Raw genomic sequence first — 57,671 nt, forward strand, 5'->3', positions numbered from 1 at the left:
AGGTCGTATCCGGTATTAGACCTCGTTTCCAAGGCTTATCCCAGAGTACAGGGCAGGTTACCCACGTGTTACTCACCCGTTCGCCGCTCGTGTACCCCGAAGGGCCTTACCGCTCGACTTGCATGTGTTAAGCACGCCGCCAGCGTTCGTCCTGAGCCAGGATCAAACTCTCCAATAAGGACTGTGTTTGATCGCTCCAGACGGAATATGTCTGGCAATCTGGTATTACTACTCAAAGGAATACTCCTGACGAGGAGTATTCATATTACTGGCTGTGTTTCGGCACGCTGTTGAGTTCTCAAAGAACACGCGCTCACCGGATCCAATCTCCGTTTCCGGAGAGTTTCACTCGGGGCTGGTGTGTTTGAAGCTTATTTGGTCTTGCTCGCCGGTGTCAAATCGGCCTCTCAGAGGCTTTCTCTCTTCCGGTTTTGCCCCGCTCGTTCCGGTTTTGATTTCCGGCCCGTTCCGCGCTGGCAGAGAGAACATTACACGGGCCTGTTTCGATCTCCAAATCGGGGGGTCCCACCACCCGCCACAACGCGCTCACCAGGACAAACGCCCGATCGGGGCGCGGAGACGCTCCACATCGGCCCTCGCCGACGACCTCCGGAGGTCCGACGAACCCTGGTTGACGTTGCCCGCGAGGACGCGATCCGAGCTCGCAGTCGTTCAAACTGACAGCGAGCACGACACTGGCTCTTGTCCCCAACAGGTGTCGCGGGCGCGGAGCTACCGCAAGATGCCCTGCGGCGGGGAGTCCCGGTACAGGCCGAGGGCGGTGTCGAGCGCCGGCACCCGGTCGAGCCGGTCCACCTCCGTCAGCGGGAACCACTGGGCCAGGTCGGTGGTGCCGTCGACCTCGTACCGCAGCTCGCCGCCGACGATCCGCACCTCGTACATGATCCGGAGGGCGTGGTAGTCGCGGTCGGGGTCCTCGCGGAGCTCGGAATCGATGCCGAGCAACCTCAGCACCTCGACGTCGAAGCCGGTCTCCTCCTCGAACTCGCGGATGACGGCGTCGTACGGGTGCTCGCCGTGGTCGATGCCCCCGCCGGGGAGGATCCACCGCTTGCCGTTCGGGCCGAGCCAGCGGGCCAGCAGGATCTCGCCCTCGTCGTTGACGCACACCCCGTACGCCGCCACACGCTGCTTCTTCGCCCTCATGCGGCCCAGCGTAACTTGCGGTGATCATCAAAAAAGTGATATCACTTAGCTACTACTTCGCTAGGGGGTCTGGATGAACGCATCCGTCGAAACCACGGTCCACATGCCGGCACCGGTCGTCCGCGAGAAGCGAGCGCGCGACCTGCCCGGCCTGCCGATGTTCTTCGCTGGGTTGGCGGTGTTCGCAGTGAGCGTGTGGACGGTCATCGAGGGAATCAAGGCGATCGACCCGGAGGGCGCCGACCCGTCGCCCGGGCTGCTGATCGTCGGCGTGCTGCTGATGCTGCTGGGATCGCTGGTCCTCAAAGGGGTCTTCACCGTCGCGCCCGGCGAGGCGCGCGTGTTGCAGTTCCTCGGCCGGTACGTCGGCACGGTCCGCACGGACGGCCTGCGGTGGGCGAACCCGTTCACCACGCGGGAGAAGATCTCGACCAGGATCCGCAACCACGAGACGCAGACGCTGAAGGTCAACGACGCGGACGGCAACCCCATCGAGATCGCCGCCGTCGTCGTGTGGCAGGTCGAGGACACCGCGCGCGCCCGGTTCGAGGTGGACGACTTCGTGCGGTTCGTCGGCATCCAGACCGAGACCGCCGTGCGGCACATCGCCACGAGCTACCCGTACGACAACCACGACGAGGCCGGGCTGTCGCTGCGCGAGAACGCCGACGAGATCACCGAGACGCTCGCGATCGAGATCTCGGCGCGCGTGCAGTCGGCGGGCGTGAAGGTGATCGAGTCGCGGCTGACCCACCTCGCGTACGCGCCGGAGATCGCACACGCCATGCTTCAGAGGCAGCAGGCGGGCGCGGTCGTCGCGGCCCGCACCCGGATCGTGGAGGGAGCTGTCGGCATGGTCGAGCTCGCGTTGCAGCGGCTCGCCGACCAGCACGTCGTCGAACTCGACGAGGAACGGAAGGCGGCGATGGTGTCGAACCTGCTCGTCGTTCTGTGCGGTGACCGGTCCACGCAGCCCGTGGTGAACACCGGGTCGCTGTACACCTGATGGCCGACCGCAAGAGCGTTCTGCTCCGGCTCGACCCGGCCGTGCACGACGCGCTGAGCAGGTGGGCGAACGACGAGCTGCGCAGCACCAACGCGCAGATCGAGTTCCTGCTGCGGCGCGCGCTGGCCGACGCGGGTCGGCTGCCCGGCGAGGCGAAGAAGATGCCTCGCCGCGGCAGACCCCCGAAAAAGCCTCCCGACGAAGACGAGGAACCGGACTAGAAGTCCGGCGGTGCCTCGAGGTCATGGGCGCGGAAGAGCACGGCGTGCTCGACGCCCATGGCCTCGCCGCTCATCGCGAGGAACTTCGGGATGAAGTCGGCGGGAGCGGGATGCCCAGGAAGCGCCGCCAGGTACGCGCCGTGCGCCTCGAGCGAGGCGACACCGCGGCGCAACGGCTCACCGGACACGTCGACCCCGTGAGTCGCACCCTTCCCGCCGTGCCCCGGGGTGAGGTACCAGCGCGCGGAGTGCGGTTCGAGGCCCTCGTCGTCGATCTGCTCGGGGAAGACCCAGCGGTTGCCCGCGTCCCGCACCGCGTCCAGCGTCGCGAGCCCGGCCGCCCGGTGGTCGGCCTGGTCGAACCCGTAAGGCGTCTCGATCTCGAACGTGCCGCCGAACACCACGTCGGGCTTGAACCGCCGGATCTCCCGGCAGATGTCCCGCCGCAGGTCAAGGCCGTAGACGAGCACCCCGTCCGGGTGCTCGAGAATCGTCAGGTGCCGCACGCCGACCACGTCGCAGGCGGCCCGCTGCTCGGCGGCGCGCAGTCGCGCCGTCTCCTCCGGGTGGTTCGGCATCCCCGCCTCGCCACGGGTGAGCAGGAGGTAACCCACCTCGATGCCGCGCTCGGTCCAGCGGGCGACAGCCGAGGACGTGCCGTACTCCATGTCATCGGGGTGCGCGACGACGCAGAGCACTCGCCGGAAGGACTCCTCCGGAAGGGCTGGCAGTGTCATCGGCCCATGTTCCCGCTCCTGGAGGCCAGGTGCAGCCGAACCCGGGAAGTCCTACCCGCACGGACAGCGGATCCGCCCCATTTTCGATGCGCTGAGCTGGCCTGATATCCTTCCCCGTCGTGAATGCGCGGCACTCCGCCGTGGAGGAGAGCCAGCTCAGGCTGGTGCCGACGAAGCGCCTCACGAACCCGGTTTCGACAAGAAGGGTGATGTCGCATGGCGAACATCAAGTCCCAGCTCAAGCGGATCAAGACCAACGAGAAGGCGCGCCTGCGCAACAAGTCGGTCAAGTCGTCCCTGAAGACGGCCATCCGCAAGTTCCGCGAGGCTGCCGAGGCCGGTGACAAGGCGAAGGCCCTCGAGCTGCTGAAGGACGCGTCCCGCAAGCTCGACAAGGCCGCCACCAAGGGCGTCATCCACGCCAACCAGGCCGCCAACAAGAAGTCCGCGATGGCGCTGCGCGCGAACCAGCTCGAGGGCTGATCTCCGCTCGCAGAACACCGAGCTTCTCGAAGGGCCCGCTTCCACCGGAAGCGGGCCCTTTCGCGTCCGGTGGGAAGCAGTGCCCTTTCGCCTCGGGTGAGGCCGCGCTGAACGGCGGCAGTTGGACACAGCGGGCCGCGGGCTCAGCGGGCTGGCGCTATCGGCTCGGACTCACTCGGTCCATCGGTCCGACGCGGCCTCACCTGGCAGAGCGGACCTTCCAGCCCGGCTCCGCCTTGCTTGACACCGTCAGCGTCACATCTCCCGCTTTCTCGGACCACCGCCAGCCCCGCCGCCTCGCGAAACCGCCCCTGCTCACCCCACTCCCCCTGCTCACCCACTCCCCCTGTCCACCCCAACTCCGCCTGCACACCCCAACTCACCGCGGGATACGCCGCCAGCCCTCCCCTCCCGTGCCTCCGCGACACCTCTTCCACTTCGTCCGCTTCCGCCCGTGCCGGCTCTCCGAGGCGAGCCCTTTCGCGGGCGGCCCCGGACGCGGTAGGCGTAGACCCATGGAATGGCTGCCGCGCGTCGGCCTCTTCGAGCTCCACGACCTCGACCGCACCCCCGCCGTGTTGCGCACCCTGCACACCGAGTCCATCACCACGATCTACCGGCTGACAGACGCCGCACGCGAGTACTCCCGCCCCCTGGCCCTGGCCCTGCGCTCGGGTGCCGACCACCGGATCGTCGACCTGTGCGCGGGCTCCGGCGGACCGGTGCCACTCATCCAGCGCCGGCTGCACGCCGAAGGCGTCCACACCCAGGTGACGCTGACGGACCTGGTGCCCAACGTGCCCGCGTTCGAGCGCGTCGCCGCCGCGAACCGGCGGCGGCTGCCGTCGTGCTGCTCGGTCAGCCACATGCCCGGTCCGGTGGACGCCACGGACTGCCGGGTGGAGGGGACGCGCACGATCTACGGCGCCTTCCACCACTTCCCGCCGCCACTGGCCACGCGCATGCTGCAGAACGCCGTCGACACCCGGCAGCCCATCGTCGTGGTCGACACCAAGCGGTCGTTGGTCTACGTGCTGTTCTTCCCGTTCTTCCTCACGCTGGCGGTGCTGCTGGCGGCGCCGTTCCAGCGCAACCCGCTGCCGCGCTACCTGTTGCGGCTGGCGCTGACCTACCTCGTACCGGTGCTGCCGTTCATGATGTTCTTCGACAGCGTCGTGTCGTTCCTGCGCATGTACGGGCGCGCGGAACTACGCAGGATGGTCAACGGCCTGGACCGCACCGAGTCGTTCACGTGGACGATCGGCGTCGAGCCAGGCTTCACCGGCGCCCAGTACCTCGTCGGCGTCCCGAAGTGATCAGCGACGGCCGTGCGAGGAGACGATCTTGAGCACGGCGCGCTCCAGCGCGTAGTCGGCGTCGGCCGCCACGCCCTTCACGTCGGCGTTGAGGCCCGCGACCACCTGCATCGCGTCGGCGAGCCCCGACTGGTCCCAGCCGCGCGACTGCGCCTGCGCCTTCTTGATCTTCCAGGGTGGCATGCCGAGCGGTCCGGCCAGGCTGAACGGGTCGCCCCTGCCCACCGCGGACACGCGCGCGACCGTGCGCACGGCGTCCGCCAGCGCGTCCGCGACCAGCACGTGCGGCACACCGAGCTGCATGGCCCAGCGCAACGCCTCCATCGCGCCCGCTCGGTCCCCGGTGACGGCCTTCTCCGCGACCGCGAACCCGGTCACCTCGGCCTTGCCCTGGTGGTAGCGGCGGATCTCCTCGACCGTGACCTTGCCGTCGGTGTCCGACACGAGCTGCGACGCCGCCGCGGCCAGCTCGCGCAGGTTCGTGCCCACGGCGTCGATCAGCGTCGTGACGGCCTCCGGGTCGATCTTGCCGCCCGCCCGCCGCACCTCGTTGCGCACGAACGCCTCGCGCTCACCGGCCTTGGTGACCTTGGCGCACTCGGTGACGACGGCACCGGCCTTCTTCAGCTGACCGGGCAGGTCCTTGGCCGCCTTGCTGCGGCCACCGCCCGTGTGCACGACGACGAGCGTGACTCCGTCCGCCGGCGACTTGGCGTAGGAGAGCACCGTGTCGGCGATCTCCTTGCTGATGTCCTGCGCGTTCTGCAGGACGATCACCCTGCCCTCGGCGAACAGCGACGGGCTCACCAGTTCGGCGAGCTCCGGAGGCGTGAGTTCAGTCACCGGGACGCGGGTCAGGTCGGCGGTCGGATCGGCCTCGCGTGCTGCCTCTAGAGCCGCCCGAACAGCCCGTTCGACCAGCAGCTCCTCCTCGCCGACGACGAGGTGCAGTGACTCCGGTGCGCTCACGTTCCGCATCCTCCCACGTCCCGGATCGTGGACGATGCTGGCTGAGCGACGGGCGTTTGCCGTAGCTTGATGGCCACAACTGAACACCGCTCATCCAGAGGGGCAGAGGGACCGGCCCGAAGAAGCCCCGGCAACCGGCGTCAGCGCAGCGTCTTCACCGCGCGCGGACGATCACGGTGCCAATTCCGACCCGTTCGATTTCGCGGGAAAGATGAGGAGATACCTCGCGATGACTGCTGTCTCTGTGCCCACGAGCACCAAGTTCGACCTCGGCCCCGCCCGCGCGCTGCTGTGTCGGGAGTGCGGCAACGAAACCCCTCTCGCTCCCGAGTACGCCTGTCTCGAGTGTTTCGGGCCGCTGGAAGTGGCCTACGACTTCGGGAAGATCCGGCGCGAGGACATCGAAGCCGGCCCCAGGTCCATCTGGCGCTACCGCGGCCTCCTCCCCGTTCCGTCCACTGTGGAACAGCACCCGAACACCGACCCCGGCGGCACCCGCCTGGTCGAGGCGCACAACCTCGCCAAGGCACTGGGCGTCCGCAAGATCTGGGTGAAGGACGACACCGGCAACCCCACCCACTCGTTCAAGGACCGCGTGGTCGGCGTCGCCCTGGCCGCCGCCCGCGAGCTCGGCTTCAAGGTGCTGGCCTGCCCGTCGACCGGCAACCTGGCGAACGCCGTCGCCGCGGCCGCCGCCCGCGCGGGCTGGCAGTCGGTCGTCCTCGTCCCCTCCAACCTCGAGCGCGCCAAGATCCTCATGAGCGCCGTCTACGAAGGCGCCCTGATCGCGGTCGACGGCAACTACGACGACGTCAACCGCCTCGCCCAGGAACTCGCCGCGGAGAACGAGGACTGGGCGTTCGTCAACGTCAACGTCCGCCCGTACTACGCGGAAGGCTCGAAGACGCTCGGCTACGAGGTCGCCGAGCAGCTCGGCTGGCGCCTGCCCGACCAGATCGTGGTGCCCATCGCCTCCGGCTCGCAGCTCACCAAGGTCGACAAGGCGTTCCGCGAGCTCAGCGAACTCGACCTCGTCGAGGCCACGCCGTACAAGGTGTTCGGCGCGCAGGCCACCGGCTGCTCCCCGATCTCCGCCGCCTACAAGGCGGGCCACGACGTCATCCGCCCGGTCCGCCCGGACACCATCGCCCGCTCGCTGGCGATCGGCGCCCCCGCCGACGGCCCGTACGTGCTCGACGCGGTCCGCCGCACCAACGGCGCCATCGAGGACGTGACCGACGAAGAGGTCGTCGAGGGCATCAAGCTCCTCGCCCGCACTGAGGGCATCTTCGCCGAGACCGCCGGCGGCGTGACCGTGGCGACGGCGAAGAAGCTGATCGAGGCAGGACAGCTCGACCCGGACGCGGAGACCGTGCTGCTGATCACCGGCGACGGCCTGAAGACCCTCGACGCGCTCGGCGACACGATCGGCCCGCGCGCGACGGTCCCGCCGTCGGCCGAAGCCGTCATCAAGGCCCTGGGCTAAAAGCGTCTCGGCCTGAAAGCCAACGGGCTGCGAGCTTCCCGGCTGCGAGCTTCCGTGCTGGGCATCACCACCCTTCCGGCTCGGGAACGTGACCGCGTTCCCGAGCCGCGTCGTTCGTGCTCATCACCTGCACGGCTCCTCAGAACGCGATCGCGTCGGTTTCAACCCAGCCGGTGCGCGGAAACCGGCGCAGGCTCTCCACCACGTGCGGCCCGGCCGGCTCCACGTCCGCGCGCCATGCCGCAATCCGTTGCGGCCACGGGCTTTCGAGCTTCAACACGTTGTAGTAGTAGTCGTGCCAGTCGCGCGGAGCGATCCGCAGACCGTCGTCGAACACGTGCTCCGAGACGAGGTCGTACGCCTCCTCCGGCGTCTCCGCCTGCGTGGGCGGGAGCACGTGTGTCGCCGTCGCACGGTAGGTGAGTGCGCGTACGCCGTCGGCGACCGTTTCGCAGATGTAGAAACCGAAATCGGGCTTGAGCTCGTCGTGCGGCCACGGCGTGGCCGAGTAGTTCAGCTGCCACATCGCCCACCCGAACCCCGCGTTGGCGCCGGCGATCGGGTGGCGAGCGTTGTACAACCTGACCCAGACCATCTCTTCTCCTTCGTACGATTCGGTTTCCCGGCAACACCGCCAGGTCTCCGTCCTTGTCCGTGCGCAACACCAACGCGCCTCCCGACCGCAACACGTCGATCACGTGCGGGCTCGGGTGCCCGTACCTGTTGCCCTCGCCGACACTCACCAGCGCGACCCGCGGCCGCACGGCTTCGAGGAACGCCGGCAACGAGTACCGCGACCCGTGATGCGGCACCTTCAGCACCTCGGCACTGAGGTCCGGCTCCCCCAGCAACGCCGCCTGACCCGCCAGTTCGACGTCGCCGGTGAGCAACACCCGGCCGGCCCTCGTGTGCGCCTTCAGCACGAGCGAGTAGTCGTTCACCGTCGTGTTCCCGTCCTCGGCGACAGGCGGCCGCCGCGGACCCAGCACCTCTAGCTCGAGCCCAGGCAGGGCGTAGCGCTCCCCCGCCTTCGGCTCGATCACCCGCACCCCGTGGGCGCGGGCCTTTACGTTGACCTCCCTCCAAGCCCACTCGGGCTCCTTGAGCGGTCCGACCGCCACCGCCCCCACCGCACGCCCGGTGAGCACGGCGTCGAGTCCGCCCACGTGGTCCGCGTGCAGGTGCGTCAGCACGAGGAGCGGGATCTTCTTGATTCCCAACGTCTTCAGGCACCGGTCCACCGCACCGGGATCGGGCCCGGTGTCGACGAGAACCGCCCTGTCGGCGTCGTCGGTGGCGAGCACGAGCGCGTCGCCTTGCCCGACATCGCAGCTCAGGACCTTCCACCCTGCTGGTGGCCAGTCAGGAGCCACGACCTTCAACGGCACCAGCACCACGAAGCCGCCGACGAGAACCGCGACGATCAACGTGCGCGTCTTCTTGAGCCGCAACAACAACACCGTCACCGCCACGACCACCGTCAGCGCGACCGCCCCGGTCCAGCCCTTGGGCCAGCCGACCGCCGCACCGGGCACGGTCGCCGCCTGCCGGCCGACCTGGACCAGCCACGTCACGGCGGGCCCCGCGACGCGAACGAGCAGCTCCGCCGCTCCCGGCCACCACGGCGCGATGACCGCCGCCAGCACACCCAGAACCGTGGCAGGTGCGACCACCGGTCCCGCGACGAGGTTCGCCACCACCGACACGAGACTCACCTGACCGCTCAGTCCCGCCACGACCGGAGCGGTGACAAGGCTCGCCGCCGTCGGAACGACGACCGCCTCAGCCACCCCGTTCGGCACGCCGCGCTGCTTCAACGCCCGCGCCCACCTCGGCGCGAGCAGCACCAGCGCGGCCGTCGCGATCACCGACAACGCGAAGCCTGGATCGCCGCCAAGTGCGGGATCGACGACGACCAGGACAAGCACGGCGGCCGCGAGGCTGGGCACCGCGGAGCGTTCCCGCCCCAGCCCCAACGCCAGCAGTGCGACGGCACCCATGACGGCGGCTCGGAGGACGCTGGGTTCCGGGCCGGCCAGGAGCACGAAGCCCACCAGCGCCACCAGCGCGGCACCGGCCGCCTTGCGCGGGCCGAGCTTTCTGAGGAGCAGGTAGACCGCTCCGCAGACGATCGCCAGGTTCGCCCCGCTCACAGCGAGCAGGTGAGCCAAGCCCGCCGCACGGAACTCGTCGACGATGCGCGGCACCATCTGTTCGGTGTCGCCCACGACCAGCGCGGGGAGCAGACCGGCTTCTTCGTCGTCCAAGACCGCGCTGGCTTGCCGTAGACCGTCACGGTGGTCGTCCGCCCAGGTTTGCCAGGGTGGCGGGGGCCGCGGGTCGATCGGCGGGCCACGGACCCGCAGGAGAGCGGAGGCCAGGTCGCCGCCGCGGGGCGGCGCGAGCGTGCCTTTCGCCGTGACTCGTTGCCCCGGCAGGAGATCGCGCCACTTGTCCGCTGGTGCCAGCAGCACCAGTCGGGCGCCGTCGTCGGTGCTGGCCTTGATGATGACGTGGCCGACTCCTGCCCGCTGGCCGCCGAACCCGTCGGCGCGGATGCCCTTCGGTCTCGTGTCCAGCTCGACGGTCAGGGTGGTGCCGCGGCCTTCGTTCGCGGCCAGGCGGAGCGGGTGGGTCTCGGCTCTCAGGACGTTGCTGCCCACCCAGGCCGCGGCCACCGGGCCGGAGATCAGCAGGGCTATGGCGCAGGTCCTGGTCCACCAGGCTTTGCGCCAGGCCGCGAAGCCGACGGCTCCGGCTGCCAGGCCGGTGGCGACGGCCGACTGCCAGTTGAGGAAGAGCCCGGCCACGGCGGTGGCCCACATGGCTGCCGCGGCGGGGACCAGGCGGTAGTCGTGGGTCTGGGGGTGTTTGCGGGGCACCGGCTCCTCCTTTCGCTGAGAGGTCTGAGTTGGGAGAGGTCTGAGTCCAGGGAGGGGTTCGGGTGGCTGGGTTCGGGGAGGGTGGGTTCGGGAACGGTGAGTTCCGGGAGGGGCGGGTTCAGGGAAGGGCTGGAGCCAGCCGGAAGCCGGGATCCGGCGGGGCTCAGCGGGACCAGCTCAGCGGGACCACGGCTGGTGCAAGGTCGGAGTCAATGCAAGGCCGGGGTCGGTGGGAGTGGCAGGCAGATCGCGAGACGGCAGGGAGGCCGTGTCCGCTGCGGTGGGGCTTGCTGGGGTTTTCCGGGCGGCGGCGGAGTGGGCCCGACTTCGGTGCTGGAGCGGCAATCGGCGCGGAGCCGGAGTTCGGTGCGGGCGGCGGGCCGTGGGCGTGGGTGGCTCCGGTCGCGTGCCGGTCACGTGTGGACGAGTTCGGTGAGCTTGGCGAGTTTCGAGTCGCCTATGCCCTCGATGTCGCGGAGCTCGTCCACCGAGGCGAACGGGCCTTTGCGGGTGCGGTGGTCGACGATGCGCTGAGCTGTCACCGGGCCCACGCCGGGAAGTGTGTCGAGTTCGGTGGCGGTGGCGGTGTTCAGGTTCAGCTTGGGCGGAGGGCCGTTCGGGGCGTTGGCCGCTGCCGGCGGTGGGATGCCCACGGCGATCTGCTCGCCGTCGGTGAGTTTGCGGGCCAGGTTGAGGGCGTGGAGGTCCGTACCGGGCTTCGGGCCTCCTGCCAGGTGGAGGGCGTCGGCCACCCGTGCGCCGGAGGTGACCGTCACGAGGCCGGGGGTGGGCACCTCGCCGATGACGTTCACGATCAGCTCTTGGGCCGGGGCCGTGGTGCTGACCAGGGCCAGGGCGGGAGCCGGTTCGGCGGCGGGGCTCTGCCACCAGCTGCCCAGGCCGATCACCGTGCAGGCGACGGCCACGCCTGCGGCCAGCAGACCCTTGCGGGGCAGGCGAGGCAGGGTGAAGCGGCGGCGGGGTGTGCCGTGTTCGTCCGAGTCCTCCGAGCGTGCGAAGACCAGGGTCGGGTCGGCTCGCACCTTCTCGGCCAGTGCGGCCAGGCGTTCGCTCGGGCGGTCGTCCTGTTGAGGGCGGGGAAACATGCCGGCGACGTTACGGAGCCGGGCGGGTGGGGAGGTGGGGTCAACTGCCGAACTGTGGATTACTCACCGGTTGTGGACAAGTCGCGATCACTCGCCCTGCGGAGACCCGGAACTGTCGGGGGTGTGTGGGATGCTGTCGGGTCCTCCCGGCAGCACGACGACGCCCAGCACGCCGGGGCCCGTGTGGGCGCCGATGACCGCGCCGACCTCGGAGATCACGCAGCCCGTCGAGCCGGGGATGCGTTCGTCCAGGCGGGTCGCCAGCTCGGCGGCGCGTTCGGGGGCGGCCAGGTGGTGCACGGCGAGACCGACGGGGCCGTCGCCTGCCGCGGCCGCCGCGAGGTCGACCAGGCGGCCGACGGCGCGGCCCATCGTGCGCACCTTCTCCAGCGGCACGATCCGGCCGTCTTCCATGTGCAGCAACGGCTTCACGGCCAGCGCTGTCCCCACGAGTGCCGCCGCCGTGCCGATTCGGCCGCCGCGCCGCAGGTGGTCGAGCGTCTCCAGGCAAAAGAACATCCGGGTCTGCTGGGCCGTGGAGGTCGCGGCCTCCTCCACCTCGGCGTGCGAGTGCCCGGCGGCGACGGCCGCGCAGGCGCGCAGGACAGCGAACCCGAGCCCCATGCCCGTTGAGCGCGAGTCGACCACGCGGATGCGGGACGGATCGACCTCCTCGGCCGCCAGCCGTGCGGCCTCCCACGTCCCAGACAGCTCACGAGAGAGATGCACGGACACGATCGCGTCGGACGACGACAGCACGTCCCGGTACACGTCTGCCATCTCGCCGGGTGTGGGGCGCGACGTTGTCACCCTGCGGTGCTCCGCGAGGGCTCCGGCCAGCTCGGACGGGCCGAAGTCGACGCCGTCGAGGCGCCCGGCACCGTCCACCGCCACGTGCAACGGCACCACGGTGATCGAATGGCGCTTCGCGAACCCCTCAGGCAGGTATGCCGTGGAGTCGGTGACGATGGAGATGCGCACGAGCGACGAGCCTACGGTGCTCACTACTCGGGGGTGTTCAGCGCCACGGACGAGATGAGCGCGGCCATCGCCTTGCCCACGAGCTCGTGACCCTCCCAGCCCCAGTGCATACCGTCGGGGTTTCCCGCACCGGACCGCACGTGCTCACCGATGACCGCGGGCAGGTCGAGCAACGGCACTCCCGCACCTGCGGCCCATCCACGCACAGCAGACACCGCAGCTGCGTGCCCCTGATGCGCGAACGCGTAAGTCGGTGCCTTGTGCACGGACGGCACGATCCCGACCGCGGGCATCGTGTACTGGAGGTTGCGCACCGACTGGAGCATGTCCCGCAGGTACCGCGCCGTCAGCGCAGGCGGCAAAGACGCACGCGTATAGGGCGCCAACCGCGGTTGAAGGTCCTGATAGCGCGCACGGACCCACCGTCGCAACCAGTCCGGCCGCACGTAACGCAGCCCTTCGCGCAGATACGTGGGCAACGGCGACGGCAGCGTGTCCATGCTGCCCACGGCGAACACCAGCACGTCCGTCCGAGGCAGCAACGACCAGATCCGCGGGTCGCCGGTCAACGCCCACCAGGCGTCCCTGGCCGTCCACCCGAAACCGGCGGCCAGCTCCGCCGAACCGCCCAGCTCGGCGGCGCAGATGTTGTGCCACAGCCGCGGATGGTCGGCGGGCAGCGGTCCCGACGGCCCGAAGAACGACAGCGAGTCGCCGAGGACCAGCAGTCTCAACGCGTGGTGCCCGCGTTGTACGACGTCAGCCGCCACTGGTCGTCGCGGCGGGTGAACACCGTCCAGTGGCAGTTCGAGATGCCGCCGAGCTGCGACCAGTTCTGCACCGGCAGGCCGAGCAGCCGGCCGGTCAACGCGCTGATCAGGCCGCCGTGCGCGCACAGCAGCACGGTCGCGGAGAACTCCGCGTCCACCTCGTGCACGACCTGGATGGCACGCTCGGCGACGTCGACCCGCGACTCGCCGTCGGGCGGCGTGAACGTCGGGTCCGTGCGCCAGACCGAGACCGCGCCCGGCCACTCCCGCTCCACCTCGGCCACGTTCAGGCCCTGCCACTTGCCGAGGTGGGTCTCGCGCAGCCGCGCGTCGATCCGCAACGGCACGTCCGCCGACGACGTGAACACCTTCGCGGTCTCCCGCGCGCGTTGCAGGTCGGAGGCCACGACGACCTCCGGTTCGAAGCCGGCGAGCACCGGCACGGCGAACCGGGCCTGGTTCAGGCCGGTCTCGGTGAGAGCCGAGTCCAGATGGCCCTGCAGGCGGCCTGTCGCGTTGTAGTCGGTCTCACCGTGCCGCCACAGCACGAGCCGGCTCAGGGCCATCAGCTACCTCATTCAGCCGTGGACTCGGCGGGGACGTCCGCTTCGAACTCGATGCGCGGGCAGTCCTTCCACAGCCTCTCCAGGCCGTAGAAGCTGCGCTCCTCCGTGTGCTGCACGTGCACCACGACGTCCACGAAGTCCAGCAGGACCCAACGGCCCTCGCGGGTGCCTTCGCGGCGCACCGGCTTCGAGCCGGCTTCCCGCAGCTTTTCCTCGATGTTGTCGACGATCGCACCGACCTGCCGCTCGTTGGGAGCGGACGCGATCACGAAAACGTCCGTGATCACGAGCTGGTCGGAGACGTCGAGCACCGTCACGTCGTGCGCCTTCTTGTCGGCCGCTGCGTTCGCCGCGACCAGCGCCAGCCGTCGTGCCTCGTCGGTGGCTGCCACGTCACTCCTCTGACTTCCGGTGCGCGTCGATACGCCCACACGAGTTACTGAGGGTACCGGCGTGCGCCAAACCGCCTCGTCTCCCCCAGGCATGGCGAAGGCCACCTCAGCGCCCTGAGGTGGCCTTCGCCCGCCGAGAATCAGATCGGGCGGACCTGCTGGGCCTGCGGCCCCTTCTGGCCCTGTCCGACCTCGAACTCGACCTTCTGGTTCTCCTCGAGCGAGCGGAAACCCTTGGACTGGATCTCCGAGTAGTGCACGAAGACGTCAGCCGAGCCGTCGTCGGGGGCGATGAAGCCGAACCCCTTCTCGGCGTTGAACCACTTCACGGTGCCTGTAGCCAAAGTCTTGCCTTCCACGAACCAGCAACAACCCGCTGATTGTTGCTCCCCGGGCCTGAGGATGCACGTAAAATCCACTCGAAGGTGGTCACGACTCGGAGTACAGGCCCGTTTTGGCGATGTACTGGACCACTCCGTCCGGAACCAGGTACCACACCGGCTGGCCCGCCGCGGTCCGCGCGCGGCATCCGGTGGAGGAGATCGCCATGGCCGGGACCTCGACGAGCGTCACCGCTCCGGGAGGCAGGTGCCGGTCGTTCAGCGTGTAGCCCGGACGGGTGACGCCGATGAAATGTGCCAGCTCGAACGCGTCGGCGGCGCGCTTCCAGGACAGGATCTGTTCCAGCGCGTCGGCGCCCGTGATGAAGAAGAGCTCCGCGTCCGGGTACTGCTTCTTCAGGTCGGTGAGCGTGTCCACGGTGTAGGTGGGGCCGCCGCGGTCTATGTCCACGCGGCTGACCGAGAACCGGGGGTTGGAGGCCGTGGCGATGACCGTCATCAGGTAGCGGTCCTCGGCGGGCGAGACCTCCCGCGACGCCTTCTGCCACGGCTCACCTGTCGGCACGAAGATCACGCGGTCGAGGTCGAACCTGGCCTGCACCTCGCTGGCGGCCACGAGGTGGCCGTGGTGGATCGGGTCGAACGTGCCACCCATGACGCCGATGCGCATCGGACCAGCGTAGACCGGCGCCGGGCCGCTCCCGAGACCTGGCGCCGGTCGTACTGATCACACCGCACGGCCCAGGGGGAGGACGGGCCGTGCGGGGTCGCGGCCCACCCCGAAGCAGAGCCGCGCGGAGGAGGAACGCACTGCTCCGTTCCGCCTTACGCGGTTCCGCGAAGATTTTTCCTACCAGGCCACCACGAGCCTCACCGGCCCTCTGACGAGCGATCCCCGCCGGAACTCGACGGGTTCGGCGAGGCGGAGGCCCGGCATGCGGCGCAGCAGGGTGCCCAGCGCGACCTTCAGCTCCATCCGCGCCAGCTGCGAGCCCAGGCAGAAGTGGATGCCGTGACCGAACTGCAGGTGGCGGCCGGCGTCGCGGTCGACGTCCAGCTCGTCCGCGGCCGCGAACACCGTCGCGTCGTGGTTCGCCGACGAGACCACCACCAAGACGGCTTCGCCTGCCTTGACCAGCGCGTTCCCGACCTGGACGTCCTCGGTCGCGATGCGGGGGAAGCCCGCGCCGCTACCCAGCGGGACGTACCGCAGCAGCTCCTCGATGGCGTTCGGCAGCTTCTCCGGGTGCTCGCGCAGGTCCTTCAAGTCGTCCGGGTGCTCCAGCAGCGTCACGACACTGTTGGAGATCATGTTCGCCGTCGTCTCGTGCCCCGCGACGAGCAGCGTGATGCCGAAGTGGACGAGTTCTTCCTCGCTGAGCCGGTCTTCGTTGTCCCGTGCGGCTACAAGTGCGCCCATCAGGTCGTTCGTGGGATGTGCGCGGCGTCGGGCGACCAGTTCGGTGAAGTACGCGTGCAGCTTCGTCACGCCGTCCAGTGCTTCTTCCGGCGTGTGGCCGCCGACGGTCGCGAGCACCTGGTTGGACCACTTGCGGAACTCGTCGCGGTCCTCGAACGGCACCCCGAGCAGCTCGCAGATGACCGCGACCGGGAACGGCATGCTGAAGCCTTCGACCAGGTCACCGGGGTTGTCCAGGCGGTCGAGCAGGTCGTCGGTGATCTGCTGTGCCCGCGGCCTCAGCTCCTCGACGCGCCGGACCGTGAACGCCTTGGAGACCAGCCTGCGCATGCGGGCGTGGCTTTCGCCGTCGTGCGTGAGGATGGAGCCGCCCGGTGCGATGAGCGGCTGCATCCTCGGCACGTCTTGACCGACGGTTCTCGCGCGACTGAACCGCGGGTCGCCGAGTACGAACTTCGTCTCTTCGTATGTCGTGACGAGCCACCCCTCGCCGCCGTAGGGGAACGTCACGCGCGAGACAGGTTCCTCGCGCCGTAAGTGTTCGTACGTCGGGTCAAGGGTGAGACCGACAGTTTCGGAGAACGGGTACGTGGGAGCCACATACCCGAACGTAGAGCTACGCCTTCGGCCGCGTGTGGCCTTCGCCCCACACGACCCATTTGGACGAAGTCAGCTCGGACAGGCCCATCGGACCACGTGCGTGCAGCTTCTGCGTCGAGATGCCGATCTCGGCGCCCATGCCGAACTCCGCGCCGTCCGTGAAGGCCGTGGACGCGTTGACGAACACCGCTGCCGCGTCCACACGTGCCGTGAACGTGCGTGCGGCCGCGACGTCGTTCGTCACGATGGCCTCGCTGTGACCCGAGCCGTAGGTGGCGATGTGCTTCACGGCGTCTTCGAGGGAGTCGACGACCTTCGCGGCGATGTCGAGGCTCAGGTACTCGGTGCCCCAGTCGTCGTCGGTCGCGCCGACGACATCCGCCTGCTGCGCGAACTGCTCGTCGCCGTGGATCGTGACGTTCTCCTGCTGCAACGCCTTGGTGATGCGCGGGACGAACTCCTGCGCGACGTCCTTGTGCACCAGGACGGACTCCGCCGCGTTGCACACGCTCGGACGCCGCGTCTTGGCGTTGAGGACGATCGACTCGGCCATGTCGAGATCGGCGTTCGCGTCCACGTAGACGTGGCAGTTGCCCACGCCGGTCTCGATGGTGGGAACCGTCGCCTGCTCGACCACGGCGTTGATCAGACCGGCGCCGCCGCGCGGGATGACCAGGTCGACGAGGCCGCGGGCGGTGATGAGGTGCGTGACGGACGCCCGGTCGTGGCACGGCAGCAGCTGCACGCAGTCGGCGGGCAAGTTCACGCCTTCGAGCGCGTCGCGCAGGACGGCGACGAGCGTGGTGTTGGAGTGCTCGGCGGTCGAGGAGCCCCGCAGCAGCGCGGCGTTGCCCGACTTCAGCGCGAGGCCGGCGGCGTCGACCGTGACGTTCGGGCGGGCCTCGTAGACCATGCCGACGACGCCCATCGGGACGCGGACCTGCTTGAGCTCGAGACCGTTCGGCAGGACTCCGCCGCTGAGGACCTGGCCGATCGGGTCGGGCAGGCCGGCGACCGTCTCCAGGCCGGTGGCGACGCCGTCGATGCGGGACTCGTTCAGCGCGAGCCGGTCGAGGATGCCGTCCGGGAGCCCTGCGGCCCTGCCCGCTTCGAGGTCCTTCTGGTTCGCCTCGATGATCTCCGGGGCGCGGCGGCGGAGGGCGGCGGCCATCTCGTGCAGCGCGGTGTCCTTGCGCTCACGGGTGGCGAGGACTAGTTCGTCGGCGGCGACACGGGCGCGGCGGGCGGCCGCATGCACCTGGTCTCGCAGGTCATCAGTCACGGCAGACAGCTTACGACCTGCGGCTCAGCCCCCGGGAACGGTATTTCGCACTGCGGGATGGCAGCCGTCCGACGGGCCGCGCCGCCGCGTCTTACGTCCTGCGAAGCTCGGTTCGGCTGACAGCGAACTCACCGCCGCTGCGGAGCGGCGGCCGTCAAACACTGTCAGACCTCCCTGGCAAGCTGCTCTCCATGGACGACATCGCGCTGCGAGATCTGGCGGAAGAACGGCTTCGGGCACTGGCGGGCCCGGAGGCGGTGCTGCGCGAGGACCAGTGGACGGCGATCCACACGCTCGTGGCCCAGCGCCGCAGGGCTCTGGTCGTCCAGCGGACCGGCTGGGGCAAGTCGGCCGTGTACTTCATCGCCACGGCGTTGCTGCGGCAGCTCGGCGAGGGGCCCACGGTCATCGTGTCGCCGTTGCTCGCGTTGATGCGCAACCAGATCGACGCCGCGGCACGAGCGGGTGTGCACGCGGTGACGATCAACTCGGCGAACACCGACGAGTGGGACGCCGTGCAGGAGCAGGTCGCGGCGGGCGAGGTCGACGTGCTGCTGGTGAGTCCCGAGCGGTTGAACAACCCGGACTTCCGGGACGCGGTGCTGCCGTCGCTGACGGCGTCGGCGGGCATGCTCGTCGTCGACGAGGCGCACTGCATCTCGGACTGGGGGCACGACTTCCGGCCCGACTACCGCAGGCTGCGGACGTTGCTGACGGAGCTGCCGGTGGGCGTGCCGGTGCTCGCGACGACGGCGACGGCCAACGACCGGGTGGTGCACGACGTCACCGAGCAGCTCGGGCTCGGTGCCGAGGAGGGCACGCTGGTGCTGCGCGGGCCGCTCGACCGCGACAGCCTGCGCTTGTCGGTGGCGGTGCTGCCGACGGCGGAGGCGCGGCTCGGGTGGCTGGCCGAGCAGCTCGACCGGCTGCCGGGGTCGGGGATCATCTACACGCTCACGGTCGCGGCGGCGGACGACATCGCGGCGTTCCTGGCCTCGCGCGGCTTCGCGGTGGCCGCGTACTCGGGCAAGACCGAGCCCGCCGAGCGGGAGCGGGCAGAGGAAGACCTACTGAACAACCGGGTGAAGGCGCTCGTCGCCACGTCGGCGCTGGGCATGGGGTTCGACAAGCCGGACCTGGGGTTCGTCGTGCACGTCGGCGCGCCGTCCTCGCCGATCGCGTACTACCAGCAGATCGGGCGTGCGGGCCGCGGTGTCGAGCGGGCCGAGGTGGTGCTGCTGCCGGGGCACGAGGACCGGGACATCTGGGCCTACTTCGCGTCGCTCGCCTTCCCGGCGGAGGCAGTGGTGCGGCAGGTGCTGGCCGCACTCGACGGGGCGGGGCGCCCGTTGTCGACGGCAGCGCTGGAACCGATGGTGGAGCTGTCCCGCGGGCGGCTCGAAGTCGTGTTGAAGGTGCTGGACGTTGACGGCGCGGTGCGGCGGGTGCGGGGCGGCTGGGAGTCGACCGGGCGGCCCTGGGAGTACGACGGCGAGCGGTACGCGCGCATCGCGCAGGCCCGCAAGGCCGAGCAGCAGGTGATGATCAAGTACCTGCGGACCTCCGAGTGCCGGATGAAGTTCCTCCAGGACCAGCTCGACGACCCGAGCTCGCACGAGTGCGGGCGGTGCGACAACTGCACGGGCGAACGGGTGTCGGTGGAGGTGTCCGAGGTCGCGGCGGAGGCGGCGCGCGAACGGCTGCTGCGTCCCGGTGTCGACGTGGCGCCGCGCAAGATGTGGCCGACAGGCATGGCCGCGATCGGGGTGCCGTTGTCGGGCAAGATCGGTGCGGGTGAGGTGGCGGCGACCGGGCGGGCGCTGGGCAGGCTCACCGACATCGGCTGGGGCAACCGCTTGCGCGATCTGCTCGGGGACGCGCCGGACCGGGAGATCCCGGACGACGTGTTCGCGGCGTGCGTGAAGGTGCTGTCGGCGTGGGGCTGGGACGAACGGCCGGTCGGCGTGGTGACGGTCGGCTCCCGGCGGCGTCCCGCGCTGGTGGGCAGCTTCGGGCAGAAGATCGCGGCGATCGGACGGCTGCCGCTGCTCGGCCAGGTCTGGCTCGGCGAGTCGACGCACCGGGCCAACTCCGCGCAGCGGCTGGCGGGGCTGGTGCGGTCGGGCGAGGTGCCGGACCTGTCCGGAGTGGACGGTCCGGTGCTGCTGGTGGACGACCACGTCGACACCGGCTGGACCATGACGGTGGCGGCACGGATGCTGAGGAAGGAGGGGGTGCCCGCGGTGCTGCCGTTCGCTCTCGCCGTGACGAACTGAGGACTGCCCGGCAAGGGTGAGGCTCGGCTCCGGGGTGGCCCGGCTCGGTGCAGGGCGGCTCGGTGCAGGGCGGCTCGGGTGCGGCCCGTCCTGGGCCTGGGTGGTCCCGCAGCAGCCCGGTCGGGCCGCAGCCCGGTGGGGCGGGGCCTGGCGGCACGGCCCTGGTGCGAACGGTCCCGACCCGGCCTGGTGTGGGTGGACCTGCCCAGCTCTGATGCGGCCCGAACTCGGCGGCCTGACGCGGTGCGGTTTCGGCGCAGCACGGTTCCGGCGCAGCACGGTTCCGGCGCAGCACGGTTCCGGCGCAGCACGGTTCCGGCGCGGTGCCGGCCAGACGCGGGCCGGATCGGACACGGCGCGAGGCGTGACGTCGCGGGCTTCGGCGCGGCACGGCCTCGGCGGCACGCGGTTCTGGTGTGGTCCTGGGCCGGTGTGCCACTGTCGTCGCCATGACTCCGGACGTCGTGCGGTTCCGGCAGGCCGACCTCCTCGCCGGGCTGTACCGGCGGTTCGGGCCGGTGGTGCGGGTGGAGCCGTACACCTACCTGCTCGGGCCGGAGGCGAACCGGTTCCTGTTCGCGCACGCCGAGCTGTTCGAGGTGGAGCGGGCGTTCCAGTCGCTCGTTCCGGTGGACGGGCCGACGTCGTTGATCGTCAGCGACGGCGAGAACCACAGGCGGCGGCGCCGGGTTGTCCAGCCCGCGTTGGCGCATCGGCAGATCGCGAGCTACGTGCCGGTCATGGAGGCCAACGCGGAGGCGACGCTCGACGCGTGGCGGCCAGGGCAGGAGGTCGACGCTTACCAGGAGTTCCGCAGGGCGATCCGGCGCAGCACGATCCACGCGTTGTTCGGCGAGGACCTGGCGCGGGACGCGGACTTCTTCGGCGCGCACCTGCAGGTGCTGATCAACCTGATCGACAGCAACCCCGCGATGATCACGTTGCTGCGGCGCACGAAGGCACCGGCCTGGCGTGACGCGATGAGGGCTCGCAGGGCCGTGGACGCGCGGGTGTACAAGGCGATCGAGGAGACGCGGCAGGGCAGGTCGGCTGGTGACGTGCTCGCCTCTCTCGTGCGGGGCAACGAGCTGAGCGATCTTGAGGTGCGCGACCAGGTGGTCACGTTGATCGCGGCCGGGTACGAGACGACGAGTGCGGCGATGGCGTGGACGGTGTTCACTCTGTTGCGGCACAACGGTGTCTGGGAGCGTGCGCAGGAGGACGACGACTATCTGGCCTGTGTCGTCAACGAGACACTGCGGCTCTACCCGCCTGCCGTGGTCTCGGCGCGGGTGGCGGCGCAGCCGTTAGAGTTCGCCGGGAAGAAGGTCAAGGCGGGCGCGTTCCTGTTGTACAGCCCGTACGTCACCCACCGGCTGGCCGAGGTGTGGCCTGACCCGCTGCGGTTCGACCCCGGCCGGTGGGAGCGCAAGCCCGCGCCGCACGAGTTCCTGCCGTTCGGTGGCGGCCCGCACCGCTGCATCGGCGCCGGGCTGGCCACGACCGAGCTGACCGTGATGGCGAAAGCGTTGCTGCGCAGGCCGAAACCGGAGCTGCTCCCCCAGCGCGTCACGCCGACCGGGCTGGCCGCGATGCGGCCCAGGCGCGGCCTCAGAATCCGAGCAGCAGGCTGACCGTTGACGCGAGGCAGGCGAGCCCGCGCAGGTGGTTCCACCGCGTCCACGTGCGCAGGTACTCGGGCCAGCAGTCGGTGCGTTCGAGGCGGTTGTTCAGCGGCACGTTGACGACCATCGTCAACACGAACGCGCCGGCGAGGTACAGCAGGCCGCCCACGGCACGGCCGGTGAAGACCTCGACCCCGCAGAGCACGGCGGTGCCGAGGAAGACCAGCAGGAACAACGGGTTCTGGATGCGCGCGTTGATCCGGTGCATGGCCGCGCGGCCGTGCTTGGGCGGCAGGTCCGCGAGGCCCGGCATGACGGCGACGGAGAAGGCGAAGAACAGGCCCGTCATCAGGCCCGTGGCGGTGGCTGCGATCAACGTCGTCGTCCCCATGACACCTACTCTGACCGCGCCAGGCAGGACTCTCAATGCCAGTTCATCGCGGAGACTTGCTCGTTCGTCCAAAATCACGGGTATGACGGACGCACTGGGAGAGGCGCTGCACCTGTTGCGGATGTCCGGCACCTTCTACTGCCGCACTGAACTGGGCGAGCCGTGGGGTCTGACGATGCCGGACATGGCGGACTGCCTGTGGTTCCACGTCCTCACGAGCGGCCGGTGCGAGGTCGAGGTCGACGGCGGGCTTACCGCGCTCGCGCCTGGCGACGTGCTGCTCGTGCCCGGTGGCCAGGGACATCGGCTCTTCGGCGGTGACGCGGACGCCCCGCTGGTCACGACTCTGCCGCACACGTTCGAGACCGAGAGCTACGCGGTCCTCCGCCACGGCGGCGAAGGCGCGGCGACGCATCTCGTGTGCGGCGCGGTCCGGTTCGACGACCCCGCCGCGAAGCATCTCGTCGCCATGCTGCCGAACGTCCTGCACGTGCGGCAGGCCGACGACATGCGCGCCACGATCGCGCTGATGGCCGCCGAGGCGAAAGCGGTGCGCCCTGGCGGGGAGGCGGTCGTCACGCGGCTCGCGGACGTGCTGGTGGTCCAGACGATCCGCTCGTGGCTCGCGACGGACCCGGCGGCGCGCACCGGGTGGCTGGGCGCGTTGCAGGACCGGCAGATCGGGCAGGCGCTGGCGTCGATCCACCGTGATCCGGCGCGGCCGTGGACCGTTGAACGGCTCGCGAACGAGAGCGCGATGTCCCGGTCTGCGTTCGCGGCCCGGTTCGCCGATCTCGTCGGCGAACCGGCCATGCGCTACGTCACGCGGTGGCGGATGCACGTGGCGATGCACCGCCTGCGCAGCCGCGACAGCACGGTCAGCGAGATCGCCCACGGCCTCGGCTACGAGTCGGAGGCCGCGTTCAGCCGAGCCTTCAAGAGGATCGTCGGGGTCTCCCCCGGCCAGGTCCGAACCGGCTGAGCCCCTCCACGGCGGTCGCTTTCTGTGACAAGGTGACCACATGGCGGTTACTTCGGGAACGCATCGACTGCCCGTGCGCAAGCTCGTCGCCGCGTCCGCCGGCAACGCGGTCGAGTGGTACGACTGGGGCATCTACACGGCGTTCAGCATCTACTTCGCCACCCAGATCTTCCCCAGCGGCAACGAGACGGCCGCGCTGCTGAGCACGTTCGCCACCTTCGCGCTCGCGTTCTTCTTCCGCCCGCTCGGCGGCTACCTGCTCGGCCGGTTCGCCGACCTCAAGGGCAGGCGCACGGCGATGCTGCTCACGATCGCGCTGATGTCCGGCGGCTCCGTCGTGATCGGCCTGCTGCCGACGTTCGAGCAGGTCGGCTGGCTCTCGCCGGTGCTGCTCGTGCTCGCGCGCATCGCGCAGGGCATGGCGCTCGGCGGCGAGGTCTCGAACGCTTCCGCGTATCTCGGGGAGATCGCCGAGCCGAGCCACCGCGGGCGCTACTCGTCGTTCTTCTACATCTCGACGGGTGCGGCGGTGCTGGTGTCGTCGCTGCTCGGGTTCTTCCTGTCCCGCGGCCTCGACTCGGCCGCGATGGCCTCCTACGGCTGGCGCGTGCCGTTCCTGATCGGCGGTGTGCTCGGGCTGATCGGGTTGTGGCTGCGGCGGGCACTCCCGGAGACAGACCAGTTCGAAGAGAACCGCGCGAAGGCCGAGAAGCTGCGGAACCCGTTGCTGCTCACGCTGAAGGAACACCCGAAGGCCGTCGGCCAGCTCGTCGGCATCACGCTGCTCTCGACGCTGTGCTTCTACACGTTCTTCTCCGCGCTGACGCCGTTCGCCGTGAAGACGAAGGGCGCGGACGCCGTGGACGTGTTCCTGGCGTTGTCGATCGGGACCGTCGTGTTCATCGCGCTGCAGTACCCGCTGGGGTGGGCGGCCGACCGGTTCGGGCGCAAGCCGCAGATGCTGGTGTGGGCCGCGGCGATGGCGTTGCTGGTGGTGCCGCTGTCGTCGCTGGTCCGGCCGGGGCTGCTGAACCTGGTGATCGTCTTCTCGGTCGGGCTCGGCCTCTACACCGCGCTCACGTCGATCGCGCCCGCGATCATGAGCGAGCTGTTCCCGACCGAGCTGCGCGGGCTCGGCATCGGCGCCTGGTACAACCTGACCGTGGCGTTGTTCGGCGGCACGGCCCCGCTCGTCATCCAGGCCGTCGGCGGCACCGTGTTCTTCTGGTACGTCGCCGTGGCCGCGGTGATCACGTTCCTGGTGGTGCTCACGCTTCCGGAGACAAGGGGTGTTCGGTTGAGCTGAGGCAGAACTCGTTGCCCTCCGGGTCGGCCAGCACGAACCAGATGCCGTCCCGGCTCACCACCGACGCACCGAGGCCGACCAGCCGGGCCACCTCCGCCTCGACGTCATCGCACCACAGGTCGACGTGCACGCGGTTCTTCACCGTCTTCGGCTCGGGCACGCGGTTGAAGAAGAACCGCGGCGACCCGTCGAGCAGCACGGACGGGTCGTCCTCGGGGTCGTCGACGCCCAGCGCCCGCAGCCGGGCCAGCTCCACCTCGCCGTACGGCGCCAGCTCGTGGTCGTCCAGCGCCTGCGCCCAGAACCGGGCCAGCGCCGAGGGATGTGCGCAGTCGATCACGACGTCGTGCATCCTGGCCATGCCGGAGACACTAGCGATGCAAGGGCACCAGGTCATCCGCGTGCACGACCTCGCGACGCTGCTCCTCCGGCAGGTCGTGGGTCTTGCGGCCGATCAGCGACGGCAGCTCCGCCGAGTCGTAGCCGACGACGCCGCGGGCCACGACCTCGCCCGCGAGACTGAGCAGCTCCACGACGTCGCCCGCCTCGAAGTCGCCGTCGACACCGGTGATCCCGGCGGCCAGCAGCGAACGACGCCTGCCGACGACCGCGGCGACCGCGCCGTCGTCGAGGTGCAGACGGCCGTTGGCGTCGGTGGCGTAGCCGAGCCAGAAACGGCGGGCGGATAGACGGGAACCCGTGGGGGCGAACGCGGTGCCGACGTCGGCGGTGGTGAGAGCACGGGCCGCCTCGGTGGCGCCGGTGAGCAGCACCGGGATGCCTGCCGACGAGGCCAGACGGGCAGCGGCGAGCTTCGAGGCCATGCCGCCGGTGCCGAGTCCGGACGCGCCGGCGCTGCCCGCCTGCACACCGTCCACATCGGACGCCGACGCCACCTCGGAGATGCGCACGGCACCGGGCTTGCGCGGGTCGCCGGAGTACAGGGCGTCCACGTCGGACAGCAGGAACAGCGCGTCCGCGCCGATCAGGTGGGCCACCAGCGCGGCGAGGCGGTCGTTGTCACCGAAGCGGATCTCCTCGGTGGCCACGGTGTCGTTCTCGTTCACGACCGGCACCGTGCCGAGCGCCAGCAGCCTGTCGAACGTGCGCTGCGCGTTGCGGTAGTGGGAACGGCGCACCACGTCGTCCGCGGTCAGCAGGACCTGGCCGACGGTCAGCGAGTAGCGGCCGAACGAGTTCGCGTAGGCGTGCGCGAGCGTCAGCTGCCCGACGCTCGCGGCGGCCTGCTGCGTCGCGAGGTCTCGCGGGCGGCGGGAGATCCGCAGCGGCGCCAGGCCGGCAGCGATGGCACCCGAGGACACCAGCACCACCTGGCTGCCCGCCGCGGTCCTGGCGGCGAGGGCGTCGACCAGCGCGTCGAGACGCGCCGGGTCGAGGCCACCTTCCGCCGTTGTCAGAGACGAAGAACCGACCTTCACCACGATGCGGTGCGCGGAGGCGATAGCGGTTCTTGCCGGTGAGACCACGGGGGCCGTCACTTCTTACTCCTCGCTGAAGTCACCGTGGTCGTCGCCGTGGTCTCCGGGCGCGCGACGGGCCTTCCTGAGGGCCTTGCGCTCGGTGGCGCCGATGCGGTCGTTGCGCTCGAGACGGGCGTCCGTGCCCCGTCCGGTCATCGTCATCGCGATGCCGGCCGGGGTCGTCGGCTCCCAGTCGAACACGAGGTCGCCGATGGTGACCTGGCAGCCGGGAACGGCGCCCATCTTCACGAGCTTGTCCTCGACGCCCAGCCTGTTCAGGCGGTCCGCGAGGTAACCGACGGCTTCGTCGTTGGAGAAGTCGGTCTGGCGGATCCAGCGCTCGGGGCGGTCGCCCCGCACGATGAACCCACCCTCGACCGAGGGGTCCTCGGTCACGGTGTAGCCCTCGTCGTCCACGGCGGTCGGCCGCAGGACGATCCGGGTCGATTCCTTCTTCGGCTGGGCCTCGCGGTACTCCCGCACGATGTCGGCCAGCGCGAACGACAGCTCGCGCAGACCCTTGCGGGACACCGTCGACACCTCGAAGACCGGCAGGCCGCGGGCCTCGATCTCCGGGCGGACGATGTCGGCGAGGTCCTGCGCGTCCGGGATGTCCACCTTGTTCAGGATCACCACGCGCGGCCGGTCGGCGAAGTTCCCGCCCATCGACGGCGTGTACTCGGCGAGCTCCTTCTCGAGCGCGTCGATGTCCGCCAGCGGGTCGCGGCCCGGCTCGTACGTCGCGCAGTCGACGACGTGCGCGAGCACGGCCGTGCGCTCGATGTGGCGCAGGAACTCCAGGCCGAGGCCCTTGCCCTGCGACGCGCCGGGGATGAGGCCGGGGACGTCGGCCATCGTGAAGATGGTCTCGCCCGCGGTGATCACGCCGAGGTTCGGCATCAGGGTGGTGAACGGGTAGTCGGCGATCTTCGGCTTGGCCGCGGACAGCACCGAGATCAGCGAAGACTTGCCGGCCGACGGGAACCCGAGCAGGCCGACGTCCGCGACGGACTTGAGCTCCAGCACCAGGTCACGGGTCTCGCCCGGCTCACCGAGCAGCGCGAAACCGGGGGCCTTGCGGGCCTTGGACGCCAGCGAGGCGTTGCCCAGGCCACCACGGCCACCCGCGGCGGCGATGAGCGTGGTGCCCTCACCGACGAGGTCCGCGACGACCTCGCCGTCCTCGGTCAGCACGACGGTGCCGTCCGGGACGCGCAGGACCAGGTCCTCGCCGTTGGCTCCGTCACGGTTCGCGCCCGCGCCCGCCTTGCCGTTGGTGGCGGAGGCGTGCGGGCGGAAGTGGAAGTCGAGCAGGGTGTGTACCTGCGAGTCGACGACGAGGACGACGTTGCCGCCGCTGCCCCCGTTGCCGCCGTCCGGGCCGCCGAGCGGCTTGAACTTCTCGCGGTGCACTGAAGCACAACCGTTGCCCCCGTTGCCGGCGGCAGCGTGGATCACCACCCGGTCTACGAAGCGGGCCACGGAACTACTTCCCTTCAAAGTCTTGAACAAAGCGACGAGGGGCGAGCCGGCTGACCGGTCCCGCCCCTCGTCGAGGTGTCTCACTGTCGTTGCGGAGCGGTCTTCCTCAGACCGCGACCGGAACGATGTTGACGGTCTTGCGACCACGCTTCATGCCGAACTCCACCGCACCGGGCAGAAGGGCGAACAGCGTGTCGTCCTTGCCGATGCCGACGCCGACGCCGGGGTGGAACTTGGTGCCGCGCTGGCGGATCAGGATCTCGCCGGCCTTGACGACCTGACCACCGAACCGCTTCACACCCAGGTACTGGGGGTTGGAGTCACGGCCGTTGCGGGAACTGGACGCACCCTTTTTGTGTGCCATGAGAAGTCAGGTCCTCACTTACCGGTGATGCCGGTGACCTCGACGCGGGTCAGCTTCTGACGGTGACCCTGTCGCTTGTGGTAGCCGGTCTTGTTCTTGAACTTGTGGATGCGGATCTTCGGGCCCTTGGTGTGCTCGACGACCTTGCCGGTCACCGAGAACTTCTCCAGAGCCGCAGCGTCGGCGGTGACGTCAGTGCCGTCGACCACGAGCAGCGTCTGGAGGGAGATTTCGGTGCCCGGCTCGCCCTCGAGCTTCTCGACCTCGACGATGTCGCCGACAGCGACCTTGTACTGCTTGCCGCCGGTCTTGACGATCGCGTACATCAGGACGGAAGTCTCCTGCTACTCGATGGTGACGGGCCGTGCGCCAACCCGTCTGCGAGAAACCAGCAGAGGGGGCATACGACAGGACCCGTCGGATGGCGGGCCGTCGTCAAGGTTACGGGAGTGGGTACTTCCGGAGCAAACCGGGGTGCCCGGATCGGGTTTCCGCAGGCTGTGCGGTCCCTCACAACGCGAAACCGGGGCCGCCCGCAGGCGACCCCGGTCCCGTGTTCTCCGCGTGTCAGTCCTCCTGGACCGGCGGTCCCGCGGGCCGCGACACGGCGCGGCGCCTGCGGGTGGTGGTGACCACCGGCGGGGGCAGCTGGACCTCCGGCTGCTTCGGCACCTCGACGACCACCGGAGCGGGCGCCTCGACGGCCACCGGGGCACCGGCGGCACGCTTGGCCGCACGACGCCTCGGACGGGCCGCGGGAGCCTCCACAGGAGCCGCGGGGGCCTGCGCCACGGGTTCGGGCGCGGCGACCGGCTGCGGGGCCTCCACGGGCTCCTGACCGGCCTCGGGCTTGGGCTGCTGGGCACCGATGCGACCCGTCACGGCGGGCTGCTGCGCGCCGATCCTGCCGGTCACCGCGGGCTGCTGCGCGCCGATCCGGCCCGTCACGGCCGGCTGCTGGGCACCGATGCGACCGGTCACGACCGGCTGCTCGGGTTCCGGCGCGACCGGCTCGACGAGCTCCTCCACCGACTCCTCGACGACCGGGTCGGTCTCGATCGGCTCCGGGTCCTCGGCGACCTCGTGCGGCACGTGGCCGTTGAGCACCTGCTCCTCGGCGACGACCGCGTCGACGACGGCCTGCTGCTCCTTGTCGCGGCCACGACGGCGGCGACGGCGACGGCCGTGGCCCTCGTGCTCCTGGTCGGCCGCGACGACGTCCTCGGAGACGTCCTCCGGCTCGCCCCGCTCGACGACCTCGGGCTCGGCCGGTGCCGCGGGGGCCTCGACGGCGGCCTCGACGACCTCGGTCGTCTCGGTCGTCTCGGGCGCCTGGTCGCCGCCCTTGTTGCGGCGGGACTTGCGGCCACCGCCCTGCTGCGGCTGCTGCTGGCCGCCACCGTTGCCACCGCCGTGCGAGTGCACCGGCTCGGTGGACACGACCACGCCGCGACCGCGGCAGTGCTCACACGTCTGGCTGAACGCCTCGAGCAGGCCAGTGCCGACCCGCTTGCGGGTCATCTGCACGAGGCCGAGCGAGGTGACCTCGGCGACCTGGTGACGCGTGCGGTCGCGGCCCAGGCACTCGGTCAGGCGGCGCAGCACCAGGTCGCGGTTCGACTCGAGCACCATGTCGATGAAGTCGATGACGATGATGCCGCCGATGTCGCGCAGCCGGAGCTGGCGGACGATCTCCTCCGCCGACTCCAGGTTGTTGCGGGTGACGGTCTCCTCGAGGTTGCCGCCCGACCCGGTGAACTTGCCGGTGTTGACGTCGATGACCGTCATCGCCTCGGTGCGGTCGATGATCAGGTAGCCGCCGGAGGGCAGCCAGACCTTGCGGTCGAGCGCCTTCATCAGCTGCTCGTCGATGCGGTACTCGACGAACGCGTCGTTGTTGCCGACGTGCTTCTTCAGGCGGTCCTGCAGGTCCGGCGCCACGTGGCGGACGTAGCCGTCGATGACGTCCCACGCCTCGTCGCCTTGGACGACGAGCTGGGCGAAGTCCTCGGTGAACAGGTCGCGGACGACCTTCACCAGCAGGTCCGGCTCCTCGTAGAGCAGCGTCGGGGCCTTGGTGGAGGTGCTCTCGGACTTCTCCTTGATGACCTTCCACTGCGCCTGCAGGCGGGTGACGTCGCGCGCCAGCTCCTCCTCGGAGATGCCCTCCGAGGCGGTGCGGATGATCACGCCGGCGTCCTCGGGGACGACCCTCTTCAGGATGTCCTTGAGGCGCTTGCGCTCGTTGTCCGGCAGCTTGCGGCTGATGCCGGTGGCACCGCCGCCCGGCACGTAGACCAGGAAGCGGCCGGGGAGGCTGATCTGGGTGGTGAGGCGGGCGCCCTTGTGGCCGACCGGGTCCTTGGTGACCTGCACCAGCACCGAGTCGCCGCTGGACAGCGCCTGCTCGATCTTGCGGGACTTGCCCTCGAGACCGGCGGCGTCCCAGTCGACCTCACCGGCGTAGAGCACGGCGTTGCGGCCGCGGCCGATGTCGATGAACGCGGCCTCCATGCTCGGCAGCACGTTCTGCACGCGGCCGAGGTACACGTTGCCGACGATCGAGCCGCTGCCCGACGACGTGACGAAGTGCTCGACCAGCACGCCGTCTTCCAGCACGCCGATCTGGGTGCGGTCGCCGCGCTCGCGGACGACCATCGTGCGGGCCACGGCCTCGCGACGGGCCAGGAACTCGGCCTCGGTGAGCACCGGGGCACGGCGGCGACCGGCCTCACGGCCGTCGCGGCGGCGCTGGCGCTTGGCCTCCAGGCGCGTCGAGCCGCGGATGCTGCGCACCTCGCTCTGCGCGGCCTCGGAGTCGGCCTTGTCGTCGCGCGCGTCGCGGACGTGCACGACCGTGTTCGGCGGGTCGTCCTCGGACGAGACCTCCTCGTCCGCGCCGGTCTTGCGGCGACGGCGGCGGCGACGGCGGCGGGTCGAGCCCTCCTCGCCCTCGTCCTCGGTCTCGTCGGCGGCCTCGGACTCCTGCGCGGCCTCGGCGTCCTCCGCCGGGGTCTCGTCGGTCTCCTCGGTGCCCGCCTCGGCGTCGGTGCCCTTGCCGCGGCCACGGCCACGACGGCCGCGGCGGCGGCGACGGCGGCCGTCGCCCTCGTCGTCACCCTCGGCCTCGGCGGCGTCGAGCTCGTCGGCCGCGATCTCACCGACGGACTTCTCGTCCTCCGCCGGCTCCTCCTCGGCCTCGACGACGAACGGCGACGCGGCCGCCTTCGGGCGCTCGATCGGCTGCGGCGGCATGAAGACCGCGGTCGGCGGCGCGAAGACCGGTGCGAGCGCCGGGGCCTCGAACGCCGGCACGGCCGGCGGCTCGAAGTCCTCGGTGACCTCACCGGTCACGACGTCGTCCCAGTCCACGAGGGTCTCGGCGACCTTCAGGGCGACGTCGCGGCTCACGCTCGACTGCGCGCTGCGGGCGACCTCACCGAGGTCGGCCAGCGCCGTCATCACGTCCTTGCTGCTGACGTCCAGCAGCTTCGCCAGTGCGTGGACCCGCAGCTTCTCGGGCAGGTCCGCGAGTTCAGGGCGTGCGGAAACCACACCCTGCCCGCCGGTTCCACCGGCAGGCTGTTCCGTGTTCGACATGCAGCTCCTCCACCCCCGGGCGCGTCCCGTGAGGACGCGGCCGCGCAGGGGCCTCTCTTGTCTCTCTCCACCGCTGCTCGCGGCGGGAATCCTTGCCTCGCGCGCAGTGGCGTGGCGCCTCGGCGGGCGCACGCTTGCGCAGGTCCCACGACGACGCCGCTGTCAGCGTCGCTCCTCCTGTTTGCGACGAGGCCAGAACCAATCAGACACCGTCTGCGCTCGTCAGGACTCCTTGTCCTGCTGGAGCGGGTCCACCAGCCTGCCTTCGTCGTCGAGCCGTCCCTGCGCCATCCGGGTTGCTCTCGCAGGTACCGGCGGCACGAGATCGGCGACGACACGAAGCGCATTCAGCACGTCGTCGGGTCGGACGGTAGGCGTTACCTGCCGCACGACCGTCATGAGTATCCCACACGGTTGTGACAATGCGGGCTCATCGTGTCCGGCATCGCTCGAACGTGGTTCGACCAGCGCCGACACGATGGCGGGCCGCACGTCGATCACCTTCTTGCCGTCCTTGGTGAGCCGTTCGACCTCCACCTCGCCGGCGGCCAGCAGCGCGGCCACCGCCTCGGCCAGCGCATCGGGCTCGACGCCGTCGAGCTCGATCCGCCACTCACTCGCGTCGATCCGCTCCGTGAGGTTGCCCCCGCGGGCCTGCACGACGTCGACGACGTCGATGCCGGGCGGCAGCGCCTCGTCGAGCGCCGCCTTCAGCGCCTCGGGGTCGACCCGTTCGACGACGGAGACCTCGACGTACTCGGCCTCGCTCGCGACACCGGTCGGCGCGGCCCCCACCCACGACACCTTCGGGTGAGGGCTGAAGCCCTGGGAGTACGCCATGGGTACGCCTGCCCTGCGCAGCGCTCGTTCGAACGTACGAGCGATGTCGCGGTGCGAGGTGAAGCGCAGCCTCCCCCGCTTGGTGTAGCGGAGTCGCAGTTTCTGCACGGCGGCGGCAGACGGGTTGTTGGGCTGGTGGCGGCTCAGTGGTGCTCCCAGGAGTGGTTCCGACGGGTGAGCGGTCCCATCGGCGCAGGCTGTTCGTCCGGTAGGACGGTACCGTGAACTCGATTCGGAGCGTTCGGCTTGTCTAGATCGTTGTGCGTGGTTACGGTCCGGCTGACTGGACGCCCCGCCGAACTGGAGGTCCCCGGTGCCTCTGCTCCACCGCGCCAGAGCGGCGGCGATGACCGTGCTGCTCGCGGCAGGGTGCCTGGCGGTGCCGCTGCCCGTCGCCGCGGAGCCGAACGCGCCCGGTTGCATCCAGCCCGGTCCGCTGCTGCGCTACCTCGTGGTGTTCTCGCAGTTCACGACCGCTGAGGCGGCGGACGCGGAGATCACGCGGGCGTGCGGGACGCCCACCGTCTACTACCCCGAGATCGGGGTCGCGGTGGCCACCTCCCCCGACCCCGGCTTCCTGAAGGCGATCGGCCCGCAGCGCGCGTACAGCGCCCAGGCGGAGAGCGTCGCCAAGCGCTCGCCGAAGCGGAAGAAGGACGACACCGAGCTCTTCCGGGCGTCCGGGCAGCGCTCGGGCGAACAATGGGACATGGATCTCATCAACGCCCCGGCGGCGCACGAGATCACCACCGGTTCCCGGTCGGTCGTCGTGGGCGTCCTGGACTCCGGTGTCGACGCCCGCCACCCCGACCTGGCCGACGCGCTCGACCCCGAGCTGTCCGCCGGTTGCCTGACCGGCAGGCCCGACACCTCGCCGGGCGCGTGGACCCCGACGACCTCCGCCCACGGCACGCACGTCGCGGGCACCATCGCCGCCGCTGACGACGGCCGCGGCATCACGGGCGTCGCGCCCGGTGTGCGCATCGCGTCCGTGAAGGTCGTCGACGACGAGGGGTTCATCTACCCCGAGTACGCGGTGTGCGGGTTCATGTGGGCCGCCGCGCAGGGCATGACCATCACGAACAACAGCTACTTCGTCGACCCGTACCTGTTCACGTGCCAGAGCGCGCCCGGTCAGCGGGTCGTCTACGAGGCCGTGCGCCGCGCCGTCGACTACGCGACCTCACGCAACGTGCTGCACGTCGCCGCCGCCGGCAACAACGCCGCGGACCTGTCCCGTCCCGGCCGCGACTCGGTCTCGCCGACGAACGGCGACGCGCAGACGCGTCCGGTCGACCCGACGTGCGTCGTGCTGCCCGCGCAGCTCAAGAACGTGGTCGGCGTGTCGGCCGTGGAGGCGACGAAGACCAAGGCCGGGTACAGCTCGTACGGCCTCGGTGCGATCGACGTGACGGCGCCTGGCGGCAGCACGCGGACGCCCGGCGGATGTGTGCTCTCGACCGTGCCGTCCGGCTACGACTACTCGTGCGGCACGTCGATGGCGGCGCCGCACGCGTCCGGAGTGGCGGCGCTCATCGCGTCCGTGCACCCCGAGGCTGACGCGCTGTCGCTGGGACGCATGTTGAACGCGCAGGCCGACACGCTCGCGTGTCCTGCCGACTACGACCTCAACGGCACGGGCGTGCAGGACGCGTTCTGCACCGGCTACTCGGAGTACAACTCCTTCTACGGCCACGGCCTCGTGGACGCGCTGGCCGCCGTGAAGAAGTAAGGGGCCCGCTTTCGCGGGCCCCTCCTCCACCTCTACGGCGTGAGCGCCGGGTTCTTCACCGGCGAGCCGACGCCGACCGGTGTGATCGGCAGCAGCTTGCGGCCCGTCGGCCCGACCTCGATGTCCGTGCCCATCGCCGGGCACACACCGCAGTCGAAGCACGGGGTCCAGCGGCAGTCGTCCTGCTCGCGCTCGTCGAGCGCGTCCTGCCAGTCGGCCCAGAGCCATTCCTTGTCGAGGCCCGAGTCGAGGTGGTCCCAGGGCAGGACCTCCAGCTCCTCGCGCTCGCGGGTGGTGAACCAGGCGAGGTCGACGCCGAGCGGCTCCAGCTGCTCGGCGGCCTTGGCGGTCCACCGCTCGTAGCTGAAGTGCTCGCTCCAGCCGTCGAACCGGCCACCGTCGCGCCACACCGCCTCGATGACCTTGCCGACGCGGCGGTCACCGCGGCTGAGCAGGCCCTCGATGAGGCTCGGCTTGCCGTCGTGGTAGCGCATGCCGATGTTGCGGCCGAGGCTGCGGTCGGAGTTGACGGCCTCGCGGAGCTTGCGCAGCCGGTCGTCGACGGTCTCCGGGTCGCACTGCGGGGCCCACTGGAACGGCGTGTGCGGCTTGGGCACGAACCCGCCGATCGAGATGGTGCAGCGGACGTCGTTGCGGCCACTGGCCTGACGGCCTGCGCGGATGACGTTCTTCGCCATCTCCGCGATCTGCAGGACGTCCTCGTCCTCCTCCGTCGGCAGGCCGCACATGAAGTACAGCTTCACCTGCCGCCAGCCGTTGGAGAACGCCGCCGACACCGTCCTGATGAGGTCTTCCTCGGACACCATCTTGTTGATGACGCGGCGCATCCGCTCGCTGCCGCCCTCGGGGGCGAACGTGAGGCCGGAACGCCTGCCGTTGCGGGACAGCTCGTTGGCCAGATCGATGTTGAACGCGTCCACGCGGGTGCTCGGCAGGCTCAGGCCCGTGTTGGTGCCCTCGTAGCGGTCGGCGAGGCCCTTGGTGATCTCGGCGATCTCGCTGTGGTCGGCGCTCGACAGGCTGAGCAGGCCGACCTCCTCGAAACCGGTCGCCTCCAGACCCTTCTGGACCATGGCGCCGATGCCCTCGATGGACCGCTCGCGCACCGGCCGGGTGATCATGCCCGCCTGGCAGAAGCGGCAGCCGCGCGTGCAGCCGCGGAAGATCTCGACGCTCATCCGCTCGTGGACGCTCTCGGCGAGCGGCACGAGGGGCTGCTTCGGGTACGGCCACGCGTCGAGGTCCATCGTGGTCCGCTTGAACACGCGGTACGGCACGCGGTCCCGGTTCGGCACGACGCGCTGGATGCGGCCGTCCGGCAGGTACTCCACGTCGTAGAAGCGCGGGACGTACACGCCACCGGTCTCAGCCAGCCTGGTCAGCACCTCGTCGCGGCCACCGGGACGGCCCTCGGCCTTCCAGCTCTTGACGATCTCGGTGATCTCCAGGACGGCTTCCTCGCCGTCGCCGAGCACCGCCGCGTCGACGAAGTCCGCGATCGGCTCCGGGTTGAACGCGGCGTGACCACCGGCGACCACGATCGGGTCGTCCTCGGTGCGGTCGGCGGCGTGCAGCGGGATGCCGGCGAGGTCCAGCGCCGTCAGCATGTTCGTGTAGCCCAGCTCCGTGGCGAAGCTGATGCCCATCAGGTCGAACGCCTTCACCGGGCGGTGCCCGTCCACCGTGAACTGCGGGACCTCGTGCTCACGCATGAGCTTCTCGAGGTCCGGCCACACGGCGTACGTGCGCTCGGCGAGCACGTCCGGCAGCTCGTTGAGGATCTCGTAGAGGATCATGACGCCCTGGTTGGGCAGGCCGACCTCGTACGCGTCGGGGTACATCAAAGCCCAGCGCACGGAGGCCGCGTCCCAGTCCTTGACGGTGGCGTTGAGCTCCCCGCCGACGTACTGCACCGGCTTGGAGATCCGCGGCAGCAGGGGCTCCAACCTGGGGAAAACAGACTCGGCACTCACACGACCAGAGTAACGGCCTCTCCGCGCGCCGCCGAACCGCGTGCCGGAACCACCCCGTTCAGTCCAGCAGCAGCTTGCCCAGCCTGCGTGCCGCCACCACCGTGCCGGCCGCCGCCATCACCGCGAAGTAGGCGAGGTGGCCGAGCATGCCCCAGCCGACGACGCCGAGCGTGAGCCCGCGCATCACCTCGACGGCGTGGTAGAGCGGCGTCCACGTGACCACGGTCTGCAGCCAGCCCGGGTAGACCGACAGCGGGTAGAACGTGGTCGAGAACAGGAACAGCGGCAGCACCGCGAGCTGCACCAGGTCGAAGTCCAGCCACGACCGCATGAACGTCGTGGCCGCCATGCCCACCGCCGCGAACGCGAACGCGACCAGCAGCGCCGCGGGCAGCGCGAGCAACGCCCACGGCGAGGCGATGAGGCCCATCCCGAGCATGACGCCTAGGAACCCCGCCGAGTAGAGCCCGCCGCGCAGCAAGGCCCACGAGATCTCGCCGATCGCGATGTCCATCGGCCCCATCGGGGTCGTGAGCATCGCGTCGTAGAGCTTCGCGTACTTGAACTTGAAGAACACGTTGAACGTCGCGTCGTACACGGCCCCGTTCATCGCGCTGGCAGCCAGCAGCGCGGGCGCGACGAACGCCACGTAGCTGACCGGCCGCCCGTCCGGCCCGGCCACCGACGAGACCATCTGCCCGAAGCCCAGCCCGAGCGACCACAGGAACAGCAACGGCTCGACCGCCCCGCCGACCAGCACGAACCACGCGCGCCGGTGCACGACGGCGGACCGTTCGACCAGCATGCTCGCGCGCCGCCCGTACAGCCCCGGCGGCAGCACGCGCCACAGCAGCCCCACGCTCGCCGGCTTCGCCTGACCGGCGCGGTCGATGGTCTGCGTCATGTCACACCGCCAGCCTTCGGTGGAAGAACTTCACGCCGAGCACGACACCCACGACGACCAGCACCCCCAGGTACGCGATGTGCCCCAACGCCGGTAAGAGGTCCAGCGTGCCGAACGTCGCTCCGCGAGCGAGCTCGATGCCGTGCCATGCCGGTGTGAGCCACACCAGCGGCAACAACCAGTCCGGCAGCTGGCTGACCGGGAAGAACGCGCCGGTGAACAACGTCATCGGCATCAGCACGAACCGGAAGATGTTCGTGAACGCGTCCGGTTTCTCCAGCGTCGCGCTGTACGCCATCAACGGCGCGCTGAACGCGAGCCCCGCCAGCGCCGCGAGCGGGATGGCCAGCAGGATCCCCGGCCCGGCGGCCGCCCCGAGCAACGCCGCGACACCCACGAACACCACGGCCCGCAGCGTCAGCTGCGTGCCGACCCACATCACCTGCGAGTAGAGCACCTGCGCGGGCGTGATCGGCGTGGACACCATCGCGATGAACGACTTCTGCCACATGAACTGCGCCATGATCGGGTACGTCGACTCGAACGTGGCCCCTTGCACCGCCGTGACCACGACCAGCGCGGGCGCGAGGTACTGCAGGTACGGCACGCCGCCGATCAGCTCCGTCGACCGCACCTGCGACCCGAACCCGACCCCGAGCGCGAGCAGGAACAACACCGGCGTGAGAAAGCTCGACACGGCCGTGGCGCGCCAGTTGCGCCGATACCACGCCCAGCTCCTCTCGAACCCGAACCAGGAGGCCCTCAACGTCTCCATCAGTCCACCAACGTCCGTCCGGTGAGCCGCAGGAACACGTCCTCCAGCGAACTGCGCCGCACCAGGCTCTGCACCGGCTGCACCCCGTGCTCGTGCACCTTGGCGAGCGCCTGCTCCCCGTCCCCCGTGTAGAGCAGCAACCGGTCCGGCAACACCTCGACCCGCTCGGCGAACCGGCCGAGATCCGGCTTCTCCGCGCCAGGCGGGAACCGCAGCTCCAGCACCTCCCGCGTGGAGTACCGCCCGATCAGCTCACCGGGCGACCCCTCAGCCGCGATCCGCCCGCCGTCCATGACCACGAGCCGGTCGCACAGCTGCTCGGCCTCGTCCATGTAGTGCGTCGTGATGATCAACGTGACGCCGTCCTGCTTCAACCGGAACAGCCTGTCCCACAACAGATGCCGCGCCTGCGGGTCCAACCCCGTCGTAGGCTCGTCGAGCAGCAACAGCTCGGGTTCGTTGACCAACGACCGCGCGATCGTCAGCCGCCTCTTCATCCCTCCCGACAACGGCTCGACCTCGTGCTCCGCCCTGTCGGCGAGCTGCGCGAACTCCAGCAGCTCCTCGGCCTTCTCCCGGCACCGAGCCCGCGACATCCCGAAGTACCGCCCGTAGATCTGCAGGTTCTGCCGGACCGTCAACTCCGTGTCGAGGTTGTCGAGCTGCGGCACCACCCCGAGCCGAGCCCGAATCCGCGGCCCGTCGACCTCCGGGTCCATCCCCAGCACGCGCAGCTCCCCGCCGGTCCGCCCGGACACGCACGAGATCATCCGCATGGTCGACGACTTCCCGGCCCCGTTGGGCCCGAGGAACCCGAACGCCTCCCCGCGCCGTACCTCGACATCGATCCCGCGCACGGCCTCGAACGTCCCGAAGTGCTTGGTCAGAGCCTTGGCCTCGACGAGGTTCTCCACCCACCCGACGGTAGCCAAGGGGTCCGACAATTCTCGACGCAATTACGATCGCCCCATGCCGGAGATCGCCCTCCGCTGGCTGACCACCGCCAGCGGCCAGCACCGACTCGAGATCCACGAAGTCGTCCACGACGTGGTGGCAGCGGGCGGCGCAGTCGGCTACCACTCCCCACCCACGTACGACCGAATCTCGGCCTGGCTGGACGACATCCTCGACCAGACCCGAACCGGCAAAGCCGCCTTCGCCACCGCCGTCGTGGACGGCACGATCCGCGCCATCGGCCTGTGGCGCCAAGGCAGCACCGCCGTCTTCCAGCACCGCGTGGAACTTCAACAGATCATGGCCCACCCATCAGCCCGCGGCCTCGGCCTGGGACAACGGGTAGTCCGAGCCCTGGTGGACAACGCGCGCGCAGCAGGCTTCGAACTAGCGATGCTGGGCGTACGAGGCAACAACCACGGCGCGATAGAACTGTACGAACGCACCGGCTTCCGCGAATGCGGCCGAATGCCCAACGCGATCGCCGTGGGCAACGACCGCTGGGACGACGTGTGGATGTACCTGCCACTCGGCTATCCGGAAGGGACTGTCCTCAACGGATCAACCCCGGGCGGCCCGGGCTCAAGCCCCCGCAGGACACCCACACGCGAAGGCGAGCAGTAACCCCCACCAACCACCTACAGGCCGCCGCCCTTCCGGTGGCTGATCGGGCCCAGCCACCACACGTCCGGCCCGCACCGCACAAAAAGGGGGGACGCATGCTCACGCAGGCGTCCCCCCGCCACCAGGACCCCTGCGACTCAACCTGCCCAAAGGGTCCGACAAGATCAGCGAACGAACTCAAGAGGGCCGAAACCCACCAACACCAAAAGCCGTCAACCGCGGATCAGAGGTTCGGGAACCAGATCTTGATCTCGCGCTCCGCCGACTCCACCGAGTCCGACCCGTGCACCAGGTTGTACTGGACCTCGGTCCCGAAGTCCCCGCGGATGGTCCCCGGAGTGGCCTTCTCGACGGGGTCGGTCCCACCGGCGAGCTGGCGGAAGGCGGCAACCGCCCGCACGCCCTCCACCACGAGCGCGACCAGCGGCCCGCCGGTGATGAACGAGACCAGGTCGCCGTAGAACGGCTTGCCGTCGTGCTCGGCGTAGTGCTGCTCGGCGGTGGCACGGTCGGCGGTGCGGAGCTCGACGGCGGCGAGCTTGAGGCCCTTGCGCTCGATGCGGGCGATCACCTCGCCGACGAGACCACGGGCAACGCCATCGGGCTTGACGAGAACAAGGGTGCGCTCGGACACGACGGTACGACTCCTCGAAGAACAGGTACGGGATGTCCCGACAGGGTAGCGAACGCCTCACCTGCCATAGTGCGCAGCGTGAGTGCGAAGCACACCGGGTCCGCGTTGACGGGCGTTGCCGTCCTGTTCGTTCTGCTGAGGCTGCTGGCGGTCTCGAACTATGAATGGCACACAGCGTTCGCTCTGCTGCACACGCTCGAACTGGACGACGCGCCCGGGTTGTTCCTCGGCACGTTCATGGCGGACGACAGGATCAGCACGGTTCTGCTGATGGTCGTCACGCCTGCGGTGTTCTTCTACTTCTTCCGCACCAGGAAGGATCCGGAGCGCCCGCACGCGTTGCCGCTTCTCGCGTTGATCGTGCTGGGGGCGCTGATGGTGTCGCACATCCTCAGCTACCACCGCTGGTGGATCGCGCCAGGCGCTGTGGTGATCGGTGTGGTGATGGTGCTGGCCATCCGCAACGCCCGGTGGCTGCTCAAGTGGTTCGCCTGGCTGCTGGCCGGGACGGCGTTGACGGTCGCGGCGATCGTCAGCACGCCTTGGGTGCCCAAAGAACGCATCAACGACAAGGACGAGGTCTACGTCTTCGAGACCAGTCCCGGCTTCCTGAAGGTCCTCAAGGCACAGGACCGCGAGTTCGCGATCCTGCGCACCGACGAAGTCCTGAAGCGTGAGGAACTGGCCGACCACTAGTGCACGAGCACGGGCTGGGCCTCGCGGTCGACGGCGACCTGACGCAGGACGAAGACCGCCAGGCCGAGTGCCACCGTGACGAGTGCCGCGGAGATCCAGAACGCCAGGTGGAAGCCCGCGGTCAGGGCTTCCGGCCTGGCCACGCCCGCCGCCAGCAGCGATGACGTGCGGCTTGTCGAGGTGGTCGCGAGCACGGCCAGGCCGAGTGCGCCGCCCACCTGAGCGGTCGTGTTGACCAGGCCGGACGCGATGCCCTCCTCGCCGTGCGCCGCGCCGGACATCGCGAGTGTCATCAGTGCAGGGAACGACAGGCCGAGACCGATGCCGACGGGCGCCACCGCGGGCAGGACGTGCTCCACGTACGAGCCGTCGACCGGTACCTGCGTGAACAGGACCATGCCGGTGAGCAGGAACAGCAGGCCGACGATCAGCATCGTGCGTTCGCCGAAGCGGGCGTTCAGGCGGGCGGACAGCGATACGGAGAACACCGCGATCGCGCCTGCCACCGGCATGAACGCCAGGCCGATCTGCAGGGGCGTGTACTGCAGCACGAGCTGCATGTAGAGGGTGCCGAGGAAGAACAGGCCGAACATGCCCGCGACCATCGCCATCTGCACCAGGTTCGCGCCGGCCACGTTCCTGGACCGGAACACCCGCAACGGCAGCAGCGGTTTCGCGGCGGTCCGCTGCCTCACCACGAACGCGGCCAGCAGCGCCACCGCGACGGCACCCAGGACGAGCGTGTGGGCCGAGCCGAAGCCGTACTGCTCGGCCTTGACGATGGTGTAGACGCCGAGCATCACCGCGGCGACGACCAGCGAGGCACCCAGGACGTCCGCGCCTTCACGCAGTCCCAGTCCTGCGGAGTCCGGCACGAGGCGCAGGGCGGCGATGGCGGCAACGATGCCGATCGGGATGTTCACGAAGAAGATCCAGTGCCACGACATGGCGTCGGTGAGCACGCCGCCGAGCAGCAGGCCGAGGGACGCGCCGGCCGCCGCGACGAAGCTGAAGACGCCGATGGCGCGTCGTTGCTCGTTCTTCTCCGGGAACATCGTCACGACCATGCCCAGCGTCACGGACGTGGCCAGCGCACCGCCCGCACCCTGCACGAACCGCGCGACGATCAACATCTCGGCGCTGACGGACAGGCCGCAGAGCAGCGACGCGACCGTGAAGACGCCCAGTCCGAGCAGGAACACCTTCCGGTGCCCGATCAGGTCGCCCAGGCGTCCGGCGAGCAGCAGCAGGCCGCCGTAGGCGATCAGGTACGCGTTCACGACCCAGGCCAGGCCCGCCTGACCGAACCTGAGGTCCTCCTCGATCGCGGGCAGCGCGACGTTCACGATCGTCTGGTCCAGCACGATCATCAACATCCCCGCGCACAGCACGATCAGCGCGAGCCAGCGCGCGTCGATCCTCGATCCCCCTGAAGTCATGAGAGGGACCGTAGCAGATAGTTTTGTACGGGACTATTTTCTAGCTGACGGCTTGCCGCAGGGCCCGCTTGCGCGGCGGCTTCTCGCACTGCACCGGAGTGCTCAACCGGCCCTCCACCAACCTGGTCAGGCCGCCGACCATGCCCTCACGCTCGTCGTCCGGCAGCGAGCCCAGCACGCTCTCGACGACGTCCGCATAGACGCCATCGGCTTTCTTCGAGATCTCGCGTCCCGTCTCCGTCACCGCCACAACGCGCGCACGGCGGTCCGTCGGCGACAGCTTCCGCTCAGCGTGACCAGCGGCTTCGAGCGCGTCGAGCGTCACGACCATGGTCGTCTTGTCGATGCCGACGAGGTCGGCGATCTCGGTCTGCGTGAGCTCCGCGTCCAGAGCGGCGGACAACACGCAGCGGGCTCGCGGAGTCAGGCCGATCTCCGCGAGCCTCGCCGTCAGTTCCGTCTCCAGCGCGTGCGCCGTCCGATGCAGCAGCATCATCAGGTCAATGCACCCCGTCGCACCCATGAGGCGACGATACCAAACTGTTCGTGAACGAAACTGTTTGTGAGCGGAACTATCGCTCCAGCACGACGACCGAGCGTGCCGCTCCGGCCTTCTTCTCCTTCGTCAGCGGCTTCCAGTCGCCCGCGGGCAGCGTGACGGCCTGGTCGGTCGGGTACGGGTTGATCACCACGACCAGACCACGCCGCGAGCGGTCCACGTCCGGCCCCACGGTGTCGTCCACGTGCATGACGATCACACCGGGCTGAGCCGCCGGGAACGACACCTTCTGCTGCACCAGGTCCGCGTTCCCGAGCGAGAACAACGGCGACGACTGACGGATGCGCAGCAGCTCCAGCGTCGCGTCCAGCGACGCCTTCATGTTCGCGGACGACGGCTTCGCCAAGCCCAGCAACGGTTTCGCGTACGGCCACTTCGACTCGTTGTCAGCCGCGGGAGGAAGCCCTCGGCCGAACCCGTTGTCGCGCAACGACGGGTCGTAGAGGTTGAACCAGTCACCGGAGTCGTAGCTGTTGCGGTCCAACGACTTCGAGCGCAGGAACTCCGTGCCCGCGTGCACGAACGGCTGGCCCTGTCCCAGCAGCGCCGGGGCCAGCGAGACCGTCTGCATCTTCACCCGGTCCGCAGCGGAGGTCTCCGGCTTCAGCTTGTAGGTCAAGGCGTCGAACAACGTCTCGTTGTCGTGCGCGTCGACGTACGTGATCGCCTCCAGAGGCTGACCGGTGTACCCGGCCGCGGAACCGTTGTAGTTCACGTCCCGGCCGGAGACCATCGGCCCGGCCGTCGACTGGAACTGGTACGACGCCATGTTTCCCGCCATGCCGAGCTTCACGAGATCGCTGTAGTTCTCCAGCCGCGCGGCCACGTCGCCGTTGGCGGGTGAGGAGTTCACGTCACCGGCGAGGCCGGAGCCGATGCCCTGCACGCGCGGGTCGTCGTCGAACGGGCCGCCGCCGCGCACCGCGTCGCGGAGCCGGTCGCTGAACGTGCCGACGCCCGTGCCCGCCATGTTCGCCTGGGTGGCCTGCTCGAACCGGGCGTTGCCCGTGACCTCGCCGAAGTCCCAGCCCTCGCCGTAGATGCCGATCTTGCGTCCGTCGACGCCGTCCTTGGCCACGGTCAGCGCGTCCAGGGCGGCGCGCACCGCGAGGATGTTCGCCTTAGGGTGGTGGCCCATCAGGTCGAACCGGAACCCGTCGACCTTGTACGTGCGGGCCCAGCGCACCACCGAGTCCACGACGAGCTTGCCCATCATGGCGTTCTCGGTGGCGGTGTTGGCGCAGCAGGTCGAGTTCTCGACCGAACCGTCGAGGCTGAGCCGCTGGTAGTAGCCGGGCACGACCTTGTCCAGCACGGACGTCGCCGCGTCGCCGGACGCCGCCGTGTGGTTGTAGACCACGTCCACGACCACGCGGTTGCCGTTGTCGTGCAGCGACTTCACCATCTCGCGGTACTGCTTCGAGCGCGCCCAGCCGTTCTGCGCGTCCGCCGTGGCGTACGAGCCCTCGGGCACGTCGTAGTGGAACGGGTCGTAACCCCAGTTGAAACCGTCACGCCCGGCCACCGCGCCGACGCACGCCTGCTGGCGGTCGGAGTCGGCGGGCAGCGAAGCCAGGTCGCAGTCCGGGGTGGCCTGCTCGGAGCGCTTCTCGGGGATCGTCGCGATGTCGAACGTCGGCAGCAGGTGCACGGTGTCCATGCCCGCCTCGGCCAGCGTCTTCAGGTGCTTCATGCCGACGGAGTCGCGGTGCGTGAACGCCTTGTACGTGCCGCGCTCGGCCGCGGGGACGGACTGGTCGTTGATCGAGAAGTCCCGCACGTGCAGCTCGGTGATGGCGCCGCCGATGCCCTTCGCGACGTCCTTCGGCCACCCGGACGGCATCGTGCGGCCGTCGTTCAGGTCCGCGAGCTGCGAGTGCGTCGAGTTCACCGAGAGCGCGACGGAGTACGGGTCGGTGACCACGACCGTGCGCTCCCAGTTGGTGACCTCGAACTGGTAGTACTGGTCCTTCCAGTTGCCCGTGCCCGACCACGAGCCGGACGCGTCGTCGCGCTTGAGCTGCACGACCTTCTTCGGCTGGCCGGACGGCTGGTCGAACAGCCGCAGCTTCACGTTCTTCGCCGTCGGCGCCCACAACCGGACCGTCGCGCGGTCACGGTCGAACGTCGGCCCGAACGCGAGCTTCGTCGCCGCGGCGGCGTACCGGTCATCGAGCACACCGGCGATCTGCACGCTCGTGCGGTGCCGGATCGCACCGCCCGCGTCGACGTGCACGGCGGAAAGCTTGTCCCGCAACGCTTCGTCCACGAACCCGCGCACCGCGAACACCGGCAGCCCGCGCAGGTGCGGGAACTTCGCCGGCACCTCCTCGGTCGTCGGCGACAGCCGCAGCACGCGGGAGCCGTACTCCAGGCGGTAGCCGTCGGACTGCACGGACGGCACGTCCCACACGACCCGGTCCCGGGAGATCCAGATCGCCTTGGCCTTGGTCAGGTCGTCGTCGGCGGCCGGTCCGGCGTTCGGCGGCAGCAGGTAGGTCTCGTCCCCCTGCAGCTGCCAGACCTCGTTGCCCTTCTGGCCCAGGTCGAGGAACTGGTCGGGGCCGGGGTCCTTGGTGTCGCCGCGGTGGACGATGTAGCTCAGGCCCGCCGCGCCGTCCGCGAGCGGCACCGACCAGTAGACGCCGAACTGGTCCTGCCCGTCCGGCACCCGCGACTGGTTCCAGCCCGGCGACGGCTCCGCGGACCCGGTCCAGTGGTACATCGTCCAGTCGGTGTAGTCGCCGTCCGGGCGGTGGTAATGGATCACCGCGCGGTTCTCGGCGGCGGCCTTCGTGGCGTGCACCTTGCCGTTCGCGACCCACGCGTGACCGCCGGTGAACTTGCCGGACGCCTCCACGGTCGTGTCGCGCACGACGGAGAAGTCAGTAGTCGGCGGAAGTTCGGCGACACCGTTGGTGAACGGCACGTCCTCGCGTCCGGCGACACGCACAGCAGCGCCCGTGGCGTCGCCGACGTAATGCACGACGGCCTTGCCCGTGGCCGCCTGTTCGGACGGGTGCACGGTCACATCGCCCTGCTTCAGCCACACCTCGGGGGTCACGCTCGGGTCGATGAACCGGTCGACCGACGTGTCCTTCTCATCGCCCTTGTGCGCGATGAGGCCCACGGACTTGGCGCCAGGCTTCAGCTTCACCCACGCGAAGCGCCCGTAGGCGTCCTCGCCCGCGAACGGGACCGGCGTGTTCCACTCGGTCGGCGTCTCGACGTCACCCCAGACGTGCAGGCCCCAGCCGTCGTAGTTGTCGCGCGCGTAGTGCACGACCAGCCAGTCCGGGTTCTTCGTACCGGGGTCCGGAGCAGGCGGCGCGGCCACGAGCGACACGAACGCGCCGTCCGCGCCGATCTCCCCGGACTTCGCGACCACCCGCAGTTCGACGCGCTTGCCGGCAGCCGCACCCGGAAGTGCCGACAGGTCGGCGAAGACGCGGTACGGCGCCGAGTCGTCGGTGCCGAGCACGGTCCAGTCCTTCTTGCCCTCGACGCGAGCGGCGAACGTGGCCGCCGCGTTGGGCGCGCCGATGCCGTCCGCACGGATCTCGACGCGTTCGTCCAGCACCGTTCCGGCAGCGGGCGGGACCAGCACAGGTGCGGGCTTGGACTTCGCGACGTCGCTGGTTCCCTTGAGCACCACCGTGGAAAGCGCAGGCACGGTCACCGTGACGCGGCCGTTCTGGACCTGCGCGTTCTCGAAGCCGCGGGAGCTGACGGGAACCGTCACCGTCGCGGGCGAGGTGCCCGAGTTGGCGACGACGAGGTGCTCACGGCCGAGGATGCGGCTGAACGCGAACACGTCGCCGTCCGCGTAGCGGAGGACCTGGTTGCCGTCACGCCACACCGGGTCCTTGTCGACCTGCGCCGCCAACGCCTTGAGCTGCTGGTACAGCGGATGCGAGGTGTTGTAGTTGTCCTGCGCGCCGGTGCGGTCGGAGCCGATCAGCTTCTCCGCCATGTACTCCGGCGTCTTCGACGCGAACATGTCCTGCCGCGCCAGCTTGTCGCCGCCAGTGCCCGCGAAGCCCTGCTCGTCGCCGTAGTAGACGACCGGGTTGCCGCGCCACAGGTACATCAGCTGGTTGCCGAGCTTGAGCCGCTGAAGCAGTTCGTCGTCGGAGATGCCGGGCCGTTCGTTGCGGATCATCCACGCGATGCGGCCCATGTCGTGGTTGCCGAGGAACGTGGGCAGCGACGAGGCGTTGGAGTCGGCGTCGATGTAGCGGTCGTCGTCGAGGAGCACCTCACCGAGCCGCTGCGAACCCTTGCCGGACAGGAAGCTGAGGGCGCCGCTCTGGAACGGGAAGTCCAGCGTCGCCTGCATCTTGCCGTCGGTCGTGTACTTCGAGGTGTTCGCGGCCGAGGAGTCGAAGACCTCGCCGAACACGAAGAAGTCCTTCTTGCCCTTGCGGTTCGCGTACTGCTTCACGTGCGGCGCCAGGGCCTGCCAGAACTCCAGGTTGACGTGCTTGACGGTGTCGACGCGGTAGCCGTCGATGTCGAGCGTGTCGATCCAGCTGGTGAAGATGTCCTTCATGCCGTTGACCACGCGCGGGTGCTCGGTCATGAGGTCGTCGAGACCGGAGAAGTCACCCTGCTCGCTCGACTCACCGGAGAACGTCGAGTCACCGCGGTTGTGGTAGAGCGTGGAGTCGTTGAGCCACAACGGGAACTTCGTCGGAACGTCCTTCACCGGCGTGTACGGGAAGGACTTGGCGGCGTCGAGCTTCGGGAAGTCCTTGCGGCCCGCGTACTCGGCGAGGTCGAACGGCTTGCCGTCCGCGTCCAGGTACGGCTGCGCACCGGTGCTGACGTACTGCGTGCTGCCCTCGGCGTACTTGATCACGTCGGCGGTGTGGTTCGCGACGATGTCGAAGAAGACCTTGATGCCGCGGCGGTGCGCGTCCTTGATCAGGTCGCGCATCTCCTGCGTGGTGCCGAAGTGCGGGTCGAGCTTGGTGAAGTCGACCGTCCAGTAACCGTGGTAGCCGGCGCTGTCCCCCTGCACCCAGCGGTTGAGGAACATCGGCGTCATCCAGATCGCCGTGATGCCCATGCCGTCGAGGTAGTCGAGCTTCTGGCGCAGGCCCTTGAGGTCGCCGCCGTGGTAGAAGCCCTTGTCGGCGGGGTCGAAGCCGTGCTCGGCGCTGGTGGAGCGGCCCCGGTCGTTGCCCTTGTCGCCGTTGGCGAACCGGTCGGGCATCACGAAGTAGAAGCGCTCACCCCGCAGGTCGTCCCGCTTGGGCGGCAACGCGAGCTTCGCGTCCCCGTCGCGCACCCCCGGCGCTATGTCCACCACCTCGCCGACCGCCAGGCGTTGCGGTGGAGCGGCAACGGCCTGGACCGGTGTGAGGGGTAGTAGAACCAATGCAGCGAGCGCGGCGACGACCCGACGCATCGCGACCTCCTTGTCGCAACTTCTTGCAGGGTTGCTGCACGAAACCACGACAAACAGCGGGAAACAATACGTCGGGCGTTGCAAATATTTGCGGTCAGTCCGCCTGACGCCGGTACGTGACAGCCAGGTGGAGGGGATGCGTGCGCCACTCGTTGACCGCCAGCCCCGCCAGCACGCCGATGCCCTCCAGAGTCTCGGGGGACGCCGGGGCGCTGCGGCTCGGCGAGCCGGCCAGCGGTCCGTCGGACGGCGGCGGCGAGAACTGGGCGACGACGTGCGGCTGGCCCTCGTGCAGCCGCACGGCCAGCAACACGTGCGGGTCCTGCTGCTCGCCCTCGTGCTCGATCGGTTCGAGCGCGAGGAACTCACCGCGTTCGGCCGCGACGCCCGCCATGCGGCCGGCCCACTTGTACGCCTCCATGACGTCGTCGTCGGTCACCGCGGCGTTCGCCTCCTGCATGGTGACCTGCTCCAGCCGCGTGGAGTGCGCGGTCATGTTGCCGTCGGTGGTGAAGCGGTCGGGGACCATCGCGGCACCGGTCTCGAGGTCGATCATGAGGATGTCGCGGAACCGGGTGTCCGCGAGCGGCGAGCGGCCCATGACCCCGCGGCCGAGCATCTCCTTCAGCTTCGGGTCCGTCGTGCGCCAGTACGTCAGCCGCTCCCCGGCGAGCAGACCGATGAAGTCCCCGACCGGCAAGCTCGGCATCGCCGTCACCAGCGTCTGCCCGGGCTCGACCGGAGGCGGCGCCTGCACCTGGAACGGCGGCAGCGCCGCGAACTGCGGGTCGACGCGCGCCGTCCGCACAACGTGGTGCGCCCACGCCCGCACCCGCGACAACGGGTGGTCCGGGAACCTCGCGTCGTGCTGCGGGTGGTCACCGGCGTGGAACGGCAGCACCCCCTGCAGCTCCGGCGCGTACGGGTGCTGCATCACCCAGTCCTGGAAGCCGATCTCGGCGGCCAGCACGGCCTCGCGCGCCCCCGTCATGCCGCGCTCCAGCGCGGCGAGCTGCAACACGGCGCTGCAGTTCGCCTTCGGGATCGTGAACGAGCAGACGAACGCCTGCCCGTTCGGCTGGTCCGGCAACGGCATCTTGATGATCCGCAGCAGCGCCGGAACCCCGTCGAGCTGGACGACGTGCGCCTCGACCAGGCAGCCGGTCTCGCCGTGGACGAGCGCGAGGTCGTGCCGGAGCTTGGGCAGGTCACCCAGCCCGGCGGGCAGGTCGGGCACCCGGTTGTAGTAGGTCAGAACGGCCTGGTCACCGCTCGGGTGCTGCCAGAGGAACTGGTCGAGCTGACGGAACCCGGTGGCGTCGAACGAGATAGGCACCCTCCGACACTACGTCGGCCGTCAGACCGCCCCGAGCGTTTTGGACCACAACGAGGCGCCGGTGGCGTCCCGCAGCCACACCGTGAGCTCGTGCCGCGTCGCCTCCACCTCGCCGAAGTGCTGGAACCCGTCGAGCGGCGTGGTGTTCGCCACGGGCGGGGCGTGCACGAAAACCGCCCAGTGCCGCGTGCGCCTGCCTTGAACAACGTGCGACGGTCGAAGGTCATGCGCGGTTTCCAGCCGCCGGACCTGTCCGGCGGCCGAACCCGGGATGAACTCCGGCCGTCGCCCCTCGTCACGTCAGGCGCTTGAGCCAGTCCGTGATGATCTGGCGGGACGCGGGGGTGGCGTGCACCCACGTCTGCCGGTTCTGGTCGGTGTACTTCACGACGAGCCAGCGGCCGTCCTCGAAGTCGATCGTGGTGAGGAACGTCTTGGCCCGCTGCCTGCCCTCGGCACCGCGCTTCGCCGCGTACAGCTTCGCCGTCCCCCTGCGGGGCTGGGCGAGCAGCTGCCGCAACGACATCGACGGCGTCGCCCTGATGCCGGGCTGGTGCGCGTTGAGCTCCGACTCGTGCACGTTGATCGACTGGCCCTTGCCCGCCGGGACGTCCGGCAGCTGCATCGTGAGGACCTCCGGCGCGTTCTCCGGCCGGATCGGGTGCAGCTGCACGAACCCGTTGTCGTGCACGGCGAGCACACCGTGCTGCGCGTTCGCCGCCACGACCACGGGCTTCGTCTCGTTCGGCGTGACGGCGATCCACGCCGAGTAGTCCGCGTCCGCCTTGGCGATCAGGTGCAGCGTGCCCCGCACGTCCGGGTGGTCGAGCCCGACCTTGCGCAGCTCACCGACGACGTCGCGTTCGATGACCGCGCGCTCGTCCTCGGTCTCGCCGGGCGAGTCGACGGAGAGCGCCGGGTGGTACTGCCCCAGCCTCTCCTGCTTCCACAGCACGTCGAACGCGAGGTCGGACAGCTGGATGGACGACCGCAGCACGTCACCCCCCGATCGTCGGCGGAGCGACCAGCGGCATGTCACCGATGATCTCGTTGGTGTTCTCCTCGTTGACCAGGTAGTCGGCCGACTTGTGCTCCAGGTCGTCCTCCCCCTGCCCCTTCTGGCCGTGGCCACCCATGCCGCCCATGCCACCGACACCACCACGCCCCGCGGCACCGGCCGCGGCACCCGCACCACCACGCGCGTTCTGCATCTCGCCCATGCCACCGAACACACCGGCCTTGGCCGCCGGCTGCTGCCCGGCCTGACCGGCCGCGTTGCCCGCGCCGATCCCGGTCCCGAGCCCACCGCCGCCGAACCGGCCGGTGCCCGCGCCACCGCCGAGCTTGCCCCCGCCACCACCGGGAACACCGGGCTTGCCGCCACCGGGGCCGTTCTGCCCCCTGTTGCCGGGCCCGGTCAGGTTCGGGTTGCCCGGCACGCCGATCGGCGGGATACCGGTGTTCGGCGGCCGCTCGATCACGTTGCCGACCGGCGGCCGTCCCGTCTCGCCCGGCCTCACACCGTTCTCCGTGACGACACTCGCGACGTTCGTCTCACCGCCGTTGACACCGCCGGTGATGCTGCCGGGCGGCGTCCACTGCGTGCCCGTCGACGTCTGCGACGTGCTCGTCGGAACCCCGCTCGGCGTACCGGGCGGCCGCACCGAGTTGCTGACGTTCGCGGTCTTGTCGCGGCCGTCGTCGCCACCGGTGTCGACGACCTCGACGTTCAGGTTGTCGGCCGTGACACCGGGAAACTCCTTCGGCAGCTCACCGCGGTTGGTGTTGCTGGCGCTCTGGAACTCGCTGTAGACCTTGCGGTTGTGCGCCTCGTCGCTGTTGTAGCCGTTGACGGCGTCCTCCGTGTCGGTGTCCCACGGGGTCACGTCGTCCCAGAAACCCGTGTCGGGCTTCTGCTCCGGCATGTTCTTCAGCTGCGCCTTGTTGTAGTTGAACTGGTAGACCTGGTTGGACAGCGAGTTGTCGGCCTGGCGCAGGGAGTCCTGCATCTGGATCATGGCCTGGTTGATCGGGTTGCCCGCCGCCTGGGCGGCGTCGGAGCTGGCCCCGGTCCAGGACTCGCCGAGGGTCTCGCCGACCCGCTTGAGCCGCTGCTCGATCGAGGAGTAGCTGGATTCGAGCGCGGCGGCCGCGTTCGCTCCAGCTTGTGCGGTACCGGTGCCCGGTCCTGACGTCATCAGATAGTGGATCTGGTGACCGGAGAGGGCATCGGCCCTGGTGTTGTCTTCGGTGAAGCAGCTGGGCGCGGGCTTTGTCATTTCGCACCTGCCTTGATCGTGGTGATGGCGAGATCGGCGAACTCGGTGACAGCGGCGCACGGGTCCGCGAACTTGGGGCTTCCGGTGACGGCCTGGACGGTGAAGAGGATCGCCTTGCCGGCGGTCGCCCCGACGGTGATCTCGCAGTTGCCCTTCGACCGCTCGTCGTTCGCGAGGGCGAGAACCGCCGGATAGCCCTGGACGTCGGCCACCGGCTCGAAGACGGCGTAGGTCCCGTTGTCCTTGTTCTGGTAGACCGAGTCGAGGTTCGTGCCCTCCGGCAGGATCGTCAGCGCGGGAGCCACCTTGGCCGGCGTGCTCGCACCGAGCCAGATGCAGGAGGCACCGGGTGAGCTGGTGTTCACCTTGCCCGCGACACCCGGCATTCCGAACGACTCGATCTGCTCAGGCGTGACCGTGTCGCACGGGGCGGCTTCGAAGGCGCTCAGCTCGAGGGGGTTCTTCACCTCGGGCGCCGCTTCACCGCCGCTGCTGCTGGAAGTCGTCGGCTGCGTGGTGTTCGTCGGCGTACCCGTGGTTCCACCACCGGTGTCGCAACCCGCCAGCAGAAGGACCACAGCGGTGCCGACGACGACGTTTCGGATGCGCAACAGCTCAGTCCTTCGGCTTGAGGTTGGCCTGGTTTCCTTGCTCGGTCTGCTCGTACTGCTGCAAGGTGGCCTTCAGGTTGTCGATGCGGGTGGTCAGGGCGTCCTGGAGCTGCTGGTTCGACTGCTGGTGCATGTGCCCCGCGTTCGCCGCCCAGGTGGCGTAGACCTGGCTCGGCGTGTCCCGCCCTGCTCCCTCAACCCTGATCAACGCCTCACCGGTGTGCTTCGCGGTCATCAGCTCGTCGCGGATCGACTCGTACTCCTTGATCGCGGCGCGCAGTGTGTCGAGATCGACCTTGGTCCCGCTCATCCCCAGTAACCCTTCCTTGCGGAATCGTGCGTCGATCAGCATAGCGCCGGGCCACAGCGCCCGTCCCGGTTTCAAAGCACGTTCGGGTGAACACGCGGAAGCGTCACCTTCGCATTGCGACAAGTCCGGGTACGAAGTGCGACGTGGTTCGTTCTTCGGCGCTTTTCGTCAGCGCCGCAATGGTTGCTGCCGCAAGAGAACTGCGACGACGTCCTCACCGGAGACCCGGAGCCGTGCGTCGACAAGGTGGGCAGCAGGGTCTTTATTACTGGTGCGCTGTCATCGCCGACGACATCGCGGCAAATGTGCTCGGCACAACGGATGCCATCCGGGTGATCTCCGGCAAGTTCTATTGCCAGATTGCTCAACGCGTCCACAAGAAGTCTGGCATGAACGAGGCGATCAGCATTTGGCCATCGCCTCGTCAAGCAGAAAATCTCGCCTGCGACGAGGCGGAGGCTGTCACTCGCTCTGCTGGGCCTGGGCCTGCTGAGCCGGGAGCCGTCCCTCGGCCATCCGCTTCATCAGGTCCCGCCGCAGCCACAGCAGATAAGCCCACACCAGCCCGAAGATCACCCCGATGACCCCCAAGGCGGGCAACAGGAACCACGTGCCGATCAACAGCACGTGCAGCCCGACGACAGCGGGGATCGCCCAGGGCCTGCGCACGAACGCGCACATGCCGATGAACACCGCGATGAAGCCGAACGCCACCCAGCCGACCGCGGACGTGACGCCACCGTGCAGCTTGGCGATCACCGGCAGGGCCAGGGCCACGACGATGACCTCGAGGATGAGCGTTCCGGCCATGATGCCGCGGAACGCCTTCAGCGGGTCCTTCTTCAGAGGGGCCGGGCTGGTCATGCCGGCTCCTTTCCGAACAGGGCGCGGGCCTCGCCTGCGGTGACGACGGAGCCGGTGACGATCACGCCGCCGCCGGAGAGCTCGTCCTCGGTCAGGTGGATGGCCTCTTCGACGGCGTCGTCGAGGCGGGGGCGGACCTCGAAGCGGTCCTCGCCGAAGATGGGGACGGCGAGGCCCGCCAGGACGTCCGGGTCCATGGCGCGCGGGGAGGAGTTGGTGGTGATCACCAGTTCCTGTACGACCGGTTCGAGGGCCGAGAGGATGCCTTCGGCGTCCTTGTCGGACATGACGGCCACGACGGCCACCAGTTTGCGGAAGCCGAACTCCGAGTCCAGGGCTCGTGCCAGTGCCGCGGCGCCGTGGGGGTTGTGGGCCGCGTCCACGAAGACGTTGGGCGCGGAGCGGACTCGTTCCAGCCTGCCGGGGTTGACGACGGTGGCGAAGCCCTCCCGGATGGCCTCGACGTCGAGCTGGCGGTCCGGGCCCGCGCCGAAGAACGCCTCGACGGACGCGAGGGCCAGCGCCGCGTTGGCTGCCTGGTGTTCGCCGTGCAGGGGCAGGAAGATGTCCTCGTAGACGCCGCCCAGGCCCTGCAACGTGACCAGCTGGCCGCCCACGGCCACGGAGCGCGAGACGACGCCGAACTCGCTGCCGAAGCGGGCGACGGTGGCGTCGACCTCGGCCACGCGTTCCAGGACGACCTTCATGACCTCGGGGGTCTGCTCACCGATGATCGCGACCGAGCCCGGCTTGATGATGCCGGCCTTCTCGACCGCGATGTCCTCGGGGCGGGTGCCCAGGTACTCGGTGTGGTCCAGGCTGATCGGGGTCAGGACCGCGATGCGCGCGTCGGCGATGGACGTGGCGTCCCACGTGCCGCCCATGCCGACCTCGACGACCGCGACGTCGGCCGGTGCGTCGGCGAAGGCCGCGTAGGCCATGCCGGTGAGCACCTCGAACTTGCTCATGCGGATCTCGGAGCGGCTGTCGACCATCGCGACGTACGGCTCGATGTCGCGGTAGACCTCGACGTAGCGCTCGGGGCTGATCGGCTGGTTGTCCAGGCTGATCCGCTCGGTCGCGAGCTGCAGGTGCGGGCTCGTGTAGCGGCCGGTGCGCAGACCGATGCGCGTGAACAGCGCATCGGTCATGCGCGACGTGGACGTCTTGCCGTTCGTGCCCGTCAGCTGCACGACCGGGTAGGACGTCTGCGGGTCGCCCAGGACGTGGGCCAGTGCCTTGATCCGGTCCAGCGACGGCTCGAGCTTGGTCTCGGGCCACCGCTGGTTGAGCTCGTTCTCGACGTCCAGGAACTCGTCGAGGTTGCTGTCCACTGTGCTTACGCCTCCGGCAACGCCGCGAGGCGCTCGTTGATGCGGGCGATCTCGGCCTCCGCGACGGCCTTGCGCTCCTCGATCTTGGCCTTGACCTCGGCGGGCGCCTTGGCGAGGAACGCCTCGTTGCCCAGCTTCTTGGTCGTGCCGTCGAGCTCCTTCCGCGCGACGGCCAGGTCCTTGGCGAGACGCTTGCGCTCGGCGGCGACGTCGATCGCGCCGGACAGGTCCAGCTCGACCTTCACGGCACCCTTGGGCAGGCCGACCTCGAGCGTGGCGGAGACGGTGAAGTCGTCGCCGGGCTCGGTCAGCCTCGTCATCGCGCGGACGGCCGGGACCTGGTCGGTCAGGCCGACGCAGCACGCGCCGCGGACCTTGCCCGCGACCTTCTGGCCGGGCTTGAGGCCCTGCTCGGAGCGGAAGCGGCGGATCTCGGTCGCGAGCTTCTTCAGGCCCTCGACCTCGGCCAGCGCCTCCAGGTCGCGCTCGGCACCGGAGGGCTTCGGCCAGTCGGCGACGACGAGTGACTCACCACCGGTGAGCGACGTCCACAGCGTCTCGGTGATGAACGGCGTCGCCGGGTGCAGCAGGCGCAGCAGGACGTCGAGGACGTGGCCCAGGACGGACTGCGTGGCCTCGGCACGGCCTTCGGCGATCTGGACCTTGGCGATCTCCAGGTACCAGTCGCAGAACTCGTCCCACGTGAAGCTGTAGAGGGCCTCGCAGACGCGGGCGAACTGGAACGCCTCGAAGTTCGTGTCCACGGTGGACACCAGCGCGTCGAGCTCGTCGAGGATCCAGCGGTCGGCCGCGGTCAGCTCGGAGCGGTCCGGCAGCGGGCGCTCGACCGTCGCGCCGTTGGCGAGGGCGAACCTCGTGGCGTTCCACAGCTTCGTGGTGAAGTTGCGGGAGCCGGCGGCCCACTCCTCGGCGACGGCCATGTCCGAACCGGGGTTCGTGCCGCGCAGCAACGTGAACCGGGTGGCGTCGGCGCCGTAGCGCTCCATCCAGTCCAGCGGGTCGATGCCGTTGCCCTTGGTCTTCGACATCTTCTTGCCGAACTGGTCGCGGATGAGACCGTGCAGGAAGACGTCGTCGAACGGCTGGACGCCGTCCATCGCATACAGGCCGAGCAGCATCATCCTGGCGACCCAGAAGAAGATGATGTCGTAGCCGGTGGACAGCACGGACGTCGGGTAGAACTTCTTCAGGTCCTCAGTGGACTCCGGCCAGCCGAGCGTGGAGAACGGCCACAGGCCGGAGGAGAACCACGTGTCGAGGACGTCGTCGTCCTGGCGCCAGCCCTCACCGGTCGGCACCTCGTCGTCCGGTCCGACGCAGACGACCTCGCCGTTGGGGCCGTAGAAGACCGGGATGCGGTGGCCCCACCACAGCTGGCGCGAGATGCACCAGTCGTGCAGGTTGTCGACCCAGTCGAAGTAGCGCTTGTTCATCTCCGGCGGGTGGATCTTGGTGCGGCCGTCGCGGACGGCGGCGGACGCCTCGGCCGCGAGCGACTCGACCTTGACCCACCACTGCAGCGACAGGCGCGGCTCGATGACCGTGTCGCACCGCGAGCAGTGGCCGACGGCGTGGACGTACGGCCGCTTCTCCGCGACGATCCGGCCTTCCTCGCGCAGCGCGGCGACGATCGCCGGGCGCGCCTCGAACCTGTCGAGGCCGAGGAACGGGCCGTTCGCGGTGATGGTCGCGCGCTCGTCCATGATCGCGAGGTTCGGCAGGCCGTGGCGCTGGCCGATCTCGAAGTCGTTCGGGTCGTGGGCGGGCGTGACCTTGACGGCGCCGGTGCCGAACGCCGGGTCGACGTGCGTGTCGGCGACGATCGGGATGCGGCGGCCGGTGAGGGGCAGCTCGACCTCGGTGCCGATCAGGTGCTGGTAGCGCTCGTCGTCCGGGTGGACGGCGACCGCGGTGTCACCCAGCATCGTCTCGGCGCGCGTGGTCGCGACGACGATCGAGTTCTCACCCTCGCCGTAGCGGATCGAGACGAGCTCGCCGTCGTCGTCGTTGTGGTTGACCTCGACGTCGGAGAGCGCGGTCTGGCAGCGCGGGCACCAGTTGATGATCCGCTCGGCCTGGTAGATCAGGCCGTCGTCGTACATCTTCTTGAAGATCGTCTGGACGGCGCGCGAGAGCCCCTCGTCCATGGTGAAGCGCTCGCGCGACCAGTCGACGCCGTCGCCGAGCCGCTTCATCTGGCCGAGGATCTTGCCGCCGTACTCCTCTTTCCACGCCCAGACGCGCTCGACGAACTTCTCGCGCCCGAGGTCGTGCCGCGACAGGCCCTGCTTGGCGAGGTCCTGCTCGACGGAGTTCTGCGTCGCGATGCCGGCGTGGTCCATGCCCGGCAGCCACAGGACCTCGTAGCCCTGCATCCGGCGGCGCCTGGTCAGGGCGTCCATGACGCTGTGGTTCATGGCGTGGCCCATGTGGAGGCTGCCGGTGACGTTGGGCGGGGGCAGGACGATCGTGAACGGCGGCTTGTCGCTCTTGACGTCCGCCTCGAAGTACCGCCGGTCGACCCACCGCTGGTACAGCTCCGCCTCTACCTCCGCCGGAGTCCACGCGGCGGGGAGGTCAGGACGCTGGGTTGCGGTGTCGAGTTCAGTCACAGCTGTCAAGTCTACGGAGGGCCGGCTATCGACTTACACCGAGATACCTGATAACGGCCCGGCGACGATCGGTGCCCGGCTGTCGGCGTCGTTCCCGCCGGTGATCGATGATGTGCGCCGATCATCATGGGGGGCGAAGTGCACTACGACATCGAAGATCACCCGGATCTCCAGGACTCGGCCTGGACCCGTCGCGCGACCAGACGCGCCAGACGCGAGATCCGCGGGCAACGGCGGCGCGCGTTCCTGCGCGGGCACAGCGGCAAGATCATCACGGCCGTCGCGCTGGTCGCCGTGGGCGCGACGGTGGCGGGCCTGTATCGGGCGGGGACGTTCGACGACGTCTCGATGCCGGACGTGGACCTGCCCTACTCGGGCGTGAACGTCGAACAGCCCTTTGCCGGCACGCCCGCGGAGCACTGGTCCGACGGTGAGCGGGGGATCGTCCTGCCGTCCACCGATCCCGCGTTCGAGCAGGTCCGCCAGGCGCTCGTCGCGGCGCGGATCG

Annotated in this window: 50 protein-coding genes, 1 rRNA gene, 1 pseudogene and 1 riboswitch (1 of these 53 running past the window's edge); of the genes and pseudogenes, 13 read left to right on the top strand and 39 right to left on the bottom strand. The window is 69.6% G+C overall.

The window, feature by feature from the left end; translation table 11 throughout:
* Nucleotides 1–178 (bottom strand): 16S ribosomal RNA (locus tag BLT23_RS14595); the annotation flags it as partial.
* Nucleotides 179–732: 554 nt separating this feature from the next.
* Nucleotides 733–1,167 (bottom strand): NUDIX hydrolase, encoded by a 435-nt coding sequence (locus BLT23_RS14600; protein ID WP_090049517.1) that lies wholly within the window; start codon nt 1,165–1,167, stop codon nt 733–735.
* Between the two features lie 73 nt (nt 1,168–1,240).
* On the opposite strand from BLT23_RS14600, the gene BLT23_RS14605 reads away from it, so the two are divergent.
* Together BLT23_RS14605 and BLT23_RS14610 are read left to right on the top strand one after the other, a co-directional pair.
* The gene (locus BLT23_RS14605; protein ID WP_090049518.1) at nt 1,241–2,173 is read left to right on the top strand and encodes an SPFH domain-containing protein; all 933 of its coding nucleotides are present in this window, start codon (nt 1,241–1,243) and stop codon (nt 2,171–2,173) included.
* Nucleotides 2,173–2,394 (top strand): type II toxin-antitoxin system antitoxin, encoded by a 222-nt coding sequence (locus tag BLT23_RS14610; protein ID WP_090049520.1) that lies wholly within the window; start codon nt 2,173–2,175, stop codon nt 2,392–2,394. Before BLT23_RS14605 ends, BLT23_RS14610 begins: the two co-directional genes overlap by 1 nt.
* On the opposite strand, the gene BLT23_RS14615 is transcribed toward BLT23_RS14610, so the two are convergent.
* Nucleotides 2,391–3,131, bottom strand: a complete 741-nt coding sequence (locus BLT23_RS14615; RefSeq protein ID WP_090049521.1) for a PIG-L deacetylase family protein — start codon at nt 3,129–3,131, stop codon at nt 2,391–2,393. The genes BLT23_RS14610 and BLT23_RS14615 overlap by 4 nt on opposite strands.
* A 216-nt stretch (nt 3,132–3,347) precedes the next feature.
* On the opposite strand from BLT23_RS14615, the gene rpsT reads away from it, so the two are divergent.
* Nucleotides 3,348–3,614, top strand: a complete 267-nt coding sequence (rpsT, locus tag BLT23_RS14620) for a 30S ribosomal protein S20 (protein ID WP_090049523.1) — start codon at nt 3,348–3,350, stop codon at nt 3,612–3,614.
* Nucleotides 3,615–4,129: 515 nt separating this feature from the next.
* Nucleotides 4,130–4,930, top strand: a complete 801-nt coding sequence (locus BLT23_RS14625) for a class I SAM-dependent methyltransferase (RefSeq protein ID WP_090049525.1) — start codon at nt 4,130–4,132, stop codon at nt 4,928–4,930.
* Here BLT23_RS14625 and holA read toward each other — a convergent pair whose 3' ends face one another.
* Nucleotides 4,931–5,899 carry a DNA polymerase III subunit delta gene (gene holA, locus BLT23_RS14630; RefSeq protein ID WP_245743961.1) on the bottom strand — a complete coding sequence of 323 codons (969 nt, stop codon included), beginning with the start codon at nt 5,897–5,899 and terminating at the stop codon, nt 4,931–4,933. It abuts the gene before it with no gap.
* 87 nt (nt 5,900–5,986) lie between these two features.
* Nucleotides 5,987–6,117, top strand: a riboswitch (SAM riboswitch).
* 11 nt (nt 6,118–6,128) lie between these two features.
* On the opposite strand from holA, the gene thrC reads away from it, so the two are divergent.
* Nucleotides 6,129–7,385 carry a threonine synthase gene (gene thrC / locus BLT23_RS14635; RefSeq protein ID WP_090049529.1) on the top strand — a complete coding sequence of 419 codons (1,257 nt, stop codon included), beginning with the start codon at nt 6,129–6,131 and terminating at the stop codon, nt 7,383–7,385.
* Nucleotides 7,386–7,546: 161 nt separating this feature from the next.
* Here the strand turns inward: thrC and BLT23_RS14640 are convergent, their stop codons facing one another.
* From BLT23_RS14640 to BLT23_RS14685, 10 genes are all read right to left on the bottom strand, one after another.
* Nucleotides 7,547–10,210, bottom strand: coding sequence for a DNA internalization-related competence protein ComEC/Rec2 (locus BLT23_RS14640; RefSeq protein ID WP_090050303.1), 2,664 nt, complete (start codon nt 10,208–10,210; stop codon nt 7,547–7,549).
* 470 nt (nt 10,211–10,680) lie between these two features.
* The gene (locus BLT23_RS14645) at nt 10,681–11,373 is read right to left on the bottom strand and encodes a ComEA family DNA-binding protein (protein ID WP_090049531.1); all 693 of its coding nucleotides are present in this window, start codon (nt 11,371–11,373) and stop codon (nt 10,681–10,683) included.
* An 87-nt stretch (nt 11,374–11,460) separates the two neighbouring features.
* Nucleotides 11,461–12,354 carry a DegV family protein gene (locus tag BLT23_RS14650; RefSeq protein ID WP_090050305.1) on the bottom strand — a complete coding sequence of 298 codons (894 nt, stop codon included), beginning with the start codon at nt 12,352–12,354 and terminating at the stop codon, nt 11,461–11,463.
* Nucleotides 12,355–12,377: 23 nt separating this feature from the next.
* Nucleotides 12,378–13,088 carry a diglucosylglycerate octanoyltransferase gene (octT, locus tag BLT23_RS14655; protein ID WP_090049533.1) on the bottom strand — a complete coding sequence of 237 codons (711 nt, stop codon included), beginning with the start codon at nt 13,086–13,088 and terminating at the stop codon, nt 12,378–12,380.
* Nucleotides 13,085–13,690 (bottom strand): histidine phosphatase family protein, encoded by a 606-nt coding sequence (locus BLT23_RS14660; RefSeq protein WP_090049535.1) that lies wholly within the window; start codon nt 13,688–13,690, stop codon nt 13,085–13,087. The genes octT and BLT23_RS14660 overlap by 4 nt, the downstream gene beginning before the upstream one ends.
* A gap of 8 nt (nt 13,691–13,698) precedes the next feature.
* Entirely contained in the window at nt 13,699–14,082 is a 384-nt protein-coding gene (gene rsfS / locus BLT23_RS14665) for a ribosome silencing factor (protein ID WP_090049537.1), read from the bottom strand.
* A gap of 140 nt (nt 14,083–14,222) precedes the next feature.
* Nucleotides 14,223–14,426 carry a transcription antiterminator/RNA stability regulator CspE gene (gene cspE, locus BLT23_RS14670; RefSeq protein ID WP_053735596.1) on the bottom strand — a complete coding sequence of 68 codons (204 nt, stop codon included), beginning with the start codon at nt 14,424–14,426 and terminating at the stop codon, nt 14,223–14,225.
* 85 nt (nt 14,427–14,511) lie between these two features.
* The gene (gene nadD, locus BLT23_RS14675; RefSeq protein ID WP_090049539.1) at nt 14,512–15,093 is read right to left on the bottom strand and encodes a nicotinate-nucleotide adenylyltransferase; all 582 of its coding nucleotides are present in this window, start codon (nt 15,091–15,093) and stop codon (nt 14,512–14,514) included.
* 180 nt (nt 15,094–15,273) lie between these two features.
* The gene (locus BLT23_RS14680; RefSeq protein ID WP_245743962.1) at nt 15,274–16,236 is read right to left on the bottom strand and encodes a cytochrome P450; all 963 of its coding nucleotides are present in this window, start codon (nt 16,234–16,236) and stop codon (nt 15,274–15,276) included.
* Nucleotides 16,237–16,459: 223 nt separating this feature from the next.
* Nucleotides 16,460–17,725, bottom strand: coding sequence for a glutamate-5-semialdehyde dehydrogenase (locus BLT23_RS14685; RefSeq protein WP_090049543.1), 1,266 nt, complete (start codon nt 17,723–17,725; stop codon nt 16,460–16,462).
* Nucleotides 17,726–17,916: 191 nt separating this feature from the next.
* On the opposite strand from BLT23_RS14685, the gene BLT23_RS14690 reads away from it, so the two are divergent.
* Nucleotides 17,917–20,001, top strand: a complete 2,085-nt coding sequence (locus tag BLT23_RS14690; RefSeq protein WP_090049544.1) for a RecQ family ATP-dependent DNA helicase — start codon at nt 17,917–17,919, stop codon at nt 19,999–20,001.
* A 449-nt stretch (nt 20,002–20,450) separates the two neighbouring features.
* Nucleotides 20,451–21,635, top strand: coding sequence for a cytochrome P450 (locus BLT23_RS14695; RefSeq protein WP_218133751.1), 1,185 nt, complete (start codon nt 20,451–20,453; stop codon nt 21,633–21,635).
* Here the strand turns inward: BLT23_RS14695 and BLT23_RS14700 are convergent.
* Nucleotides 21,613–22,017: an anthrone oxygenase family protein gene (locus BLT23_RS14700; protein ID WP_090049546.1), complete on the bottom strand. Its 405-nt coding sequence runs from the start codon at nt 22,015–22,017 to the stop codon at nt 21,613–21,615. The two genes, BLT23_RS14695 and BLT23_RS14700, sit on opposite strands and share 23 nt — an antisense overlap.
* An 82-nt stretch (nt 22,018–22,099) precedes the next feature.
* Between BLT23_RS14700 and BLT23_RS14705 the strand changes: the two genes are divergently transcribed.
* Nucleotides 22,100–22,999: an AraC family transcriptional regulator gene (locus BLT23_RS14705; RefSeq protein ID WP_090049548.1), complete on the top strand. Its 900-nt coding sequence runs from the start codon at nt 22,100–22,102 to the stop codon at nt 22,997–22,999.
* 40 nt (nt 23,000–23,039) lie between these two features.
* On the top strand, nt 23,040–24,305 hold the full coding sequence (locus BLT23_RS14710) for an MFS transporter (protein ID WP_090049550.1): 1,266 nt from the start codon (nt 23,040–23,042) through the stop codon (nt 24,303–24,305).
* On the opposite strand, the gene BLT23_RS14715 is transcribed toward BLT23_RS14710, so the two are convergent.
* From BLT23_RS14715 to BLT23_RS14745, 7 genes are all read right to left on the bottom strand, one after another.
* The gene (locus BLT23_RS14715; RefSeq protein WP_090049552.1) at nt 24,268–24,666 is read right to left on the bottom strand and encodes a VOC family protein; all 399 of its coding nucleotides are present in this window, start codon (nt 24,664–24,666) and stop codon (nt 24,268–24,270) included. The genes BLT23_RS14710 and BLT23_RS14715 overlap by 38 nt on opposite strands.
* 10 nt (nt 24,667–24,676) lie before the next feature.
* Nucleotides 24,677–25,804, bottom strand: coding sequence for a glutamate 5-kinase (gene proB / locus BLT23_RS14720; RefSeq protein WP_176946750.1), 1,128 nt, complete (start codon nt 25,802–25,804; stop codon nt 24,677–24,679).
* 3 nt (nt 25,805–25,807) lie between these two features.
* On the bottom strand, nt 25,808–27,268 hold the full coding sequence (obgE, locus tag BLT23_RS14725) for a GTPase ObgE (protein ID WP_090049555.1): 1,461 nt from the start codon (nt 27,266–27,268) through the stop codon (nt 25,808–25,810).
* Between the two features lie 106 nt (nt 27,269–27,374).
* Nucleotides 27,375–27,632, bottom strand: coding sequence for a 50S ribosomal protein L27 (gene rpmA, locus BLT23_RS14730; RefSeq protein WP_030468120.1), 258 nt, complete (start codon nt 27,630–27,632; stop codon nt 27,375–27,377).
* Between the two features lie 14 nt (nt 27,633–27,646).
* Complete coding sequence (rplU, locus tag BLT23_RS14735; RefSeq protein WP_030468121.1) at nt 27,647–27,958, bottom strand: 50S ribosomal protein L21; 312 nt, start codon at nt 27,956–27,958, stop codon at nt 27,647–27,649.
* Nucleotides 27,959–28,199: 241 nt separating this feature from the next.
* A complete protein-coding gene (locus BLT23_RS14740; RefSeq protein ID WP_090049557.1) occupies nt 28,200–31,232 on the bottom strand; it encodes a translation initiation factor IF-2 N-terminal domain-containing protein in 3,033 nt (1,010 codons plus the stop codon).
* Nucleotides 31,233–31,454: 222 nt separating this feature from the next.
* Complete coding sequence (locus BLT23_RS14745; protein ID WP_090049558.1) at nt 31,455–32,180, bottom strand: TIGR03936 family radical SAM-associated protein; 726 nt, start codon at nt 32,178–32,180, stop codon at nt 31,455–31,457.
* Nucleotides 32,181–32,385: 205 nt separating this feature from the next.
* On the opposite strand from BLT23_RS14745, the gene BLT23_RS14750 reads away from it, so the two are divergent.
* Entirely contained in the window at nt 32,386–33,804 is a 1,419-nt protein-coding gene (locus BLT23_RS14750; protein WP_245743963.1) for a S8 family peptidase, read from the top strand.
* Nucleotides 33,805–33,836: 32 nt separating this feature from the next.
* On the opposite strand, the gene BLT23_RS14755 is transcribed toward BLT23_RS14750, so the two are convergent.
* From BLT23_RS14755 to BLT23_RS14770, 4 genes are read right to left on the bottom strand one after another with little or no spacing between them, the layout of a single operon-like run.
* Nucleotides 33,837–35,798 carry a TIGR03960 family B12-binding radical SAM protein gene (locus BLT23_RS14755; RefSeq protein WP_090049560.1) on the bottom strand — a complete coding sequence of 654 codons (1,962 nt, stop codon included), beginning with the start codon at nt 35,796–35,798 and terminating at the stop codon, nt 33,837–33,839.
* A 58-nt stretch (nt 35,799–35,856) separates the two neighbouring features.
* A complete protein-coding gene (locus BLT23_RS14760) occupies nt 35,857–36,702 on the bottom strand; it encodes an ABC transporter permease (protein WP_090049561.1) in 846 nt (281 codons plus the stop codon).
* Between the two features lies 1 nt (nt 36,703).
* Nucleotides 36,704–37,477: an ABC transporter permease gene (locus BLT23_RS14765; RefSeq protein WP_090049562.1), complete on the bottom strand. Its 774-nt coding sequence runs from the start codon at nt 37,475–37,477 to the stop codon at nt 36,704–36,706.
* On the bottom strand, nt 37,477–38,391 hold the full coding sequence (locus BLT23_RS14770) for an ABC transporter ATP-binding protein (protein ID WP_245743964.1): 915 nt from the start codon (nt 38,389–38,391) through the stop codon (nt 37,477–37,479). The genes BLT23_RS14765 and BLT23_RS14770 overlap by 1 nt, the downstream gene beginning before the upstream one ends.
* Nucleotides 38,392–38,446: 55 nt before the next feature.
* Here BLT23_RS14770 and BLT23_RS14775 point away from each other — a divergent pair, with 55 nt between their 5' ends.
* Entirely contained in the window at nt 38,447–39,055 is a 609-nt protein-coding gene (locus BLT23_RS14775) for a GNAT family N-acetyltransferase (protein ID WP_090049565.1), read from the top strand.
* A gap of 223 nt (nt 39,056–39,278) precedes the next feature.
* Here the strand turns inward: BLT23_RS14775 and ndk are convergent, their stop codons facing one another.
* Nucleotides 39,279–39,689, bottom strand: a complete 411-nt coding sequence (ndk, locus tag BLT23_RS14780; RefSeq protein WP_090049567.1) for a nucleoside-diphosphate kinase — start codon at nt 39,687–39,689, stop codon at nt 39,279–39,281.
* Nucleotides 39,690–39,767: 78 nt separating this feature from the next.
* Between ndk and BLT23_RS14785 the strand changes: the two genes are divergently transcribed.
* Nucleotides 39,768–40,385, top strand: coding sequence for a hypothetical protein (locus BLT23_RS14785; protein WP_245743965.1), 618 nt, complete (start codon nt 39,768–39,770; stop codon nt 40,383–40,385).
* Here BLT23_RS14785 and BLT23_RS14790 read toward each other — a convergent pair.
* The 12 genes and pseudogenes from BLT23_RS14790 to BLT23_RS14845 all read right to left on the bottom strand — a co-directional run bounded on the left by BLT23_RS14790 (nt 40,382) and on the right by BLT23_RS14845 (nt 57,163).
* Entirely contained in the window at nt 40,382–41,824 is a 1,443-nt protein-coding gene (locus BLT23_RS14790) for an MFS transporter (RefSeq protein WP_090049570.1), read from the bottom strand. The two genes, BLT23_RS14785 and BLT23_RS14790, sit on opposite strands and share 4 nt — an antisense overlap.
* Nucleotides 41,825–41,864: 40 nt before the next feature.
* Nucleotides 41,865–42,347, bottom strand: a complete 483-nt coding sequence (locus tag BLT23_RS14795; RefSeq protein ID WP_218133752.1) for a MarR family winged helix-turn-helix transcriptional regulator — start codon at nt 42,345–42,347, stop codon at nt 41,865–41,867.
* A gap of 49 nt (nt 42,348–42,396) precedes the next feature.
* On the bottom strand, nt 42,397–47,796 hold the full coding sequence (gene pulA / locus BLT23_RS14800) for a pullulanase-type alpha-1,6-glucosidase (protein ID WP_090049572.1): 5,400 nt from the start codon (nt 47,794–47,796) through the stop codon (nt 42,397–42,399).
* A 94-nt stretch (nt 47,797–47,890) separates the two neighbouring features.
* On the bottom strand, nt 47,891–49,132 hold the full coding sequence (locus BLT23_RS40725; RefSeq protein WP_176946752.1) for a hypothetical protein: 1,242 nt from the start codon (nt 49,130–49,132) through the stop codon (nt 47,891–47,893).
* A 21-nt stretch (nt 49,133–49,153) separates the two neighbouring features.
* Nucleotides 49,154–49,309: pseudogene (locus BLT23_RS14810) on the bottom strand (alkaline phosphatase D family protein); the annotation flags it as partial.
* A gap of 118 nt (nt 49,310–49,427) precedes the next feature.
* Complete coding sequence (locus BLT23_RS40730; protein WP_176946753.1) at nt 49,428–50,129, bottom strand: ESX secretion-associated protein EspG; 702 nt, start codon at nt 50,127–50,129, stop codon at nt 49,428–49,430.
* A gap of 1 nt (nt 50,130) precedes the next feature.
* On the bottom strand, nt 50,131–51,411 hold the full coding sequence (locus BLT23_RS14820; RefSeq protein ID WP_090049577.1) for a WXG100 family type VII secretion target: 1,281 nt from the start codon (nt 51,409–51,411) through the stop codon (nt 50,131–50,133).
* Nucleotides 51,408–52,022 (bottom strand): DUF3558 domain-containing protein, encoded by a 615-nt coding sequence (locus BLT23_RS14825; protein WP_176946754.1) that lies wholly within the window; start codon nt 52,020–52,022, stop codon nt 51,408–51,410. The genes BLT23_RS14820 and BLT23_RS14825 overlap by 4 nt, the downstream gene beginning before the upstream one ends.
* A gap of 4 nt (nt 52,023–52,026) precedes the next feature.
* The gene (locus BLT23_RS14830) at nt 52,027–52,332 is read right to left on the bottom strand and encodes a PE domain-containing protein (RefSeq protein ID WP_176946755.1); all 306 of its coding nucleotides are present in this window, start codon (nt 52,330–52,332) and stop codon (nt 52,027–52,029) included.
* 462 nt (nt 52,333–52,794) lie between these two features.
* Nucleotides 52,795–53,196, bottom strand: a complete 402-nt coding sequence (locus BLT23_RS14835) for a DUF4233 domain-containing protein (RefSeq protein WP_090049584.1) — start codon at nt 53,194–53,196, stop codon at nt 52,795–52,797.
* Entirely contained in the window at nt 53,193–54,530 is a 1,338-nt protein-coding gene (folC, locus tag BLT23_RS14840) for a bifunctional tetrahydrofolate synthase/dihydrofolate synthase (protein WP_090049587.1), read from the bottom strand. The genes BLT23_RS14835 and folC overlap by 4 nt, the downstream gene beginning before the upstream one ends.
* 5 nt (nt 54,531–54,535) lie before the next feature.
* Nucleotides 54,536–57,163, bottom strand: coding sequence for a valine--tRNA ligase (locus tag BLT23_RS14845; protein WP_090049589.1), 2,628 nt, complete (start codon nt 57,161–57,163; stop codon nt 54,536–54,538).
* Between the two features lie 126 nt (nt 57,164–57,289).
* On the opposite strand from BLT23_RS14845, the gene BLT23_RS14850 reads away from it, so the two are divergent.
* Nucleotides 57,290–57,671 carry the start of a hypothetical protein gene (locus tag BLT23_RS14850; RefSeq protein ID WP_143035939.1) on the top strand. It continues 485 nt past the right edge of the window, so the window shows 382 of its 867 coding nt (coding positions 1–382); its start codon is at nt 57,290–57,292; the stop codon falls past the right edge of the window.

This window comes from Lentzea fradiae (assembly GCF_900100955.1).
Classification (GTDB): Bacteria; Actinomycetota; Actinomycetes; order Mycobacteriales; family Pseudonocardiaceae; genus Lentzea; species Lentzea fradiae.

Bases quoted from the DNA above. Each gene is read 5' to 3' on its own strand.
- BLT23_RS14600 (WP_090049517.1), bottom strand. From the start codon at position 1,167: ATGAGGGCGAAGAAGCAGCGTGTGGCGGCGTACGGGGTGTGCGTCAAC.
- BLT23_RS14605 (WP_090049518.1), top strand. From the start codon at position 1,241: ATGAACGCATCCGTCGAAACCACGGTCCACATGCCGGCACCGGTCGTC.
- BLT23_RS14610 (WP_090049520.1), top strand. From the start codon at position 2,173: ATGGCCGACCGCAAGAGCGTTCTGCTCCGGCTCGACCCGGCCGTGCAC.
- BLT23_RS14615 (WP_090049521.1), bottom strand. From the start codon at position 3,131: ATGACACTGCCAGCCCTTCCGGAGGAGTCCTTCCGGCGAGTGCTCTGC.
- rpsT (WP_090049523.1), top strand. From the start codon at position 3,348: ATGGCGAACATCAAGTCCCAGCTCAAGCGGATCAAGACCAACGAGAAG.
- BLT23_RS14625 (WP_090049525.1), top strand. From the start codon at position 4,130: ATGGAATGGCTGCCGCGCGTCGGCCTCTTCGAGCTCCACGACCTCGAC.
- thrC (WP_090049529.1), top strand. From the start codon at position 6,129: ATGACTGCTGTCTCTGTGCCCACGAGCACCAAGTTCGACCTCGGCCCC.
- BLT23_RS14640 (WP_090050303.1), bottom strand. From the start codon at position 10,210: ATGTGGGCCACCGCCGTGGCCGGGCTCTTCCTCAACTGGCAGTCGGCC.
- BLT23_RS14645 (WP_090049531.1), bottom strand. From the start codon at position 11,373: ATGTTTCCCCGCCCTCAACAGGACGACCGCCCGAGCGAACGCCTGGCC.
- BLT23_RS14660 (WP_090049535.1), bottom strand. From the start codon at position 13,690: ATGGCCCTGAGCCGGCTCGTGCTGTGGCGGCACGGTGAGACCGACTAC.
- nadD (WP_090049539.1), bottom strand. From the start codon at position 15,093: ATGCGCATCGGCGTCATGGGTGGCACGTTCGACCCGATCCACCACGGC.
- BLT23_RS14680 (WP_245743962.1), bottom strand. From the start codon at position 16,236: ATGCAGCCGCTCATCGCACCGGGCGGCTCCATCCTCACGCACGACGGC.
- BLT23_RS14690 (WP_090049544.1), top strand. From the start codon at position 17,917: ATGGACGACATCGCGCTGCGAGATCTGGCGGAAGAACGGCTTCGGGCA.
- BLT23_RS14695 (WP_218133751.1), top strand. From the start codon at position 20,451: ATGACTCCGGACGTCGTGCGGTTCCGGCAGGCCGACCTCCTCGCCGGG.
- BLT23_RS14700 (WP_090049546.1), bottom strand. From the start codon at position 22,017: ATGGGGACGACGACGTTGATCGCAGCCACCGCCACGGGCCTGATGACG.
- BLT23_RS14705 (WP_090049548.1), top strand. From the start codon at position 22,100: ATGACGGACGCACTGGGAGAGGCGCTGCACCTGTTGCGGATGTCCGGC.
- BLT23_RS14710 (WP_090049550.1), top strand. From the start codon at position 23,040: ATGGCGGTTACTTCGGGAACGCATCGACTGCCCGTGCGCAAGCTCGTC.
- BLT23_RS14715 (WP_090049552.1), bottom strand. From the start codon at position 24,666: ATGGCCAGGATGCACGACGTCGTGATCGACTGCGCACATCCCTCGGCG.
- rpmA (WP_030468120.1), bottom strand. From the start codon at position 27,632: ATGGCACACAAAAAGGGTGCGTCCAGTTCCCGCAACGGCCGTGACTCC.
- rplU (WP_030468121.1), bottom strand. From the start codon at position 27,958: ATGTACGCGATCGTCAAGACCGGCGGCAAGCAGTACAAGGTCGCTGTC.
- BLT23_RS14740 (WP_090049557.1), bottom strand. From the start codon at position 31,232: ATGTCGAACACGGAACAGCCTGCCGGTGGAACCGGCGGGCAGGGTGTG.
- BLT23_RS14760 (WP_090049561.1), bottom strand. From the start codon at position 36,702: ATGACGCAGACCATCGACCGCGCCGGTCAGGCGAAGCCGGCGAGCGTG.
- BLT23_RS14765 (WP_090049562.1), bottom strand. From the start codon at position 37,477: ATGGAGACGTTGAGGGCCTCCTGGTTCGGGTTCGAGAGGAGCTGGGCG.
- BLT23_RS14775 (WP_090049565.1), top strand. From the start codon at position 38,447: ATGCCGGAGATCGCCCTCCGCTGGCTGACCACCGCCAGCGGCCAGCAC.
- BLT23_RS14790 (WP_090049570.1), bottom strand. From the start codon at position 41,824: ATGACTTCAGGGGGATCGAGGATCGACGCGCGCTGGCTCGCGCTGATC.
- BLT23_RS14795 (WP_218133752.1), bottom strand. From the start codon at position 42,347: ATGGGTGCGACGGGGTGCATTGACCTGATGATGCTGCTGCATCGGACG.
- pulA (WP_090049572.1), bottom strand. From the start codon at position 47,796: ATGCGTCGGGTCGTCGCCGCGCTCGCTGCATTGGTTCTACTACCCCTC.
- BLT23_RS14820 (WP_090049577.1), bottom strand. From the start codon at position 51,411: ATGACAAAGCCCGCGCCCAGCTGCTTCACCGAAGACAACACCAGGGCC.
- BLT23_RS14830 (WP_176946755.1), bottom strand. From the start codon at position 52,332: ATGAGCGGGACCAAGGTCGATCTCGACACACTGCGCGCCGCGATCAAG.
- BLT23_RS14835 (WP_090049584.1), bottom strand. From the start codon at position 53,196: ATGACCAGCCCGGCCCCTCTGAAGAAGGACCCGCTGAAGGCGTTCCGC.